Genomic DNA, 55,159 nt, shown 5'->3' on the forward strand with positions numbered 1-55,159 from the left:
CAGGCTCGGCAGCCCCAGGCCCCGCAGCCCCAGGCCCCGCACGCCCAGGCTCCGCAGCCCCAGGCTCCGCAGCCCCAGGTACCCCGCCCCCGGGACCGTCCCGACCCGGACCGGGCCGGGACTGACGACTCCCGCCCCGGCTGAGCCGCCGGACCGGCCCGGCTCCGCGTGGGAAGAGCACCCGGCGCGGTCCGGGCGCGGGCGCCCGGCAGGGGTGGTCAGGCCTTGAGCCAGGCCGTGGTGTCCGGGGGCAGCAGGGGGCCGTCCAGCGGGGCGCTGGTGATCAGGGGGCGGCCCGGTGGGAGGGGGACCGGCGCGGTGGAGGTGTTGGCGACCACCTGCCAGCCGCCCGGGCGGGCGAAGCGCAGGACGCCCGGATCGCCGCCGTCCCGCCAGGTCAGGGACTCGTCCGCGCTCAGCAGCCCCCGCCGGATCCGCAGCGCCGCGCGGTAGAGCTCCAGCGTGGAGCCCTCCACCCCGTCCTGTGCCTCCACCGACAGCTCGGCGAAGGACGCCGGCTGCGGCAGCCAGGGCACCTCGCCCGCGGAACCGGAGCCGGAGCCGAATCCGAACCCGGCGCCGTCCCGTGTCCACGGCAACGGCACCCGGCATCCGTCGCGCCCCTTGCGCGTGTGCCCCGTCTGCTCCCAGATCGGGTCCCGCAGCGCCTCGGCCGGCAGGTCGGCCACCTCCGGCAGCCCCAGCTCCTCCCCTTGGTACAGGTACGCCGATCCCGGCAGCGCCAGCATCAGCAGCGTCGCCGCCCGCGCCCGGCGCAGCCCCAGCTCCGCGTCGACCCGCGGTTCGCGGCCGTCGGAGAGCAGCCAGGCGTCCGGGTCGGCCTCCGGCGGCAGGGCGAGGCGGGTGGCGTGCCGGATGACGTCGTGGTTGGAGAGCACCCAGGTCGCCGACGCGCCCGCCGCCCGCGCCTGCTCCAGCGAGTCGGTGATCACCGCCCGCAGTGCCGTCGCCTCCCACGGCGTGCGCAGGTACGCGAAGTTGAACGCCTGCCCCAGCTCGTCGGCGCGCGCGTACAGCACCCGCCGCGGCCCCGGCACCCACGCCTCGGCGACCGCCATCCGGGGCGGCGCGTAGGAGTCGAGGATCTTGCGCCAGTCGCGGTAGATCTCGTGCACCTCGTCCCGGTCGTAGAGCGGGTGCGTGCCCGGCGCCATGCCCTCCAGCGCCTCGTCCCCGCCGGCCGCCAGGTCGCCGAGGTCACGGAGCGGCTCGGTGAGGTCCTTGGCGAGGGCGTGCGCCACATCCACCCGGAAGCCGTCGACGCCGCGGTCCGACCAGAACCGCAGGGTGGTGCGGAAGTCGGCGCGGACCTCCTCGTTGTCCCAGTTGAGGTCGGGCTGCTCGGGTGCGAAGAGGTGGAGGTACCACTGGCCGTCCGGCACCCGCCGCCAGGCGCTGCCGCCGAACACCGACTGCCAGTCGGACGGGGGCAGTTCGCCGTCCGGACCGCGGCCGTCGCGGAAGACGTACCGGTCCCTGGCCGGCGATCCCGGTCCGGCCCGCAGGGCCTCCCGGAACCAGGCGTGCCGGTGCGAGGTGTGGTTGGGGACCAGGTCGACGAGCACCTTGAGGCCCAGCCGGTGGGCCTCGGCGACCATCAGGTCGAAGTCCTCCAGCGTGCCGAGGCGGGGGTCGACGTCGCGGTAGTGGGCGACGTCGTAGCCGCCGTCGGCGAGCTCCGACGGGTAGAAGGGGCTCAGCCAGACCGCGTCCACGCCGAGCGTCGCCAGGTGGGCCAGCCGCCGGGTGACGCCCCGCAGGTCGCCCGCCTCGCCGCCGTTCGCCGCGGCGAAACTGCGCGGGTACACCTGGTAGATCACCGCCTGGCGCCACCAGTTGGGGTCGCGGGAGGACAGGTCCGGGGTGTTCCGGCCGGCGGTGTTCGGTTCGGGCGGGGGACTGACGGTCACGACGACTCCTGAGCGGCTCGGCTCCGTTACCTCCCTCCACTGTTCACAACGTGTGGACGACCGCGTTCATGCCGCGCGGGCACGGGGGGAAATCCCGCCCGCCTCTCAGCCGTGCAGCCGCCGGTCGCCGGTCGCCGGGCGCCGGGCGCCGGACGCCGCGGCCCAGGGCCACCGCCCGACGCCCCCGATGTCACCGTCGGGCCCCCGGGTCCCGCTGCCCGCCACCCCCGCCTGCCGCCCGCCGCCGGTGCCGCCGCCCCCGCCTGCGGCCCGCGTCCGCCGCCCAGGCCCGCCGCTACGGCGCCGGGCGGGGTCCGTTCGCCTGTTTCGTCACGCTTAGGGGCCGCCAACTCCCCTTACAGGTCTTGATGTTCGGTATGGGCGGCTCTAGGTTGAAGCGCACGTTGATCGTTGTTCACCTTGGTCCACCGAGCTCGACGAGGTCGCCTTGATCCGACGGACGCACGCACGTCATCTCCGTGCCGTGGGAGCCGCACTGGTGGCGGTGGCGGCGCTGGTCCTGGCCGCGCAGGTCGGCCCCGCGGCCGCCGTCCCGGCGGGTGCCGGGGCGACCGGCACGGAGGTCGTGGAGCAGGCGACCGAGCGGTTATGACCGCACGTCCGCCGGGTACGCGTGGGTCTGTCCGGCCTTGACCGTGGCCCACACCTCGCCGCCGGGAGCGAGTCCCAGCTCGGCGGCCGAGACGGTGGTGAGGTCCGCCGCCATGGGCAGCTCGCCGGTGAGGTCGGCGCGGACGCGGTCGCCGTGCGACTCCATCCCCGCGACCCGGCAGCGCCACACGTTGCGTGCGCTGGTGCCCGCCGGGCGTTCCCGGTGGAGCGTCACCGCGGACGGGGGGAAGGCGACGAACACCTCGCCGGACAGCTCCTCGGCAACGGTGACGGTGACGCCGGCGGGGGCTTCGCCCCCGCCGCCCTCCACCCGCACCTGGTGCCCCGAGGCCGTGCCGCGGTACAGGTTGAGGCCGACCAGGCGGGCGACGTAGTCGGTGCGGGGGCGCCGGGCGATCAGGTCCGGGGTGCCCGTCTGCACCACCCGGCCGCCCTCCACGACCACCAGCCGGTCCGCCAGCACCATCGCGTCCAGCGGGTCGTGCGTCACCAGCACGGCCACCGCCTCGAACTCGTCCAGGTGCCGTCGCAGGGCGGCCCGCGTCTCCAGCCGGGTGCGGGCGTCGAGGGCCGCCAGTGGTTCGTCGAGCAGCAGCAGACGCGGCCGGGTGGCCAACGCCCGTGCCAGCGCGACGCGCTGGGCCTGGCCGCCGGAGAGGTGGCGCGGGCGTGCGGTGGCGTGCCGCTCGAGCCCCATCCGCTCCAGCCGCCGCGCGGCCTCGGCCCGTGCCTCCCGCCGGGACAGGCCCCGGCAGCGCAGGCCGAACGCCACGTTGTCGAGGGCGGACAGGTGCGGGAAGAGGAGGTAGTCCTGGAAGACGACGCCGACCGGCCGGTTCTCGGCGGGCAGTGCGGACAACTCCCGGCCGTCGAGCAGGAGGTGGCCGTCGTCCAGCGGGGTGAGCCCGGCCAGGGCGCGCAGCGCGGTGGTCTTGCCCGCGCCGTTGGGGCCGAGCAGGGCCACCACCTCGCCGGGTGCGGCGGTCAGCGCCACGTCCAGCAGGAAGTCGCCGCGCCGTACGACCAGGCGGGCGTCGAGGCCGTCCGTCACGCGCCCACCCCCGTCGTCCACCGCTCCCGCATCGCGCCCAGCACCGCGACGGAGACCGCCAGCAGCACCAGGGAGAGCGCCACCGCCGCCGCCGGGTCGCTCTGCAGCGCCAGGTAGACGGCGAGCGGCATGGTCTGGGTGCGGCCCGGGAAGTTGCCGGCGAAGGTGATGGTCGCGCCGAACTCGCCGAGTGCCCGGGCCCAGGCCAGCACCGCGCCCGCCGCCACTCCCGGGGCGATCAGCGGCAGCGTCACACGTCGGAAGGCGGTGAACCGGGACGCTCCCAGGGTGGCCGCGGCCTCCTCGAAGCGGGGGTCGGCGGCGCGCAGCGTGCCCTCCACGCTGATCACCAGGAACGGCATCGCCACGAACGCCTCGGCGACGATCACGCCCGCCGTGGTGAACGGCAGTGTCACCCCGAACCAGTCGTCCAGCAGCCGGCCCACCAGGCCGTCCCGGCCCAGCGCCATGAGCAGCGCCACACCGCCGACCACCGGCGGCAGCACCAGCGGCAGCGTCACCAGGGCGCGCAGCAGCCCTCGGCCGGGGAGGTCGGTGCGGGCCAGCACCCAGGCCAGCGGGACGCCCAGCACCAGGCAGACCGCGGTCGCCGCGGTGGCGGAGAGCAGCGACAGCCGCAGCGCCTCCCAGACCTGTGGTTCGCCGAGCTGCGTGGGCAGTTCCGACCAGGGGGCGCGCAGCAGGAGCGCCGCCAGGGGCAGCAGCAGGAACACCAGGCCGGCGGCGGCGGGCACGAGCAGGGCGAGGGGCGCGCGACCGGTGGTCCGCCGGCCCTTCGCGGTGGCGGCGCCGGTCCTCACGGCCGGCCCGCTCCGGGTTCCATGAAGCCCGCCGCGCGCAGCACCCGGCGGCCCTCCGCGGAGCGCACGAACTCCACGAACTCCTCGGCCTCCTCCGGGTGCGGCGCGTCCTTGAGCACGGCGATGGGGTAGCTGTTCAGGGCCGTCTCCGCCTCCGGGAACTCCACGCCGGTCACCGTGTCCCCGGCGGCCCGCACGTCGGTCGCGTACACCAGCGCGGCGTCGGCCTCCTTGAGCCGCACCTTGGTGAGCGCGCCCTTGACGTCCTGCTCGTACGAGACGGGGCGGACGCGGACCCGGGCGGTCTCCAGCACCGTGCGGGCGGCGGCGCCGCAGGGCACGGCGGCGTCGCAGAGCACGACCTTCAGTTCGGGGCGGGCGAGGTCGCCGAGGCTCTGGACGCGGTGCGGGTTGCCGGGGGCGGTGACGATCCGCAGCCGGTTCCGGGCGAAGACCTGCGGCTGCCCGGACGTTCCCCCGGCGCGGGTCACCCGGGCCATGGTGGCCTCGTCGGCGGAGGCGAACACGTCGGCGGGGGCGCCGCCGGTGATGCCCGCGGCCAGGGTGTCGCTGCCGCCGAAGCTGAACTCGACCTCGGTGCCGGGGTTCCGCTCCTCGTACTCCTCGCCGAGGGTGGTGAACGACTCCTTGAGCGAGGCGGCGGCGAAGACGGTCACCGTGGGGCCGGTGTCCTGGGCGGAGCAGCCGGAGAGCGCGAGCGTGAGGAGGCCGGCTCCGGCGGCGCCGAGCGCGGCGGCCAAGCGACCGCGACCACCGACGCGGACGCCGCTGCGACCACCGACGCGACCACCGACGCGACCGCCGCTTCGACCGGCGACGCGGAAGCCGACGCGACCACCGACGCGGCTGCGGCTGCGACTGCGGCCGCGGGTCACCGGGAGTCCACCGGCCGGTCGACGTGCACGCTGGTCGCCTTCACGCGGGCCGTGGCCTCCACGCCCACCTCCAGTCCGAGTTCCTCCACGGCCTCCCGGGTCATCAGCGACACCAGGCGGTGCGGGCCGGCCTGGATCTCGACCTGCGCGGCGACGTCGCCGAGCTTCACGGCGGTCACGATGCCGGGGAAGGCGTTCCGCGCGGAGGTGTAGGGGGCGCGTTCGCCGTCGCCGTCCTGGGCGAGTTCGACCGCGAACGCGGCGAGGTCGGGGCCGGCGACGACGCGGCGGCCGGAGTCGTCCCGGCGGGTCACGAGGCGGCCGGCGTCGGCCCAGCGGCGGACGGTGTCCGCGCTGACCCCGAGGAGCCGGGCGGCGCGCCCTATCGAGTATTCCCGCATGTGCGCCAACCTACGGCTCAACTCCCCGCACCTGCAAGCCCTTCCGCGTCCCTCCCCTCGCATCCGCGCCCCACCCTCCCCACGGGGCGATCGAGGCCCCCGCAGGGCGTCGGTCAGGCGGGGAGGAGGCCGTGCAGGGTGCGGGCGACGGTGTGGGGCATGGGGGTGGTGGGGCGGGCGAGGAGGGTGGAGAGGTCGGGGGTGGTGCGGGCGAGCTCGCCGCGGGCGATGGAGACGTCCGCGCCCGCGAGGAGCGCGGCAGCCTCCTCCGGCAGGCCCGCCCCCACCAACGACGCCACGTACCCGTCGTAGGACAACGCCCGGTACGGGATGTCACGCCCCGCCCACGCCCCCACCTCGGCGGCGTACTCCGCGAGGGACCACGCCGTGTCGCCGGTGAGCTCGTAGGTCCGGTTCACGTGCCCCGCGGCGTCGCCGGTCAGCACCGCGACCGCCGCCGCGGCGTAGTCCGCGCGGGAGGCGGAGGCGACGCGGCCGTCGCCCGCGGCCCGGGCGAGGACCCCCAGGTGCAGCACCAGTGGCAGCTGCTCCGTGAAGACCTCCGTGTACCAGTTGTTCCGCAGCAGCGTGTACGGCAGCCCGGAGGCGAGCACCAGGCCCTCGGTGCGCCGGTGGACGTCGGCCAGGCGGGACGTCAGCGCCGCCGGCGCGCTGGTGTACGCCAGCAGCGCCGCCCCCGCGTCCGTCGCCGCGTCGATCACCGCCCGGTGCTGGGCCACCCGGTCCGCGGTGGGGTCGTTCGCGGAGATCAGCAGCACCCGGTCGCCCGGCCGGAACACGCCGGCCAGGCTGTCCGGGACGTCGTAGTCGGCGACGGCGAGCCGCACGCCCCGCGCGGCGAACGCCGCGCCCTTCTCCCGGCTCCGCACCACCGCGACCACCCGGTCGGCCGGCAGCCGTTCCAGCAGCCCCTCGATCACCAGCGTGCCCAGACTTCCGGTGGCCCCGGTCACAACCATGCGCATGGGCACAGGATCCCCCGGCGCCCCGGCCCGCGCGCAAGCACCCCACGGAAAGGCCCGGGAAGACCCGGGGCACAACGCGAGCGACCCGGGGCACAACGCGGACCGGGCCCGCACTCACGAGGAGTGCGGGCCCGGCCATGATGCTGCGCGGTGCGCGGTACGCGTCAGGCGGGGGTGATGTTCTCCGCCTGCGGGCCCTTCTGGCCCTGCGTGACGTCGAAGTTCACGCGCTGACCCTCCTGCAGCTCACGGAAGCCGGAGGAGTTGATGTTCGAGTAGTGGGCGAAGACGTCGGCGCCGCCGCCGTCCTGCTCGATGAAGCCGAAGCCCTTTTCCGCGTTGAACCACTTCACGGTGCCGGATGCCATCTGAAATCTCCTTGTGGGCAGTTTCCGGAGCCACACCTCGTGGCTCCGGGGTCGCTGCTCTGGCAATATCCGGAAAAGAAAAAGAGTGTTCCCGTAGACGTAAAGGTCGTCTGAGAACACTCAAGAAGTCTCTGGTAACCAAAACTGCAACTGGCACCACCGTAGCACAGGCCGCCGGCGATATGTCGAGCCTTCCCGGAAAGAACATTCGTCCGGGAATTCTTGCGTGCACAGGAATAAAACAACACCGGGCCGGGAAGCGCCTCGCGGGAGGCGGACCTTCCCGGCCCGGTGCCGTCACGGCTGCAGGGTCTGGCCCAGGTGGCCGCCGGACGGGGTGCCCAGCGTGCCGTTGCCGTAGTAGACGCCGCCCGTGGTGGAGATGCCGGAGCTGCCGGAGTCCAGCTGGAGGACGGTGCCGGTGGAGGAGTCCTCGCCCTCCACGCCGATGGCGAGGTCGGCGCGGCCCCAGCCGGACAGGTCCTGGAGGACCACGGCCGAACCGAACCGGTCGTTGCTCTCGGTGGCGCCGCCGATGCCCGAGCTGTCCTGGGTGTAGCCGAGCGCCCCGGAGCCGGTGAGGCCGGAGGAACTGCCCTTCAGCAGGAACACCATGCCCGCGTCGGCGCGGTTGCCGCTGCGGGTGATGTCCTCGCGCGGCGCGCCGGTGAGGACGTCCGCGTAACCGTCCAGGTTGTAGTCGCCCGCCGACACCGACCAGCCCATGGCGTCGCCGGCCTCGGCGGAGCCCGGGACGCCGGAGGTGTCCTGGTGGACCGTCTTCATCCCGGTGGTGGTGAACCCGGTGGAGGTGCCCGGGACCACGGTGACCTGGCCGCCGGACTTGGCGCCGGACTCGGAGGTGTACGGCTGGCCGATGACGATGTCGTCGTAGCCGTTGCCGTTGACGTCGCCCGCCGCGATGGAGCGGCCGCCCTTGACGGACAGGACGCTGACCTTGGTCAGGCCGGTGGCGGAGCCCTTGAACCAGGTGACCCGGCCCACGGAGGACTGGTCGCGGTAGTTCAGGGCCACGTCGGCGTAGCCGTCGCGGTTGAAGTCGCCGGTCGCCGAGTCCAGGTAGGCCACGGCCGAGGTGGAGCTGGTCAGCTTGCCGGACTGGGTGTTCTTGCCGGTGATGCTGGTGGCCCAGACGCCTCCGCCGCCGGTGCCGGCCGAGAACACGTCCGCCTTGCCGTCGGAGTCGAAGTCGCCGACCGCCACGGTGGAGCCCAGCTTCGCGCCCGCCTTCTTCACGGGGTCGGCGACGAACGAGCTGCGGGTGAGCGTGGGGCCGTACAGCACGGTGACCGAGCCGGCGTCCGTGCCGACGGTGCCGTCCTCGCCGGGGGCGCCGACCACCAGGTCGGCGTGGCCGTCACCGTCCACGTCGCCCCAGGCGCTGGCCGCGCCCCAGTTGTCGCCGGACTCCGAGGAGCCGGCGACACCCGCCGAGCTCTGCGAGATCACCTTGCGGAGCGGTCCGTCGGGGCCGTCGGTGGAGCCGGGGACGACCACCACGCTGCCCTTGCTGCTGGACGCCCGCGGAATGCCGGCCACCAGGTCGGTGACGCCGTCACGGTTGAAGTCGGCGGTCGGGACGGCGGCGTTGCGCAGCGGGCTCGCCGCGATCCGGCGGATCTCGCCGAGCTTGCCGTACAGGGCCTCGCCGGGGCAGGCGGTGTTGTAGCCGTCGCGGTGACCGGAGATCACGTTGAGGTTGGCCAGCTCGTCCTTCTTCCAGACGCCGGTGTCGGCGCCGGCCTTCAGGGTGACCTTGCCGGTGGGGTTGCCGCCGTACTGGCCCAGCTTCCACGCGGCGATCCGGGCGGCCGACTCCAGCGCGGCGCGGGTGGGCCTGCCGGCCGGCTTGCCCTCCTCGCCCTCGAAGTCGCCGAGGAAGGCGATGCCGGTGGAGTAGGTGTTGAAGCCGTAGGTGTGGGCGCCCAGGACCGGGAGGTCGGCGCCGCCGCTGCGGCCCTCGAAGATCTGGCCGCACTTGTCGACCAGGAAGTTGTAGCCGAGGTCGTTCCACCCGTTGGTCCCGATGTGGAACGCCATCACACCGCGCACCAGGGCCGAGGACTCCGCGCAGCTGTAGCTGTTGGAGCCCACGGTGTGGTGGACGAAGACCGCTTCGACCTTCTCGATGTAGTCCGACGGGTCCTCGACGGTGGACTCGTCCGCGCCCCACTGGGCCCGGCTGATGATCGGGGGCCGGGTGACCGTGGACGGCGGCGCGGTCGGCTTGACGACCGGCGGCTCCGTCTCGCTGGGCTCCTCGGAGGGGGTGCTCGGCTCCGCGGTCGGCGTCGGGCTCCCGTCGGCGGGCGGCGTGGTCGCCTCGGCCGGCGGGGTGGTCTCCTCGGCGGGCTGCGTCGGCTGACCGGTCGGCTCGGGCACCGTGGGCGAGGGGCTCTCGCCGTCCTCGGTGGTGGCACTGAAGGCGGCGGGCTCGAACTGGACGTCCACCGACCTGGTCTCCGCGGTGGTGACCACGCCGGGGTCGATCATGTTGACCTGCATGCCCTTGGGGATCGCCTCGGTGGTGCCGTCCTCGCGGACGACCTGCACCTCGACGCCGTCGGACGGACCGACCCAGAGCGGCTCGGAGGCGCCGCGCATCGCGGCGGTGGGGTCCTCCGGCGGGGACAGGTGGAACTCGAGGTCCTGCCAGGGGGACCACGTGCCGGTGTCCGCGTTGCGGGTGCGGACCTGGGCGGTGCCGTCGAACTGCTTCTCGGCGGCGTCCCAGGAGACGCCCAGCATCGAGAAGAGCTTGGTCCCCGTGCGCGGGAGTTCCTTCTCCGCGCTGTTGCCCGGCAGCGGCAGGTCGTAGACCCGCACCGGGCGCTTGTCACGCGCCTGCTCGGCCGGGGAGGCGGATGCCGGCGGGTCGGCCATGGCGTAAGTCGCCACGCCACCGCCGCCGAGCAGCACGGCGCCCAGGGTGACCCAGGCTCGGCGCTTCATGCTCAGCGGGCGGTAGGCATGTGCTGTACGACGTCTCAAAACTCCTACCTCACGTCTGTCGACGCCTTGGTGCGTCGGGTAGGAGGCGGGCGGAAGAAGCGAACGGCGCACCACGCGGATGCGGGTCGGCGCTGTCGCCTCGCGGGCGCGCGGGTACGCGCCCGTGGAGATTCCTCCCGGCCTCATGTACATGACTGCGCAGGCGTGTCAAAGGTTGTACGGGAGACGGTAGCGATCTGCCGTTGCTCCGGTGGCGCGGGTGATGTCCGGAGATTTCGGCACGGGGCGACGCCTCCGCGGCCGGTTCACCGGCTCCGCGCCCGTCCGCGGGCGGTCACCCGGCGTGGGGCCGCATCCCGCTGCGCGGCGGCCGTCTCCGAACGGAATCCGTGGCCGACCTCGGGCGAAAGACCGTGGTAGTGCCGGAAGTTGTAGATGAGCGGGTTCCATGCGCCGGGGTCGACGTGGTGCGTCCCGGGGACCACGATCCGCCGGTCCGCGTGCACCCGCAGGACCTCGCACTCCACCGCGAGGAAGCTGCCCCGCCCGCCCGGGTGCAGCGCCGTCGCCCTGGCCTCCAGCTGCAGTCCGCACTCCGCGACCCGGGGCGGCGCCACCAGGTCGGAGGCGCGCGGCGTCAGCCCGGCGGCGGCGAACTTGTCCCCTTCGTGCCGGTACACCGCCCGCTTGCTCTCCGGCACCGGGTCCTCGCCGGTCAGTGGCGCCAGACGCTCCACCCGCTCCCACAGTTCGGGCGAGGCGACGTTGACCACCACCTCCGGCCGCTCCGCCAGGTTCCGCGCCGTGCGGCTCTCCACGCCCAGGCCGAGGACCAGGTGCTGTCCGAGCGCCCACACGGAGGAGACGGGGGCCAGGTTGGCGGTGCCGTCCCGGTTCCCGGTGCTGAGCAGCACTACCGGGGTGCCGAAGTAGAGGACGGTGGGCCGGATCACCTGATGCGTGTCGTGCGTCATGCCCGGAACGCTAGAAGCCCGACGGTTCGACCACTGCCGAACCGTTACGCCTCCCCGGGCCGACCGCCGCGCCTCCCCGGGCCTCGGGGCGCCGCTCGGAGACATGACGCACATGCCCTGACAGAACGGACCGGAGCGGGGTAACAGGATCCCGACAAGGGCTGTCGGACGAATTGTTGCCGTTTGACAATAATAGCCATCAGGCAACAAAGTAACCGTGTCGGACGTGCGCGGGGAAGGACCTGGAATGCTCCGGTCGACGGATGCGTCGAAGGCCCCGGGCGCCCGCGGGGAGCCGAGGCCGAAGGGCGGCGGCGGGACCGCGAACGGCGGGTCAGGCGGTACGGCTGCCGGACGCCGGGGCGTCGTCGTCGAGTATCTGCGTGGCCGCGGTGGCGCAGAACGCCTCCAGCCCTTCCAGCAGGGCGACCCGCTTCGCGGCGGGCATGTCGGCCAGCACCTTGCGCAGCTCCCGCTCCCGGCGGCTGCGCAGGTCGGCGAGGAAGGCGTGTCCCCGGCTGCTCAGGTGCAGCCGGACCTCGCGGCGGTCCTCCGGGCTCGCCACTCGCTCGACGAAACCGGCGGCCTGAAGCCGGTCGCACAGCCTGCTCGTCGAGGGCGGGGTCGAGGCCAGGGTCTCGGCGAGCGTGCGCAGCTTGATGCCGTCGTGGTGCTCGAGGATGTGCAGCACCCGCAGCTGGGAGGCGGAGGTGGGCGCCGTCGAGGCGCGGCCCCACACGACCTCCAGCAGCTCGACGGCCGTCGTGGTCACACGTGCGACCTCGTCGGGCTCGGGGCGGCGGAAGGCAGTCACAGTCACACTCTCGCAGGCGCTGGGATGCCTGTCAGCGTACTAGGCGCTCCCGCGGGCGGCAGGTGACCGATGGCAACCGACGCGGTGGGGACCGGACCCCGGCCTCATGGCAGGGCGCGCACGTCGCCCGGGGAAGGAATGGTGAGTATTTCCCTCATGGACAGATTCGTGGCCGTTGAACGCGCTTTGCGCACAGCGGCTCCCCATGCGTTGCTCGACGCCACGCGTGCCGTACTGCGGGAGCAGTACGGCGCCGAGGAGGTCGAGCTGTTCATGGCCGACTACGGAGTGAGCGTGCTCCAGCCGGTGTCGGTGCTGCCGCACACCCTGGAACCGGTCTCCGTGTACAACAGCGCGGAGGGCCGGGCCTTCGGCTCGCAGCGGCCCCACCGTGAGGAGCGGCGCGACGGGCGGGTGCGCCTGCACCTCCCGGTCAGCGTCCGCGGCGACCGGCTCGGTGTGCTGAGCGTGACCCTTCCCGACGGCGACGCCGTCCGCCGTTGGGAGGACGAGCTGGCCGAGATCGCCCAGGTGCTCGGGCACGAGGTGATCGTGGCCGAACGCGACACCGACCTCTTCATGCAGGCCCGCCGGGTGGACCGGCTCACGCTGGCCGCCGAGATGCAGTGGCACATGCTGCCGGGCCGCTCCTGTTCCCGCCCCGAGTACGAGCTCGGCGCCCAGCTGGAGCCCGCCTACGCCATCTTCGGGGACAACTTCGACTGGGCCTCGACCGCCGACCGGCTCACGCTCTACGTCACCAACGGCATGGGCGAGGGCATCGAGGCCTCCCTGCTGACCAACCTCGCCATCAGCGCGCTGCGCAACGCCCGCCGGGCCGGCATCCCCATCGCCGACCAGGCCGCCCTGGCGGACCAGGCCGTCTACGCCCACTACCGGGGGCGCTGCTACCTGTCCGTCCTGATGTTCGACTTCGACCTGGCCACCGGCCGGGCGGGTGTGGTGGACGCGGGGTCCCCCCGGCTGCTGCGGCTGCGGGACGGCTCGGTGGAGCCCGTCACCTTCGAAGCCCAGCTGCCGCTGGGCATGTTCGAGGAGACCGACTACGTGGCCCAGGAGTTCCAGGTGGAGCCCGGTGACCGGCTGGTCTTCGTCAGCGACGGGGTGCACGAGGTGGCCTCCCCCAAGGGCGAGGCCTACGGTGACACGGCGCTCGCCCGGGCGATGCAGTCCACCCGGCTGCTGCCCGCCGCGGAGGTGCCCCGCGCCATCCTCCGGGAGCTGACCGGACACCGCGGCCAGCGGATTCCGGAGGACGACGCCCTGGTGGTGTGCCTGGACTGGTACGGAAGGCCTGCCGCAGCGTGACCGGGCAGGCCGGCGGATTGTGGCGATCCGGTGTCGGCACCCCCACACGGCCTCGCGCTGACTGTTGCCATGCGGCAATAATTGGTCCGACGGCCGCCACGAGGCCGGCCGTCCGTGCACGCGACAGGGGGACGACGCCGTGGCGGAGCACGAGGGGGTGCAGGAGCCGGCGCCCGAACCGGGCGGACCACCCGGTGAGGGCGCCACGACGTTGTCCGCGCGACCACGCTCCGGCGGGCCGCGCCCGCCCCCGACCCATCGGATGCCCATGACGACAGCTCGAGCAGAGGTCCGGCGGATCGCGTCCGTCGCCGACGCGGCCCGGGCCCGTGCGGCCGCGGCGGGCATCGCCGGCGACGGCGGCGCCTCGGCGCCGGACCGGGCCCGCTTCGTGACGTCGCTGGCCGAACGGCTGCGACGCCGCCTCGACGAGGGCGGCGAGTGGGAGCTGCTGCTCCGGGTCCGCCCGGACGGCGCGGGGCGCGCCCGGCTGGACGCCTGGCTGCGGCGGGCCGGTGCCGCCTTCGCCCCGGCCCCCGACGACCCGCCTGACCTCAGCTGCCCGCTGCAGCGCCTGCCCTCCCGGGCCGCCCCCGACGATCCGCCGCTCGCGGAGGCCCTGCTGCGGGCCGACGAGGACACCGCGGCCGTCCTCCATCTGCTGGACGAGCAGGAGCACCTGGTCCGGCTGCACCGCGAGGAGCTGAACCAGACCAACCGCGGTGTGCTGGCCCTCCACTCCGACCTGGAGGCGGCCGCGCTGGCCCAGCGGGACCTGCTGGACGCGGAGCGGACCACCCGGGCCGAGGCCGAGCGCGCGCAGCGGCTGCAGTCCTTCCTCGGCGAGGCCAGCGCCGCCCTCACGGCCTCCCTCAGCCGCACCGTCATCCTGCGCAGGCTCTCCGACCTGCTGGTCCCGGAGTACGCGGAACACCTCGAGGTCTGGCTCTTCGACGAGGAGGACGAGGAGGAGCACGACGGGCGCACCCGCCGCGTGCGGGACCACTCCGCGGCCGCGGTGGCCGCCGCCCGCACCGGCCGTCCCCAGTACGCCGCCACCCACCCCGGCGACCTGCCCGGCGTCGACGACCTGCCGCCGTCGGTGCTCTTCCCGCACCGGCCGCTGCTGGCCGTCCCGCTGACGGCGAGCCGCCTGCTGGGCGTGCTCACCCTCACCGCCCCCGGGCCGCGGTTCGACGCCGACGTCCCGGTGATGCTGCTCGAACTCGCCCGCCGCGTCGGCGTCGCCCTGGACAACGCCTACCGCTACGAGCAGTACCGCGACACCGCGGAGGCCCTGCAGCGCGCGCAGCTCACCGAACTCCCCACCCCCGAGGGGCTGGGGCTCGCCGCGCGCTACCTGCCCGCCACCCGCGGCCTCAACATCGGCGGCGACTGGTACGACGCCTTCCTCCAGCCCGACGGCAGCGTGCTGGCCGTCATAGGCGACGTGACCGGTCACGGTCTGCACGCGGCCGTCCTGATGGGCCAGCTGCGCACCGCGCTGCGCGCCTACGCGGTGGAGAACGCCAGCCCCGCGGCGATCCTCACCCGGCTGCACGGCATGCTCCGGCACCTCCAGCCCGACCTGTACGCCACCGCGATGATCGCGCGGTTCCGGCCCGGCGAGCCGGAGGTCGTCTGGGCGTCGGCCGGCCACCCGCCCGCCGTGGTGCGCGCTCCCGACGGCGAGGTGCGGGTGCTGGGCGCGAAGCCGGGCGTGATGCTCGGCATCCCGGTGCCGTTCGTCCACACCGACCAGCGCGTCACGCTGCCCGCCGGCTCGTCGCTGGTGATGTACACCGACGGCCTGGTGGAACGCCGGGCCCAGGGCATCGATCCGGGCATCGCGCGGCTGTGCCGCACGCTCGGCGAGATCCCGCCGCCCGAGCTGGAGCAGGACGCGGAGGCCGCGGCCGACTCGCTGCTCAAGCCGCTCCTGCACGACTCGGAGGGCGACGACGACGTCTGCCTGCTCCTGTGCCACGTGCTGAGGCCCTCGGGGGTGCCCGCTCAGCGCGGCGGTTCGCCGGAGGGCCGCGTGGTGCGGTCCTGACCCCCGCGGCCCCGGGGGGCCGCCGCGGGGCGGGGAGCCAGCTAGGGCTCGGGGGTGCGGTCCTGGGCGGGGCCGGAGTCGGGGGCGTCGTGGTGTGGCGGGCCGGTGCGGGGAGGTGGCACGGGGTGGCCCTGGGCCTCGTCGACCGGGGCGGTGTCGGCGCGGACGGGGCCGGGCGCGGCGGTGCCGGCCGGAGCGGGGCTGTCCCGGGCGGTCTGCGGATCGGCGGTGACGGTCGAGGCAGCGTCGTGGGCCGAGGCGGTGTCGCGGGACGGGGCGGTGTCGTGGGGCGAGGCAGCGTCGTGGGCCGAGGCGGTGTCGCGGGACGGGGCGGTGTCGTGGGGCGAGGCCGCGTCGCGGGGCGAGGCGGTGTCGTGGGCCGAGCCGGTGTTGTGGAGCGAGGCCGCGTCGTGGGCCGAGCCGGTGTTGTGGGGCGAGGCCGCGTCGTGGGCCGAGCCGGTGTTGTGGGGCGAGGCCGCGTCGTGGGCCGAGCCGGTGTTGTGGGGCGGGGTGCCGGTGGGGGTGGGGGCCTTGGGGGTGCCCTGGGCCGTGTCGGCGGGGGCCGGGTCCGGTGGGGTGCGGCTGGGGTGGGCCGTGCGGAAGGCGATGAGGCCCCGGCGGAGTTCCTCGCGTTCCGCGGGGGTCATGCCCGCGAGGACCGCGGCGAGCGCCCGCGACCTGAGGTCGGCTATCTCGGCCAGCACCTGCCGGCCGCGACCGGTGAGGGCCAGCCGCACCTCGCGCCGGTCCTGCGGGTGGAGCCGCCGCTCCAGCAGCCCCGCCGCCTCCAGCCGGTCGCACAGCCGGCTCGCCGTGGGCGTCCCCGCCTCCATGCTCTCCGCCAGCGCCGTCACGTTGAGGCCCGGTTCCGCCTCCAGGATGCGCAGGGCCCGCAGCTGGTGCGGCGACAACCGCAGGCTCGCCCCCTGCGCGGCCACCGACCACAGCTCCGCCAGGCGGTCCACGGCATCGGCGATCCGCCGCGCGACGGACAGGAACTCGTCACGCGGTCCGTTCGGCCCACCCGCACGGAGACCACCCATACCCACCCCACTCGCCGTACCCCGAGGAGCGGCGGGCCAACATCGTCGCCCGTACCGACCCGGACGTCTTTATCCATCCGTGATCACGGCACGGGCACCGGCGCCCGGCGCCCGCGGCGATACCGCCCCGACAGCCCGCCCCCGCGAGGAGCCCCGCACGCCCCGCCGCACACCGCCCGCCGCCGTGTCCTGCCCGGTGGGGCGCCGCGGAGGTAGCGTGGAGGGGAGGCCCCGAAGGAGGGCAGTGCGATGCCGTGGTACCTGTGGCTGCTCACCGCCGCGGTGCTGGGCGTCGCGGAGTTCTTCACCCTCGCCCTCTTCCTCGGACTGCTGGCGGCCGCCGCGCTGGTCGCCGCCGTCGTCGCCGGCATCGGCGTGGGCCTGGCCGGACAGCTGGTGGCGTTCGTGCTCACGGCGGCCGCGGGTCTCGCCGTGGTCCGCCCCGTGGCGCTGCGGCACATGGCGCGTCAGCCCCTCGCGCGGGAGGGCAGCGACGCGCTGATCGGCAGGCGCGCCGAGGTGGTGCGGGAGGTCACCGCCACCCGTGGCCTGGTCAAACTCGCCGGTGAGGAGTGGTCGGCCCGCGCCCTCGACGACAGCCTGGTGATCCCGGTGGGAGCACTGGTCGACGTCATGGAGATCGAGGGCGCCACGGCCGTCGTCCACCCGCGTGACCTGCTCCCCGGAACCGGCTGAGCCCACAGCAGCGGAACAGCAGCGGAGGCGTTGTGGATCCCGTCGTCGTCCCCATCCTCGTGGCGGCCCTCGTGGTCGTCTTCCTGGTGGCCGCCACCGTACGGATCGTGCCGCAGGCGCGGCGCTACAACATCGAGCGCTTCGGCCGGTACCGCCGGACGCTGCAGCCCGGGCTGAACCTGGTCGTGCCGGTGGCGGACCGCATCAACACCAAGCTGGACGTGCGCGAGCAGGTCTACTCGTCCGACCCCCGGCCGGTGATCACCGAGGACAACCTCGTGGTCAACATCGACACCGTGCTCTACTTCCAGATCACCGACCCGCGGGCGGCCGCCTACGAGGTCGCCGACTACCTGCAGGCGATCGACCAGCTCACCGTCACCACGCTGCGGAACGTCATCGGCAGCATGGACCTGGAACGCACGCTCACCTCGCGGGAGGAGATCAACTCCCGGCTGCGCGCCGTCCTCGACGACGCCACGGGCAAGTGGGGCATCCGCGTCAACCGCGTCGAGATCAAGGCCATCGACCCGCCGCACACCATCAAGGAGGCGATGGAGAAGCAGATGCGGGCCGAACGGGACAAGCGGGCCGCCATCCTGCACGCCGAGGGCGAGCGGCAGGCCAAGATCCTGACCGCGGAGGGCACGAAGCAGAAGGACATCCTGGAGGCGCAGGGCACCCAGCAGGCGATGATCCTGCGGGCCGACGGCGAGGCCAAGTCGGTGGAGCTCGTCTTCGAGGCCATCCACCGCAACGACGCCGACCCGAAGGTGCTGGCCTACAAGTACTTCGAGACCCTGCCGCACCTGGCGAACAGCGACAGCAACACGTTCTGGGTGATCCCCGGGGAACTCACCGAGGCGGTCCGGACCGTCAGCCGCGCGTTCGACGGCCACCCGACGGCCGGCGAGGCCCCGCGGGACGGGACGCGGCGGTACGACCGGGACCCGGGGGCCGGCCCGGGCGGCGCCGCCGAGGCGGTCGCGGCCGCGGACGAGGCCGGGAAGCAGGCCGCCGCGGCGGTCGACGACGCCAAGGCCGAGGCGGAAGCCGCCCGCTCACCCCACCCGGGCCGGACCCCGGGCGCCTGACCCCTCCCCGCCCCCGCCCGCACGGCCCGGGCGTGCGCATCGGCCAACGGCCGCGGCGGACACGGGAGTTCGCCCGGCCTCCGTTCCGGCGGCCGTGAACTGACGGTCCGTGGGGAACGTTCTGCCCGCAGCCCCGCCAAACCAAGCGATATCGAACCGCAACCGACGAAGAGCTTAGGTTAGGCTAACCTCGCCTTCGTGAGAGCCGAAGAGACCTCCCTGGTCACACCCCCGCGCGGGCACCGACTCACGGCGACAGACGTCACCGTGGCCTACGACGGCGCCCCTGTCGTCCACCGGGCCGACGTGACGCTGCGGCCGGGTCAGGTCACCGTCCTGGTCGGGCCCAACGGCAGCGGCAAGTCCACGCTGCTGCGCACGATGGCCCGCCTGCAGCGGCCGCGCGACGGCGCCCTCACCCTCACCGACGAGCGGGACGGCGGGCAGGACGGCCGGCAGGTCGGCGGGCAGGACGGCGGCGGACGGGAGACCGACGCCCTCGCCCTGACCCCCCGCGAGTTCTCCCGCCGCGTCGCCCTGCTGACCCAGTCGCGGCCCACCCCCACCGGGCTCACCGTCCGCGACGTCGTCGAGTTCGGCCGCTACCCGTACCGCGGCCGCTGGGGCAAGGCCGACCCGGGCGGCGCCGCCGCCGTCGACCGGGCCCTGGCGCTCACCGGCACCACCGCCCTCGCGGACCGCGGCGCCGAGCACCTCTCCGGCGGCCAGCTCCAGCGGGTCTGGCTGGCCGGCTGCCTCGCCCAGGAAACCGGCGTCCTCCTGCTCGACGAGCCCACCACCTACCTGGACCTGCGGTACCAGGTCGAACTCCTCGACCTGATCCGCGAACTGGCGGACGACCACGGCATCGCCGTCGGCGTCGTCCTCCACGACCTCGACCAGACGGCCGCCGTCGCCGACCGGGTCGTGCTGCTGCACGAGGGCCGGATCGTCGCGGACGGGGAGCCGGCCGAGGTCCTCACCCCGGACCGGCTGACCGCGACCTACGGCATCCGCATCGAGGTCGACACCGATCCCCTCACCGGCCACCTCCGCACCCGCGCGGTGGGCCGGCACCACACCCGCCCCGTGCCCGAAAGGCTCACCCCCTCCTCATGAAGCGTCACCTCCTCGTCGCGGCCACCGCCGCCGTCGCCGCCCTCTCGCTGAGCGCCTGCGGCACCACCGAGCCCGCCGCCGACGCCAAGGACACCGAGAAGTCCGAGGCCGTCACCCTCACCGACGCCGCCGGCACCAAGGTCGAGCTCGACGGCCCGGCCACCAAGGTCGTCGCCACCGAGTGGAACGTCGTCGAGAGCCTGCTCACGCTCGGCGTCGAGCCGACCGGCGTCGCGGACGTCAAGGGCTACGGGCTGTGGAACACCTCGGCCCCGATCAAGGGCGAGCCCAAGGACATCGGCACCCGCGGCGAGCCCAGCATGGACACCGTCGCCGCCCTGGCGCCCGACCTGATCGTCGCCACCACCGACCTGCCCGAGGCCGCGGTCAAGCAGCTCCGCGACATCGCCCCCGTCCTCCAGGTCCGCTCCGCCGACGGCTCCGGCCAGGTCGACCAGATGCTGGAGAACGTCGACCTCATCGCCGAGGCCACCGGCACCGAGGACAAGGCCGAGCAGGTCCGCGAGGAGTTCGACGCCAAGCTGGCCGAGGGCCGGAAGGCACTGGAGGAGGCCGGGCTGGCCGGCGAGGGCATCGCCTTCGCCGACGGCTACGTGACCTCCAACCAGGTCTCCGTGCGCCCCTACACGGCCACCTCCCTCATCGGCGAGGTCAACACCGAGCTGGGCCTGAAGAACACCTGGAAGATGAAGGGCGACGAGTCCTACGGCCTGGCCGCCACCGACGTCGAGGGCCTCACCAAGCTCCCGAAGGACACCCACTTCGCCTACATCGGCAACGACGGCGACAAGAACGCCACCCCGTACGCCGAGGGCGGCGTCCTCGCGGACAACGCCGTCTGGAAGTCGCTGCCCTTCGTCGAGAACGGCGACGTGCACCGCCTCGACGACGGCATCTGGATGTTCGGCGGCCCCCGTTCCATGGAGGCGTACGTCGACTCCCTCGTCGCCTCGCTGACGAAGAAGTAACGCCATGGCCGTCACCGCACCCAGACCCGCCCCGGCGACCGCCGTCGCGGTGACGGCCGCACTGGCCCTGCTGGTCGCCGTCCTCGCCGCCGTCGACGTCACCCAGGGCACCGCGACGGCGGGCGCGCCCGAGCTGTGGAAGGCGCTCACCGGCGCCGCCTCCCCGGGCGACGCGTCCGTGGTGATCGCCTCGCGGCTGCCGCGCATGACCGCAGGACTGCTGGTCGGCGCCGTGCTCGGCATGGCCGGCGTCGCCCTCCAGGCCGTCAGCCGCAACGTGCTCGCCTCCCCGGACACCCTGGCCGTCAACGCCGGTTCCTACCTGGCGCTCGGCGTGGCCGCCATCACGGGCGTCTCCCTCCCGCTGCTCGCCTCCTCCGGCATCGCCTTCGTCGGCGGCCTCGCCGCCGCGGCGGTCGTCCTGTCGCTGTCCGGCCTCGGCGCGGGCACCGTCCGCCTCGTCCTCGCGGGCAGCGCCCTCGCCCTGGGCCTGACCGCGGTCACCCAGGGACTGCTGCTCCTCTTCCCCGAGCAGACCGAGGGCCTGTACGCCTGGAACCAGGGCTCCATCGCGCAGAACGGTTTCGGCGGCGTCGTCCAGATGGCGCCGATCGCCGTCGTCGGCCTGGTCGGGCTGCTGCTGACCGCGCGGCGGGTCGACGCGCTCGCGCTCGGCGACGACGCCGCCCGCGGCGTCGGCGTCGACGTCCGCACCACCCGGGTCACCGTGGTGGTGCTGGCCTCCCTGCTGTCCGCCGCCGCCGTCACCCTCGCCGGGCCGATCGGCTTCGTGGGCCTCTGCGCCCCGGCGCTGGTGCGGCCGCTGGCCCGCCGCGTCCGCGCGTTCGGCCGGCTGCGCGGGGCGGTCCCGCTCGCCGGTCTCACCGGCGCCGCCCTGGTCCTCGGCTCCGACGTCGCGCTGCGCGCCGTGGTCCCCGACGACCTGTCCGTCGCGGTGCCGACCGGCGTGGTGACCAGCCTCGTCGGCGCGGTGTTCCTGATCGTGGCGGCGACCCGGCTGCGCGACACCGCCGAGTCCGCCGCCCCGGACCGCCTGCGGCCGCGCAGCCGCCGGGTGTTCCTCACGGTGCTGACGGCGCTGGTCGTCCTCCTGGTCGGCGTGACCGTCGCCGGCGTGCTGCTGGGCGACGCCAAACTGCTCCTCGGCGACGTCGTCAACTGGGCGCAGGGGCGGTCCGGGCGGGCCGTCACCTTCGTCCTCGACACCCGTGTACCGCGGGTGGGCGCGGCGCTGCTGGCGGGCGCCGCCCTCGCGCTGGCCGGCACGCTGGTGCAGGCCGTCACCCGCAACCCGCTCGCCGAACCGGCGGTGCTCGGCGTCACCAACGGCGCCGCCCTCGGCGCGGTGCTGCTGGTGACCTCGGTGCCGCTCGTCGGCTCCTGGGGCGTGGCCGGAGCGGCGTTCGCGGGCGCGGCGGTGGCCTCGGTGGTGGTGTTCGGCCTCGCCGCCAAGGGGGGCTTCCGGCAGAACCGGCTGGTCCTGGTCGGCATGGGCGTGGCCACCGCGACGACCTCGCTGATCAGCCTGATCATCGTCCTCACCGACCCGTACAACGCCACCAAGGCGCTGACCTGGCTCTCCGGCTCCACCTACGGGCGGACCTTCCCGGACCTGCTGCCGCTGGCCGTGGTGCTCGCCCTGGGCATCGCCGTGTCCGCCGCCCGGCGCACCGAGCTGGACCTGATCTCGCTGGACGAGGACACCCCCCAGCTGCTGGGCATCGGCCTGTCGCGCGAACGTCTGACACTGCTGGTGCTGAGCGTGCTGCTCAGCGCGACGGCGGTGGCGGCCGCGGGCGCCATCGGCTTCGTCGGCCTGGTCGCCCCGCACGCGGCCCGCGCCCTCGTCGGCCGCCGCCACGCCCGCGTGGTGCCGGTCGCCGTCCTGCTCGGCGCGGTGCTGGTCTGCGCCGCCGACCTGCTCGGCCGCACGGTCATCGCCCCCGCCCAGCTCGGGGCGGGCCTGATGACCGCGCTGATCGGCACGCCGTACTTCCTGTGGCTCCTGGTCCGCAGCCGGGGCTGACGGGCCTGCCGCCCGGACCCCGGGGGAGCGCGCGGAGCGGGGGTCACCCGTACAGCGCGCGTCCTCCGGGACTGCCGGCCGTGAAGTGCCGGCCCAGGGCGATCTCCTCGCCGACGACCGACCAGCAGGTCTCGTCGTCCTGGAAGGGAAGCGGGTCGACGTCGCCGATCTCCTGGCGGATCCGCTCCACCGCACGCTCCAGGAGTGCGAAGCCGGCCTCCTGGTCGCCGTCGAAGGTGAACTCCTCCAGCAGGCGCCGGAACCGGGCGGCGACCTCGATGAACGAGGAGACGTCCGTGTGGAGTCGCCGTGCGGTCTGCTCGTCGGGGTCGAAGGCGTACACGGCGCCCGACGCGGGGTCGAGGGCGAGGTGGGCGTTGAGCAGCCAGCCGATGACGGGCCACCCGCCCGCGCCCTCCGGGGCGTCCTCGACGTCCTCCAGGTGCACGCAGTCCCGGACGAGGGGCAGCCGGCCGGAGTCCTCGCGGGGCTCGTACAGCACGACCGCCTCGGCGGGGACGCCGACGGTCCGCAGGAGGCGTGCGCCCGCGGTCTCCGCCACCGCGGGCGGGAAGGCGGTGGCGGGCAGGGCCGTGACTCCGTCCTCGCCGAAGACCGCGACGAGTGCGCCGCGGGTCACGTCGAACAGTGCGGTCGGAGCGGCGGCGGGGTCCTCCGCGGGCTGCTCGGGCATCAGAACCTCTCACGGTGACGGGCCGACCGGGCCACCCTAGGCCCAGGGGGTGGGGGTGAGGCCCGGCGGCCCAATCCGCGTCGGAGCCGGCGTCGCACGCGGCGTTGCGGAACCCGCGTCACAGGCGGCGTGCGGGAGCCGGCGTCACAGCCCGCGTCACAGGCGGCGTTGCGGCGCCCGTGTCACAGCTGGCGTTCGGGAGCCGGCGTCGCAGTCCGCGTCACAGCCCGCAGGAGCCGCGGTCGAGCAGGAAGTACCGGCCGTTGGCCCACCGGCACAGCCGGATCCCGACGGCGATCCCGGCGATGGTCACCACGGCGGGCAGGTACCCGCCCGCGACCTGGATGATCGGAATGGCCGGGCACCCGCCGGAGATCGCCCAGCCCGTGCCGAACAGGACCGCGCCCGGCACCACACCGGCGTGCACGCGCCCGGGGTTGCGGCGGACCCGCAGCAGGGCGAAGACGCAGACGATGAGGCCGACGGCGCCCGCGAAGGCGAAGAACATCCGCAGGTCCTGGAAGGTGAACATGCGATTCAGTTCGGCGTAGTCGCCGAACCCGATGTTGGCGACGGTGAAGCCGAGACCCAGCCCGACGACGACGTTGGTCAGCAGGATGCCGCCCCGGGTACGCATCAGATCACCTTCCACAGCAGGAACGACACCGCCGCGGCGGTACCGAAGAACACGGCGGTCGCGACGATGCTGACCGGGTTCAGCCGGCCGCAGCCGCTGAGTCCGTGGCCGGAGCTGCACCCGCCGGCCAGCCGGGTGCCGAAACCGACCAGCACGCCTCCCACGAACAGCAGGGCGACCATGGTGAGCGGGTCGCCGGTGACCAGGTCCCGGAAGCCGGGGCCCATGTCGAGGCGGAGCTGGAACCGGCCGGACGTGACCGCGGCGATCAGTCCGCCGACGAAGATCGACACCAGCAGGGCGGCCTGGGTGACCAGCGGCGCCGGTCGCAGGCTCGTCAGGCTCGTCACCCGGCGGTGCCCGCCCCCCACCGGACCGTCGTCCGGGTCCGGCCCGTACGCGGCGGACGTGCCGGGACCGGTCCGGAACTGCTCGGGCGTGGCCGCGGCGAGCGCCTCCGCGAGGGCACGGTCGTCCGCGAACGCCGCCTCCTCCCGCTCGACACGGCGTTCGCTGCGCCAGTGCAGCACGCGGTCCCACGCCGACGACACTCCGAAGGAGCGGTCGGTGGCGACGGTGTAGGCGATGGTGACCAGGGCGAGCCCGGCGGCGCCCGCCCACCAGGGCCAGTAGGTGCTCATGACGGGCTCTTCATCCAATCGACGAGCCGGGCCCACCAACCGCGCTTCGCGCGCGGCGGCGCCTGCCGGCCGTGCCGGGCGGCGTGGTCCGGTGCCTGGTGCGGGTATCCGGGTGCCTGGTGCGCGTATCCGGGTGCCTGGTGCGCGTATCCGGGCGCCGCCGGCTGCTGGTACGGGGCGGCCTGGTCCGCCGGGGGAACGCTCGCGAACCAGGCGCCGGCCTCCCCGGCCGCGGCCCGGTAGCCCGACGGCTGGGAGGCCGGCCCGGCAGGCGCCGGCTGCGACCAGGCGGTGGCGGTGTGCGTCCGGCCCGGGTCGGGCATGCGGGACGCGTCCGCGCCGACCGGGTCCTGGAGGTGCCGCGCGCTGTGGCCGTTGGGCAGCAGGCTGATGGGCACGGGTTCCCCGGTGAGCGACATCTTGTAACGCGCGCAGTCCCCCCAGCGGTCACCGCTGTCGCAGTAGTAGTCGCGCCAGCCGCGGAGGCTGGATCTGAGGAGGGGGAAGAGCGGGCATCCTGCGGCGTGCGGGCAAGCCACGTGGCTCCTTTCCGACCGGCGCCGCACCACCCGTCCCGGGGTGGACGGGTGCCGTTCTCGGTTGTCGTCCTTGCCGCCCCCGAACCGCTGTGAGAGGCCTCGGGGCTCGCGGGCATGACGCCGCAACAGGGCAGGCGTCGCCATGTCCACGCCGGATGCAACCACTGTTCCGCCACCCCGGGCAACGACCCACACAGCACGCCCACTTCACTCACGCTTCGGCCCCAAGGCCGCCCGAAACTGCGGTTCCGTGTGCACGAGGGCGCTGCGGAACCGGCGTTCCGCGCGGGGCGGGTACCGGGCGCCGCACCCGCGCTCCCAGCGCGGGAAGCGATCGCGCCCGGGCTGACCCCGACCCTTGACCTGCGGTGTTTCCGTGCACGTCCGGTGACGGGGACGTCAGGGAACCAGCACGACCTCAAGCGGCAGGCCGAGCGGGATTCCGGGCCGGGGTCCGGGTGCGTCCCTGACCGACGTCGGCCGGCGGGTGGGGTGCTGTCTGTACGGGCGACCGAGCAGCGTCGCCATCCTCCCTCTTGTGTGCCGCTGCTCACCGGGTGGCAAATCACCACATCGCTGGCGTACCACTCTCTCAGCGGTTACGGTTATTGCAGATATGGTGGCTGGGTTCTCGCAGGAGGAGGCGGACATGGTGCGGAGCAGCGTTCTCGCCGGGGCGACGAAGGTGGAGCCCGACCCTGCCCACCGTGGTGCGCTCAGGGAGGCCAGTCGTCTGGGCGCCGACGACGTCCAGGCGGTGTTGCGGACGGCCGATGGCTCCGAGCTGGTGCTTCCTTCAGAGCTGGCCCGGATACTGATCGCTTCCGCCGGTGAGCTGGCTGCCGGGCATGCGGTGACCGTTCTTGCGTCGGAGACCCAGCTGACCCCGACCGAGGCCGCGGAGCTGCTGGGGCTGTCCCGGCCGTTTGTGGTCCGGCTCCTGGACAGCGGTGAGATTCCCTCGCATCACTTGCCCGGTAGCAGCCACCGAGTGGTGCCTCTTGCCGAAGTTCTGCAGTTCCAGGCGAGGAGGGAGCGCAGGCGGGAAGGTCGCCGGCGCATCGCGGACACGGTGGAGCAGACCGATCTGCCCTACTGATCGGTGACGGTAGGCAGGTGGTCGGAGAGGAAGTCGTCCCGTGCGGGTCTTTGTGGACACCAATGTGCTCTTCCCGTTCTCGGTGATGGATCTAATGCTGGCGCTCACCGAGGACGCGGTGCACGAACTCGTGTGGTCCGAGCGGCTGCTGTCCGAGTGGGAGCGTGTGATCGTCCGTGAGCAGCAGCGCTCTGCCGCCTCGGCCGCGGCCATCACAGGGGCGATCCGGGAGTTCTTCGCCGACTGCGCGGTCGACGAGCTCGAGTACGCGCATCTCGTCGATGTCATGCCGGGCAGCGACCCGGATGATCGGCACCACGCGGCCGCTGCGATCGCGGGCGGCGCGCGAACGCTGATCACATGGAACCTTGACGACTTTCCCGCCCGAGACTTGGTCCGGCATGGTCTGCGTGTCGTCGACCCGGACACTTATCTCTGCGCGCTCCTCGAGGAGTGGCCGCGTGAGGTGCGTACGACGGTCATCCGGCTGGCGGCGGAGAAGCGCAACCCTCCTGTCACCTTGCGCGCAGTTCTCGCCCGCCTGGCCAAGGCGGGCGTTCCACAATTCGTTGACCGCTTCGGCGAGTAGGCGGTCCGAGACGGAGAGGGGCCTGCCGACTGCTGACCGGGGCGCGCGGGCATCAGCCGGCCGCGGCTGCTGATCGGCCGCACCCGAACGCCCGGGTGCCCGACCCGGTCTCGCCGGGTCGGGCACCGTGTGCGGGTCGCGCTTCGCTCAGCTGCGGGTCCAGCGCTGGTTGTTGCCGCCGGAGCAGGAGTAGAGCTGGATCTTGGTGCCGTTGGCGGTTCCGGTGCCGACGGCGTCGAGGCAGAGGCCGGACTGGACGCCGGTGATGGAGCCGTTGGAGTTGAGGCGCCACTTCTGGTTGTCGCCGCCCCAGCAGTTGTAGATCTGGACCGCGGCGCCGTTGCCGGAGCCGGCGGCGTCCAGGCACTTGTTGCCGTAGACCCGGAGCTCGCCCGTGGACGTGTGCGTCCACTGCTGGTTGGCGGCGCCGTTGCAGTCCCACAGCTGGACCTGGGTCCCGTCCGTGGTGCTGCTGCTGGGCACGTCCAGGCAGCGGCCGGAGCCGACACCCTTGATCGGCGCGGCGCCCGAGGTGGGCGGCGGGGTCGTGGGCGGCGGGGTCGTCGGGTTCGGGCCGGGCGAGCCACTGTTCAGGGCGTTGAGGACGGAGGTGTAGGCGGCCTTCTTGCTGCCGTCGTTGTTGAACAGCAGCGGAGTGTCCCCGGACCGCCAGGAGTCGCTGTCACGCACGCCCCACACGGTGATGCCGATGCAGCGCGGCACGGCCAGGCAGTCGTTGACCACGTTGGCGTAGGTCGTGGCGGAGGCGCCCTGGATGTCGAGCTCGGTGACGGCCACGTCGACGCCGAGGGCGGCGAAGTTCTGCAGGGTGGTGCGGAAGTTGCTGTTGTAGGGGCTGCCGCTGTTGAAGTGGGACTGGAAGCCGACGCAGTCGATCGGCACGCCGCGCTGCTTGAAGTCGCGGACCATGTTGTACATGGCCTGGGTCTTGGCCCAGGTCCAGTTCTCGACGTTGTAGTCGTTGTAGCAGAGCTTGGCGGCCGGGTCGGCGGCGCGCGCGGTGCGGAAGGCGACCTCGATCCAGTCGTTGCCGGTGCGCTGCAGGTTGGAGTCCCGGCGGGCGCCCGAATTGCCGTCCTCGAACGCCTCGTTCACCACGTCCCACTCGGCGATCTTGCCCTTGTAGTGGCCCATCACGCCGTTGATGTGGTCGATCATCGCCTGGCGCAGCGTGCTGCCGCTGAGGCTCTGCATCCAGGCGGGCTGCTGGGAGTGCCAGGCCAGGGTGTGGCCGCGGACCCGCTTGCCGTTCTGCACGGCCCAGTTGTAGACGCGGTCGGCGGAGGTGAAGTTGAACTGGCCGCGCTGCGGTTCCGTGGCGTCGATCTTCATCTCGTTCTCGGCGGTCACCGAGTTGAACTCGCGGTTCGCGATCGTCGTGTACGTCGAGTCGCCGAGCTTGCCCGCGGCGATCGCGGTGCCGAAGTAGCGGCCGTTCTGCGTGGCGGCGGCGCCGAGCGTGCTCTCGGCGGCGCTCGCGGTCGGCAGGCCGACCAGTGCGGTGGCCAGGCCGACGGCACCGACGAGCAGTGCCAGCAGCAGGCCGCGGATCCTCCGGCGGACGTCGGATCCTGGAAGGGCGTACGAGCCCATGACTGTGCCTCCCATGCGGGAATCGCGGATGAGGTGCGGGACGGAAGGACTGACGCTGAGGCCGAGTGGCCGGAAGGGCCGGAAGGGCGGACCGGAAACGGCCGGCGACGGCCGGCGCGGGGTTCGGGGCCCGTCAGGGCCTACGGCGGTCGCCGGCGATGGTGCGACACGGACATGGGGGGACCTCACCGTCGCGGCTCGGCCGGCGGGGGACGCACGCGGCGTGGCCTGCCTCTTCCCTTGCGAAGAGCCGGGACGCGCCGGTGCGGACCTCACCGGACCAGGTGATGTGTGGGGGTGGTCGTGCGCGTGCTGCGGTGCGGAACTGCGGTGTGTGCAGGGGTACTTGTGACGCTCTGGTCAGTCGTTCCAGTGGTGGATGATTGCGGCGCCGCAGAGGGCCGTCAATACGCCCGGCAGAAAAACATTTCTCTCCGGAGACCGAAACTTTCGACCTCCCGTTGTGCTGGACGACGCTCCGGGTGCTCCCGCCTGCGGATCAGTCCTGCCAGGCAGGATCCAGGCAGCGCCCAGGCAGGGCAAGGAAACGGCCGCCGTCCATCCGCCTTCTCCCTCGCGCGGAACCGCCGGATCGGTGCCGGATTCGGTCGCGGGGGCCGCGCGTGCGCGGCGCGCGACACCGATGTGTCTGAGCTTTCTTCGAAACATTTCGGAGCCTTCTCGCGTCGCACGCGGAGGCTGTTCAGCGGTGCGCCGCCCGCGCGTACGCCGCCTGCTCGTACGCCGCCTGCTCGTGCGCCGCCTCCGGCGACAGCGACTCCCCCCGCGCGAAGGCGTCCTCGAACGCCACCGCCCCCAGCGCGGCCGTCGCCGTGGCGGTGGCGCGGTCGACGTCCGGGCGCTCCGCGGCCGGGAGCGGCGCGCCCGTGGCGGCGCGGGCGGCGGAGGCGGCGCCGAGGAGGAGCGCCGCCGTCCCGGGACGGTCCGCGAGGGCGTGGGCGGCGGCGAGGCCCTCCAGGGCGAGGGCGACGGCCCGGGGGTCGCCGGTGGTGAGGGCCGTCGCGTAGCCCTCCTCGTGGTGGGCCAGCGCGCCCCGCGCGTCGCCGCGCAGCTCCGCGACGAAGCCCAGCTCGGCCAGGACCAGCGCGTTCGCCCCGTCGAGACCGACCTGGCGATGCCATCGCAGGACCGTACGCATCCGGGCACCGGCCTCGTCGAGGAGCCCTTCACGGCGCGCGCCGAGGCCGAGCCCCAGCTCCGCGTTGATCTCGCCCGCGCGGAAGCCGAGTTCGGCGGCGAGGCGCCGTGACCGCTCGTGGTACTCCCGCGCTTCGCCGAGGTCGCCGGTGAGCAGCGCCACCCGCCCGAGCCCCGACAACAGGTCCGCGGCCTGGGTGGAGAGGCCGAACTCGTCGGCGGTGTCGAGCGCGTCCTGCCGCAGCCTGGCCGCCCGCTCGTAGTCGCCGTGGATCTCGGCGACCGACGCCAGCGGGTACACCGACCACAACCGGCCGCAGGCGTCCCCGACGTCGGCGAAGAGCTGCGCGCTGCGCCCCGCGTCCGCCTCCGTACCGGCCAGATCGCCCCGCAGCAGCCGCTGGACGGACCTGTCCGCCAGCGCGGCCGCCTCTCCCCAGCGCTCACCGAGCGCCCGGAAGCCGTCCAGCGAGGCCTCGGTGAGCGCCTCGCCCTCCAGGAGGTCCCCCGTCCCGCACAGGGCGTGCGCCAGGAACCACCGCGCCCACGCCGTCTGCCGCGGGTCACCGAGCCGGTCGCACGCCTCGAGCGCCCTCTCGATCCGGGCCGCCCGCCCGGCGCCGTCCCCGGTCAGGATGGCGATGCCGGTCTGCCACACGCCGGCCCTCGCCCGCGGTGCCGCCTCCCCGCCGGGCAGCGCGAGCGCCGCGGTGACCGAGCGTCGCGCCTCGCCGAGCCGGCCGCGCAGGATCCAGTACCAGGACAGCGCGTCGACGAGCCGGAGCGCCTGGTCCGTCTCCTGCCGCTCGACCGCACCGTCCAGGGCCGAGCGCAGATTCGCGCTCTCCGCGTCCAGCCGTGACAGCCACGTGCCCTGCTCGTGTCCGCGCAGTCCGGGCTCCGCGGTCTCGGCGAGCCCCGTGTAGTACGCGAGGTGCCGCCGCCGTACCGGCTCCGTCTCGTCCGCTTCCCGCATCCGTTCGACGCAGTACGCGGAGACGGACTCCAGCAGCCGGTACCGGGACCCCTCGGCCCCGTCGACGGCGACCACCAGCGACCGGTCCACCAGCCGCACCAGCACGTTCAGCACGTCCCCGGCATCGACCCCGTCGCCCGCGCACACCTCCTCGGCGGCCTCCAGCGTGCACCCCTCGGCGTGCACGGCGAGCCGCCGCAGCACGGCCTGTTCGGGCTCCTCCAGCGGCTCCCAGCTCCACTCCAGCACCGCGCGCAGCGTCCGCTGGCGGGCGGGCGCACCCCGCTGCCCGGCGCTGAGCAGCCGGAACCGGTCGTCCAGTCCCTCGAGCAGCCGGTGCACACCGAGCGCCCGCACCCGGGTCGCCGCCAGCTCCAGGGCCAGCGGAACACCGTCCAGCCGACGGCACACGGCGCCGACCGCGTCCGCGTTGCGCGCGTCGACCACGAAGCCGGGCGCGGCGGCCGTGGCCCGCGCCGTGAACAGGTCGACGGCGTCCCGCGGAGCGAGCGGCGGCACGGCCCACAGGGTCTCCCCGGCCAGCGCCAGCGGCTCCTGGCTGGTGGTGAGCAGCACCAGCCCGGGAGCCGACCGCAGCAGCAGCTCCGCCAGTGCCGCGGCCTCGTCGATCACATGCTCGCAGTTGTCGAGGACGAGCAGCATCCGCCTGTCGCGCAGCACCTCGGCGAGCCGGGCCGCCGCGTCGAGCGGCGGCTCCGCCTCGGGCCGTACACCCCAGACCCCGTCGTCCCGCAGCTCCATCGTGGCCGCGACGACCTCGGCCAGGTCACCGCCGGATCCGGCGAGCTCGACCAGCCACGCCCCGTCCGGGAAACCGTCCTTCACCTGTTCGGCGACGGCGACCGCCAGCCGGGTCTTGCCGACGCCGCCGGGACCGGTCAGGGTCACCAGCCGCCGTGTGCGCAGGAGTTCGCGTACATCGGCGACCTCGCCCGCCCGGCCGACGAGATCGCTGAGCGGGGCGAGGATGTTCGTCCTGGTTCGGGCGGGAGCGGGGTCCCGGCGGGCGGCGCCCAGGCCGGGGTCCTGCCGGAGCATCGCGCGCTGCAGCGCGGCCAGGTCGGGGCTCGGGTCGAGACCGAGTTCCTCCGCGAGCCGCGTCCGCAGCTCCTCGTATCCGGCGAGCGCCTCGCTCTGCCGCCCGGACCGGTACAGCGCGCGCAGCTGCACGGACCGCAGCCGTTCCCGCAGGGGATACCGCGCGACCAGCTCCGCCAGCTCGCCCGCCAGTTCCGCGTGTGCACCACTGTCGAGGCGGGCTTCGGCGTGCTCCTCGAGGACGGCGAGCCGGTCCTCCTCCAGCCGGTTCACGGCAGCCCGGGTGAACGCCTCCTGGGCGAAGTCCGCGAACGCCGGCCCCCGCCACAGGGCGAGCGCGTCGGCGAGCAGCCCGGCCCGCAGGCGCGCGTCCTGCTCGGCCCTGGCCCGGGCCGCCAGCGCGGCGAACCGGTCCGCGTCGAGGGCCCCCTCGGCCACGGCCAGCCGGTAGCCCGGTGCCCGGGACTCGACGAGTGCGCGGCCGCCCGGCTCCGCCTCCTCCAGGACGCGGCGCAGCTGGGAGACCTTGGCCTGCAGTGCCCTGGCCGGGTTGCCGGGCGGCTCGTCGCCCCACAGGTCGTCGATCAGCCGGTGGGTGGCCACGGGCCGCCCCGGGGCGACGAGCAGGGAGGCGAGCAGGGCCCGCACCTTCAACTCCGGGACGCGGACGGGCTGCCCCGCGTCGGTCCACACGGCCGTCTCCCCCAGCACCCCGAATCGCATGCCGTCACGGTAACGCGCGGCGTTCGGCGCCGCCTTGGTGTTCCCGGCCGGTCAGGGCGCACCGGAGCCGCCGCCCCGAACAGGGCCGTAACACCGCCCGAGCCGTATCCGAAGGCCCGCGTCCGACGGTGTTCCCCGACAGCAGCCAGTCACCGGGCACCGAACCCGTCGAAGGGGACCCACCATGAACAAGCTCACCGGCACCACCGCTCTCGTCACCGGCGCCAGTCGCGGCATCGGCCGTGCCATCGCCCTGCGCCTGGCCTCCGAGGGCGCCCGCGTCGGCGTCCACTACGCGAGCAACGAGGCGGCGGCCAAGGAGACCGTGGCCGCCGTCGAGGCGGCGGGCGGCGACGCCTTCGCGATCCGTACCGAACTGGGCGTCCCCGGCGACGCGGAGGCCCTGTGGCGTGCGTTCGACGAGCACGCCGACGGCCTCGACATCCTGGTCAACAACGCGGGCATCGCCGGTCCCGGGCTGATCCACGAGGTGTCGGAGGCCGACTACGACAAGGTCTTCGCGGTCAACGCCAAGGCCCCCTTCTTCATCATCCAGAAGGGCCTGGAACGCCTGCGCGACGGGGGCCGGATCATCAACGTCTCCTCCGGCGTCACCAAGGTCGCCTTCCCCGGCATGACGTCCTACGCCGCCTCCAAGGGCGCCGTCGAGGTACTGACCCTCACCCTGGCGCAGACCCTCGGCTCCCGCGGCATCACCGTCAACGCCGTCTCCCCCGGCACCATCGAGACCGACATCCACCCCTGGATGGCCGACCCCGCCGCCAAGGCCCACGCCGCCGGCTTCTCCGTCTTCGACCGGGTCGGGCAGCCCGCCGACGTCGCCGACGTCGTCTCCTTCCTCGCCTCCGACGACGCCCGGTGGGTGACCGGCCAGAACATCGACGTGAGCGGCGGCTCCGGCCTCGGCATCTGACCGCCCCCTCCATCACCCGCGGGATCACCCACAAGTTCTGCCACCGGAGAGAACCGGAGACACCCATGCCCCACACCCTGCTGGTCCTGGCCCACCCCCGGTCGGACTCGCTGACCGCCCAGGTCGCCGGCCACCTGCGGGTCCGCCTCACAGAGGCGGGCGGCACGGTCGACGTCCTCGACCTGTACGCCGAGGAGTTCGACCCGCGGCTGACGCCCGTCGACGAACCGGACTGGGAGGACCGGGAGAAGCGGTACTCGCCCGAGGTCCACGCCCACATGGACCGGATGGCCGCCGCGGACGACATCCTCGTCGTCTTCCCGGTGTGGTGGTTCGCGCCGCCCGCGGTCGTCAAGGGCTGGATCGACCGCGTGTGGAACTACGGCTTCGCGTACGGCCGCAGCAAACCCCGGCTCGCCGGGAAGCGGATGCTCTGGCTGGGTCTCGCGGGCGGTACCGACGCGGACTACGCGAAGGCCGGCCTCGACACCGCGATGGACGTCCAACTGCGGGTCGGCGTCTCCGAGTTCTGCGGCATCACCGAAGCGTCGGTGCATCTGCTGCACGGCACCGAACTGTCCGGCGTCCCGCACGCGCTGCGACCCGCGCGGGTACGGGAGGTGTTGGCCGCGGCCGGCGCGGCACTGGACCAACGCCTGCCGCACTGACGCCCCCGTCCGGCCGGTCACGCCGGCGGGCTCAGCCACTCCGCGAACGCCGCGGCCGTCCGGGTACCCGCCCGGACGGCCGCGGCGTTCGCCGTCCCGCGCACGCCTCCGGGCGCGGCGCACGCGGACACCCCCGAGGGACACGGTCCTCCCGCCTGGCCCGGTCCTCCCGCCCTCCCCGAGCCGCTCAGGGCGTCCGCACCCTCCCGAACACCACCGCAACACCGTCCGAGCCGGATCCGAAACACCGCCCCGCACCGTGGCCCCATGACCAACGACATCGCTTCCCGGGCCCCCGAAAAGGCAGGCGCCCGGCAGTGGCTCGGGCTCGCCACCCTGCTCCTCCCCGTGGCCCTGATGACCGCCGACCTCGGTGTGCTGTGGCTGGCCACGCCCCATCTCGCCGCCGATCTGCGGCCCAGCAGCGCCGAGCTCCTGTGGACCACCGACATCTACGGGTTCCTGACCGCCGGAACCCTGGTGATCATGGGCACGCTCGGCGACCGCGTGGGCCGCCGCAAGCTGCTCATGGCCGGCTCGGCCGGGTTCGTCGTGGCCTCGCTGATCGCCGCGTACGCCCCTAGCCCGGAGGTGCTGATCGCGGCCCGTGCGCTGCTCGGCATCGCCGGCGCGGCCGTGCTCCCGTCCACGCTCTCCCTGATCAGCCACATGTTCACCGACCCGCGTGAGCGGGCGACGGCCGTCGCGATGTGGGTGACCGCGCTCTCGGTCGGCCTCGCCGTCGGACCGGTCGTCGGCGGTGTGATGCTGGCGAGTTGGTGGTGGGGCTCGGTCTTCCTCATGGGCGTACCCGTCATGCTGCTCGCTCTGGTCACGGCCCGGACGCTGCTGCCCGAGTACCGCGACCCGGCCCCGGGACGGCTGGACCTGGCGAGTGTCGCGCTGTTCCTGCTGGCCGTCCTGCCGGTGGTGTACGCGATCAAGAGCCTCGCCTCGGGCACCGCCGCCTGGGAGCCCGCCGTCGCCTTCGCCGCCGGAGCGGTGAGCACCGTCGCGTTCGTACGCAGGCAGAACCGTCTGGCCGCGCCTCTCCTGGACCTGAGGCTCTTCCACGACCGGGCCTTCACCGGCGCGCTCCTCACCCTGCTGCTCGGGATGGCCGCCCTGAACGGCGTCGAGTACCTCGTCCCGCAGTACCTCCAGGCCGTGGCGGGACAGTCGCCGCTGGAGGCCGGACTGTGGCTGCTGCCCGGAGCGGCGGGGCTGATCGCCGGTTCCCAGCTCACCCCGGTCCTCGCCCGCCGGATCCGTCCGGCGTACGTCCTGGTCGGCGGCCTGCTGCTCTCTCTCACCGGGTACGCGGCGATCGCCCTGTCCGAGGGCGTCCTGACCGCCTCGCTGGGGCTGGCCGTGATCATGTTCGGGATCGCCCCGATCAGCGTCCTCGGTACCGTCCTGGCGGTCGGTGCCGCACCCGAGGCGAAGGCGGGGGCCGCCGCGGCGACCGGCCAGACGGCCTACGACCTGGGCCTGGCCCTGGGCATCGCGGTCACGGGCACCCTCGCGGTCGCGGTCTACCGCGGCGAGATGCCTGGCGAAGCCCCCGCCGCGGCCAAGGACACCATCGGCGCGGCGATCGCCGCCGCGGAACGAATCCCGGACGGTGCCGCGCTGCTGGCCTCCGCGAAGGAAGCCTTCACCACGGGGCTCCAGACGGCGGCCACCACGAGTGCGGCCCTGGCGCTGGTGACCGCCGCCGTGGCGGCGACACTGCTGCGGCACATCCCGGCCATCGGCACGGCCACCGCCCCCGCCGGGACGGGGACGGAGCCCGAGGCGGCGGCCCCGGAACCGGTCACGGCAGCTCCCACGCCCTGAGCGCCGGTGGGGGCGGAACACCAAAGCCATCCACTGCTCCGCACAACAACGAACCCCCGGGTCTCTGACCCGGGGGTTTCCCATGGAGCGGGTGACGAGTACCGAACTCGCGCTCTCAGCTCGGGAAGCGACGGCGGACTGGGAGCGCTGGTATCGCGACCACATCCCGCTGGCGGAACAGCTCTACCGCGAGTACGTCAGCGACGACGAGGACTGAGGAGGGGCCATGCCCAAGAAGATCGCACAGGACTGAGAGGTTCTGGAGCAGGAGCTGTACGAGGCCGGTGCGAAGCCCGCCGACGTGGGGGCCGGCTCCCGCCGCCTCTTGGCCGAGGCGCGCGGTCACCAACTGGCGGAGGCGCGCCGTCAGTCCGGCCTCGCCCAGCGGGACGTCGCCACCGACGAGGATTCTGGCTGCTTGCCAACCCTCACCCGGGCGCACGAGGGGGGCGGGCCGCCGTCAGGGCAGTTGTTCGGGCCCGATGACGGTGAGTCCCACCTGCGCGGCAATCCAGTGGGCGAATGGCTCTTCGCGTTGGCGGCCATCGACGACACCACCGCGGACGTGGACGAGAACGGTGTGATCGCCGGTGGGCTCGTCGAGCTCACGCGTATGGGCGTTGAAGAGAAGGGTCACCTCAGCGTGTTTTGCACTCGCCCTGGAATCCCGCCTCCGGTGCGTCCGGCCACTGCAACGAGTCCCAGTTGATCCAGCCCGCGTTCGGACCGATCGCCGCGGTGAAAGAGTCCTCGATGCTGCCGATCGGAAGGTCCAGCACCTCCCACTCCACCGGCAGCCGCCCCTCGAGTGCCGCCGCCTCGGTCGGCAGGCCACTCGCCGGGACACCGACGGCCAGAGGGGGCTGGTCCTCGAACGGAACCCCTTCCACTTCCTCCAGTTCGAACGCCCCGGAGAACCACCCCTCGGTCATGGCCCGCGCCATCCGCCGCACCTCGGCAACGGATTGCATCTCCGCGTACGCCGAGACCTTGGAATACTCCCAGCGGCCGAACTCCACGAGGCAACACGCGACACTCAGGGCCACCACAGGACAGGAAGTGCGGAAGACGGGACAGGCGACGTCGTTGGACATCCGGTGACTGTGCCACGGTCCTGTCATCACAGGCCATCGCATTGACGGCGCGCTCACTTGGGCGCGTGGAGGGCACGAGCCCTCGGAAATGGTCTGGACAACAAACAACCCCAGGTCGCTGACCTGGGGTCTCACTCTGGAGCGGGTGACGAGAATCGAACTCGCGCTCTCAGCTTGGGAAGCGACAGCGCTCGCACAGGTTCCATGGCGCTGACCAGCATTGATACCTGACCCCCGAGGTGATCGTGCGTGTCGGAATGCACCGTCGTTGACCGTGTGTTGCCGTCCTTACGGGCATGCGGAGGGCACGGGACGTCGTAAAGCGGCGGGCCGGCGCCACCGAAGGGACGGCTGCACACGGTCCGCCCGCCCAGTGCGGGGTTCAGCTGTTGAACGGGGCGTTGCGACCGCACTGCATCCCCGAGCGCCTGGCGCCGGAACCTCCGTCGTTCGATCAGAGCCGCGCGGTGCTACTGCTTTCCACCCGCTATGCTATTTCGAATGGCATACTCGGAGTGTGACTGACGACGACGTTGACTTTCCGCCCGGCGACGGCCCTACCAGCGGTATCTCCGTAACCTTGACCGCCGGAACCCTGCAGGCCATCCGTGAGCGGGTCGGCAAGCGAGGTGTCTCGGCTTACCTGGAGAAGGCGGCCCAGCGGCAGATCGAGCGCGACAATCTGGACGAGCTGATCGCAGACTTCGACAAGGTGCACGGTCCGGCCGATCCCGAGGCCGTGGCGGCCAAGCGTGCCCGGCTGACCGGAGGCGCCACGAACGCCGGGGCGGCCGCGTGAGCGGTGTCCTGGTCCTGGACAGCGAGGGCCTGGCGAAGGCCGTCCACCGGGATCGGGAAATCCACGAGTGGCTGACGGCGGCTCGCGACGCGGATCTGCCCGTGATCACCTCGGCGGCCGTGTTGGTCGAGGTGATCCATCCGAAGATCAACGACGCCGCACTGAGGTGGACCCTGTCCCGTCTGAGCGTCGAGCCGGTGACCCAAACCGTCGCGCAATCCGCTGCCGCCTTGCTGCGGGCAGCGGGGCTGCACGGCCACAAGTACGCCATCGACGCCATGTTGTGCGCGACCGCCCTGCGGCATCCCGGCAGGGTGACGATCCTGACTTCCGACGTAGAAGACGTCGGGATGCTCACTGCCGGGCATCCACGCGTGAGCGCCGAAAAGGTCTGAGCCGAGGCAACTGCTGGCAAGACGTGCTCTCCTGCGTCTCCCTTCTCTGTCGCGGAGACGGCGCGCGGGGGTAGGACGCCGCGGTCCCGAAGCCCTTGGACCTGATCAGGGCGCACTCACCTGTCATAAGTGCAGTACTGGGGATACATCAGTGTCGGCCGGCCTGAGGCAGAGCAGACCTAATCCATAGGCGCGTCCGCGGCCGATGCCGGAGAGGACCGCTCCCTGCAATGCGATGGGGTCAGCGATCAGAGCCAGCCCTTCCAGACGGGTTGCCTGAAGAAAGGTCGGGTTTCTCGCCAAGCGCCTCGCAATGACGGCCCCCTTCTCTCTCTCCGTCGGCACCGAAGGCGACGCTGCCTTGCGCCGCGATCCAGGACACCGGAGAGGACCGGTCGGCCGGGACCCGATCAGGCGGTCAACGCGGTCAACATCCACTGGATCCAGGGGGAGGAGCCCCGAGCCCGTCACCATTGAGGAGCGTGGAGAAGACGACGGAGAACCACTCGGGCAGAAGTGGTCGCACGTGGCATCGCGGGCAGGGGAACCCAACGCCGTCCTGGCGGGGTGGTCCGCCCGCTCTCCGCCTACCAGGCGCCCACCGCACCGGTGGGCTGACCCGAGCCGACCCGACCGGGCCGGGCCGGGCCCGCGCCCGGGGGCGAGGCATCGCGAGGGGGAATGCCTGGCCGCCGCCGGCCCGCTCCGCCTCTCCTGCCCTGGGTACCGGAATCCGTCCGGTTGAGTACCAGTACTCAGGATGCGCCGTCCGGAACCCGCGAGAGTGGGGGAAACATACCGGCGCAAGGGGAGACCATGCAGTTCAAGACTCAGCTCAAGGCACTGTCCGGCAGACTCGCGAACCTGGCCTTCCGCAGCACCGCGTCACGCCTCTACCTGGCGACGATGGCCGCCCTGATGGCGTGCCGCGAGGTCTCGGTCCGCTTCACCGACCAGAGCCACAGCGCATCCCTGGACATGACGCTGAATCTGCTGACGACGCCGACCGGACTGGTGCTGCGCCCCCTCGAATACCTCGTCACCCTGAACATGACGGGTACGACGGTGCTGGTCTCCTCCTACGTCACCCTGCTGACGGCGACGCTCGTCCAGGCGGCGCTGATCGGCATGCTGGCGGAGCGGGTCGCGAACCGGGGCCGCGGGGCGGCCGCCTGACCGGGCGGCCGGTGCGCGGCCGGTCCGTCGCGCGGCCGAGGACGCAGAACTCGCCGCTCTCGACGTCGGCGAGGACCCGCCACGGCACGTCGTCCCCGCTGGTGATGATGTCCAAAGGCCTGGATCCACGCCTCGAATGGGGCGACTTAGGGTATACGGAGGGCACGTAGCCCTGAAAATGGTCTAGACAAGCAACAAACCCCAGGTCGCTGACCTGGGGTTTTGATCTGGAGCGGGTGACGAGAATCGAACTCGCGCTCTCAGCTTGGGAAGCTGCGATCATTCGGGGCTAACTTGGCAGCTGACCTGCGCGAACGGCATGAGTGCCGTCTCGTCGGCCTCGGCGGCTTTCACCGCGGTTCCCCGCTGTTTCCCGCTCGATCTGGTGCGCTTGTGGTGCGCGGCTGGCGGCTGATCGGCATCTCGTAGACGATCTCGCAGAGCGCGGCGGGCACGACGATGTCCGCGGTCTCCACGGGCCGCCCCTGGTCGCTGTAGTACGTCCGCCGGATGTGTGTGACGAGCGCGCCCTTCTGGATGCCCAGAAGTGAGGCCTCCTCGGTGTTCGCCTGCCTCGGCTCCGGCTGCTCCACGGCGTGGCTGACGGTGATGCCGATCTCCGCCATGCGGTTCACGACGCCCGCCCCGGCGTGCGGCCCTCCCTCGGGGAGTACGACGAGCGTGCCGGCGGTGAGGTCATACGGCTCCCAGCTCGTTGACAGCTGCACCGGCCGGCCGTCGGCGAGGAACTCGTACGCCGTCCGCACGCACGGTTCGCCCTCGGCGATGCCGAGACGCGCGGCGATCTCCGCCGGTGCCGGGACCTTGGCCTCGGTCCGGCTCTCCCAGTCGCCCTGCCTACCCACGGCCTTCATGTCAGCCCGGAACGGGGAGCCGCTGGGTTGCTCGCGCGCCGATGACCGGACCATCCGCACGCGCTGCCGTGGCTCGGCCACGTAGGTGCCGGAACCGGCGCGGCCTTCCAGAACGCCTTGGGAGATCAGCAACTCCTGCGCGCGGCGCACCACGTTGTCGCCGACGCCGTACTCCTGGCCGATCTGGGCTCGGGAGGGAAGCCGGTCGCCCGGCTCCCACTCGTGCTCCGCGATCCGCCGCCGAAGCTCGTCGGCGATGCGGAGATAGGGCGGTTGCTCAGGCATATGGAAAATCTAGTCCACTAGCTCTAATCTAGTTAACTAGCTTCACTTAAAGTGATCGCCGCAAACCGGAGGGCTGCCCTGTGTCTGCTTCCAAGGAGCGTGCGGAGGCCATCGCAGCCCGGTTAACGGCCGTCGGGCTTGCCACGCGCGTGGAGGAGCGCGACGACTGCACGGCCATCGGTGCGGAGGTGTCGGAACCACTCTCCGCCGAGTCATGGCGGGAGGTCCTGGAAGCGGTGGCCGATGCCGACCGCTTCGGCCTCCTCGCCACCAGTTCGAACGACCGCACCCTCTGGGCGGTCGTACGCAAACGGTCCCCGCGACGGGCGATGTCGGGGGACCGGGTCACCAGCGATAGGAGCTGAATACCGTGCTCAATCGTATCCGTCGTACCGCCTCGCGTTTCAGGGAGCGGTATCTCCACAAGGGTCGGCACCGCCGCTCCGTAACGCCTCTGCGGCCGGTGCCCGTGTTCCCGGAGGGCGCTTACGGCGCAGTGCTGTCCCTGCGTCGGCACCGTGAGCACACGGACACTCTCGTGGCGGAGGAGGCGGCGCTCGTCCGCCCGTACGTCCTGGCCAGTGAGGCGCGAGCACGACACCGCTCGGCGGCCGTCAGCTGCGCTCCTCTCGCCGCCCCTTGGTACGCCTCGGCAGGTGACCGCTGATGCCTTCCCGCCAGCAACCCCACAACACCCACCCCGGGCCCGACTCCTACCAGTCCGTCTCCTGCCGCATCGGCACCCACCGGGCCTGCGCGGAGTCTTCCCCGGTCACCGCACCGGTCGACGTGCCGGTGATCTACGAAGCCTGCGACTGCTCGTGCCACACCGCTGCCACGTCCTCGGTATCGAGAGAGGCTGCACAGTGAGGCGGCCAGCTCTCAGCGGCGCCGTGCTCTCCCCCGTCGAGATCACCTCGGCCAGCGTGCGGCTCGGCGACATCATTGAGGTCGGGGGCCAACACTGCCGGGTGACTGACCTCTTCCAACTGCCCGGTGGTGCCAAACGACTCGTGCTCGACTCGGGCGAATTGCTGACCATTCACACCAGGACTCGGCTCGTCGCCCTGCGGCTCGTGCGAGTGAGAGGCGGTGATCGCGCCCGTGCCCTCGCGACGCGACATCATCGCCGATGACCTCCGGGACCGGATCGTCACCGGTCGACTCAAACCCGGTGAACGCCTGCCATCTGAGGCGCATCTGGCCGCGCAGTACAGGGTCAGCACACCGACGCTGCGAAACGCCCTCGCCGTACTCCAGGCGGAAGGCCTCGTCGAGAAGACCCACGGCAAGGGAAACTTCGTCCGCTGTCCGCTCCGCAGGATCACGTACGTCGGCGGGAGGCGAACCCCGGACGCTCATGACAGGGATCTTGCACCCCTGAGTGTGACCGTCCGAACCACCAAAGTGCGGGCCCGCGGACATCTCGCGGCCCTGCTGAAGATGCCGACCGGAAGGCTTCTCACCGAGATCCTCTGCCTCGGCCATGAGGACGAGAGACCGCACAGCCTGGCGCGCATCTACGTCCCCTGCGACCTGGCGCCGGCCGCTGTGCTTCGTGAGCCACTCCCGTATGAGGCGGTGATGACGCGGCTGAAGGAACTTCGCCCGCCGCCGGCTGAGGTCCGGGAGGAGATCAGCGTCCGCCTCCCGACACCGGAGGAGGCGTCCACTCTACGGATCAGCTCTGCCTTGGCGGTCCTGGCCATCACACGACAGATGGCAGACACCGCCGGGCGTGTGATCGAGGCCGCTCTCCTGGTGCTGCCGGGCGACCGCGCCGACGCGGTGTTCACCACTCACCATTTGATCGACGAGAGGCCGGCGATAACGTGACGACGCCAGACGAACTGCGGCTCCTCCCCTGGACGGGGCCCGACGGCAAACCGTGCTTCCTCAGCACCGATGACAGCGGCGGTTACATGTCCCGCCTGGCCGACACCATCGAGTCAGTACAACTCGACACGGCAACGGAACTGCTGGACCAAGCGATCGACATGCTCGCCGCGGACACGGCTCCAGGCGATGTGCGTCTCCTGGCGAGGAACCTGATCGGAGCCCTGCGGGACACGCTTCGCGTGGCAACCAGCAGAGGCCATCGCTTGGACAGCCGCCCTGCGGATCTCTCTTCCTACTGACCAGTGGACCTGACGAAGCCCACGGTGCCGAACAGTTTCGGCTGCCGTGGGCTTCTGCCATCGGCGGTACTGCCGCGTGACCGCCGCACTACAAGTTCGATCCGAACACTCCCTTGAGGTGTCAGGAAGCGGTTGGGTCGGACGTGCCGGATCGTGCATTTATCCAAACAAAAGCGAAGAACAGGAAATATCAGACTCTCTGTCGCGACAAGGCATTCATGCTGCACAATGACTCTCTGGAGATCACAAATATGGAAGGCGACCCTCATGGCCCCACCGCATTCTCGGTGGTTTGTTCGTAACGTTACGGTGCGTGGACTCGCCGGCCGCTCAAAAACGTTCGAATGGACCCTGAACCCTGATGTAAATGTGTTCTTCGGGCGTAACGGAAGCGGCAAGACAACGCTGTTGCGTATCGTTCATTCGGCACTGACCGGTGACGCTATCCCGCTCCTGGGATCTCCGTTCGAATCAGCTGCAGTCGAAATCTGGTACCCGCACACCGGCCAGAGAATTGTAAAGTCGTTCAAGATGCCGCCGGATGAAGATTTCGAAATGCTGCGACGTGAGCCGGCGTTCCGACGTCACATTGAGAGGCTCCCCCCAAGCCAGCGACGTGGATTTCTTCCTGATGGTGTCGCCTGGGAAACAACTGAGCGCTCTGGTGCGCGAGGCAGGGTGCCACGCTCATTCCCGCATCGATATCTTCCCACATCTCGAATCATGGATAGTGTTTCACAGGACACGCCTCGTGAGTTGTCGCGCGAATGGTCGATGGATGAGTACTTTGCCGACTCCATTCAGAGGCTCTGGGCTCGCTACTCCGCGGACGTCCTCGGTGCAGTTAGAAAAGCACAAGAGGACGGGCTGGCCCGAATCCTTCAAGGGGTTATTTCTCCTACTCAGACACGGGAGCAAATTTCACTCAACCTAGACCCGGATATGGCTTTTCGGCGAGTCGAGAGATTTTTGCAGCGGCAGGGGTCCCGCCATCTGATCCAAGACAAAGAGAGCTTCACGGCTCGATTCGACTCCGAGATGGCATTCAAGCGAGTCGTGCTTGATATCAATGAAGTTGAAGAGCAGATTGAACTTGCTCTCCTCCCCCGCACCAAACTAGAAGACCTCGTGCGTAGACTTATCTCCGGCCCAAAGCAAATTAGCTTTGAGAACAGTCAGATTCGCGCACTGGCCAGGGACTCAAAAGAAATTTCGCTTGATAAGCTTTCATCTGGAGAGAAGCAGCTCATCCGCATCCTCGTCGAGGTTCTTTCAGCGGGGGGCCGCCCGCTGATCATTGATGAGCCTGAGCTGTCTATGCATGTAGATTGGCAACTAGAGCTGATTGATTCAATTCAGACGATCGATGATACAGCGCAGGTCATCACAGCCACACACTCTCCTGAAATCATGGCGAACATCTCCGACGAGAAAATTTTCACGTTTTGAACAGACTAGTGCACTCCCCTAAAGGGTTTGTTCGTCGGATGCAGATGTCACAGACGCAGTTTTTCATCTTCATCGAGGGAAAGAACTCTGACGGGTTCGTCCATGGAAGTAACTGTGACAAAGCGCTCGCCGACCTGACGATACAATACGAGCTAATCAGATCCGATCAAATCGGCTCCGAGGGTAGTGGGAAAACGCGACTGATAAGTCACTTCAAGCTCCTTTCCGAATCCGGGTCACTTATCAATAATTTCAAAGGCAAGGTTACCGCTTCTGTCTTTTTAATGGATAAGGATCTAGACGACTTTCGCGGTAGTCAAATCGATTCTGCTCACGTCATTTACACGCATTTCTACGACGTGGAGAATCATATTTTCAACGAAGGCGACCTTCGGTACGCTATTTCTGCTGCCTGCAATTTGGCCCCCCAGCGTGTCCGTCAAGAATTCCCGGATGCCCGTACTTGGAACACGCGCATTGCGAAGTACTGGCAGGAATGGGTCCGTTTGTGCTTCACGGCCAACATGTTGCGGCTTGACGGTGAAGCCAACTACGGGCGCCCTTCGCCCCTGAACCCTGTCCCCTATTCCCCTCCGCGCGGCGAATTGGTCAAGGAGTTCGAGTCTAGATCTCACAAGATGGCCCGCCAGGTGCACTCTGGGAGTTGTCAGAAATGGCGGGACGGGCGGATGCAGGTGGACGCCCTTTACGAAGACGGGCGCCATGATGAAATCTTCAAGGGGAAATGGTACGCCGAGGTTCTGGCTAGATACCTCGTGGATCTAGACTCTGACGTAGATAAGCGTGCGTTGGCTTCCGTGCTCGTACGGCAGATGGCTTCTACGATGACCTTCGACAGTAAGTGGTCTAAAGAAGTTCAATCGAGAGTAAGAAAGCTGGCCGTTTCGGCAGGATTCCGAATCCCTCCGCAACGTGTCGGCGTAGACGCCTCCGCGAACGAGCGCACCGCTGCTAAGCCCGAGTGATGCATTAGGTGACGAGTACGCGCGAAGAGCCTGACTCGATGAGCCGGGCTCTTCGAATGCCGCCAGCAATAAAGGGTCCCCGCGGCGGTCGTCCCGCCCGGGGCTCTCCCCGGCTCAAACTATCGGGCGGGCTCTGATGACTGCACTACGACGCCAAGTGGAGCACCCCGGCCTCCGCCCTGAACATCGACCACATGGTGCCGCTTACTGAAGCCTGGGGCATCGGGGCATCGCGATGGACTGCGTAGCGACGTGAGGCGTATGCGAACGGCCTCGACGCCCAGACCTCCGTCGTCATCGTCTCCGCGGCCTCGAACCGCAGCAAGACCGACGAGGACCCGGCCCAGTGGCTGCCGCCGGACGTCGATCGGCACTTGCGCCGGTATCCGAAGCGCCGTCTCCAAGCAGGGGGGAGAGCCGTCATCCCCCATCGTCAACCACCTTCGGTCGGCCCACGAGAGACAGCCCGAGCGGGGCTATCGCGGTGCGCCCCTCGATGCGAACTACGAGCGCGGCGGTCGCTGAGGCTTGCTGGGCTGACCAGCCGGCCGCGTACTTGCATTGATGGTCGGCTGCGGTCGAACCGGTTGCTGTACTCCGCTGCTGTACAGCAGCAGGTACGTGAGTGCGGACAGCACGCACACACGCAGAGGAGATCCGGAAATCGGGCGACGTGCGCTTGAGCCTGCCCCATAATCCAGCTAAGGACGACAGGGGAGGGTGGCACGTGGGGACGTACTATGCACCGCTGGCAGGGCTAATTCCTCAAGATTTTAGCGATCCTATCCAGTGCGGAAAGTACGGCATCATCCCCCGGAAGTGGGATGTCAGTATTTTCGATTGGGCGGAACTGGGGAGCAAGCATAAAATCCAGTTCCCCTTCACGGCTGGCGATATCCGCCTCAAGCGCTGTAATCTAGAAATCTCGCTCGCCGCGGAATCCGTTGACGACGCACGACGTATGCTCCTCCCGCTCCACGTGATGATGTACACCCAAGGCGTGCATCCATTCTCCGTTCAGTTCATGTCGAGTCATTCGATAAATGAATACGCTGGCATTAACTCTCGCAAGTCGAGCTACACAATAGACTCTCTCCCGGAGGGGTTGCGGACCGGAATCAACAGTGCGACTGCGTGTGTAGAAATGTGGGAAGCTCCTTACACTTCTGGCTCCGTGTCACGCAGGGAGGGCCTCGCACGGACGCTGACTCCGAGCGTGTTCATGCAGGTAGTGGAAGATGTGGAGCGATGGACTGCCCTCCGGGGTCAGTACCCTGTCTGCTCCTTTATTGAACGCGTCCTGACGTCGAGCCCCGTCGTGCCTGACGCCGGGCAGTCACTCCTCCACATCTGGACTGGCCTTGAAGCACTATTCCCCAAAGTTCAGTCAGAGGTCAGCTTTCGACTCGCCCTTTACCTGGCCCAGATGCAGGCCCCTTTGGGGGATCGGCAGGAATTCTTCCAGCGCGCAAAGCGGTCGTATGGCGATCGATCGAAGGTGGCTCACGGCGGAATCATCAAAGCGAAAAACGATCAGGACCCCTGGGTGGAGGCGTGGACCATTCTCACGCATACGGTGCGCGCCATCCTCCATCGCCGCTCGATCCCAAAAGAAGAGGAGTTGATCCAAGAGCTACTTGTAGCGGCAGATGCAAGTGATTAAAACCAGCGGTCTGCGACGATTCCCGCTTCGCCACTACTCACCCCAGCTCCCATCCCGTGTGCCGTCGACCCACACTCCGTGGAGCAGGCGCGGTGCCTGGCGTCCAGGTGGAGCGCGCCACTGTACGAACGACCTGGACGCCAGGTGCCGTGTCTGCTCGGCTCTGCCTGGGTCGACGGCACGCGGGATGGGAGCATCCCGCGCCCGCCACCTTCGGCCGGCACTCGGCCGCGGCGCCCCCACCATCCCGGCGTCGGCCGATCCCCCGCCGGAGGCATGTCTTTTACCTGCGGGTGACTTCCTAGCTTCACCCGCATGCACGCAGCGCGCCGCCGGGCGGGGCCGCCGCTGGCGAAGACAGGGCGGCGGCCCCGCCGACAAGGCGGCGCGCGCCCGCGCCGTGCGCGGGTGCTTGATGAAGTAGGGAAAGTCTTATCCCGCTGGGATGAGCTGCTCGCCGTCGTGGCTTCGTACGTGGGGGCCGTTACCGTCCAAGGCGTCCAAGAGCCTGATCGCGTAGACCTCGGCCATGCGTTCGCTGACCTCGGCGGGCGTGAGCCAGGAAACGGCCGTCGACTCACTCGACGTGCGCTCGGTGCCGCCAGAGGGCTTGCAGCGGAAGACCAAGGCGACGATGCCGCGGGTGGTGTTCTTGTAGACACCGGTGAGTTCATCCACCTCGATGTGGATGCCAGTCTCCTCCAAGACCTCGCGGGCCACGCCGGCTTCGGGGGTCTCGTCGAGTTCCAGTACACCGCCGGGGAGTTCCCAGGTGCCGTTGTCGGCTCGGCGGATGGCCAGGAGGCGGCCGTCCTCGCGCACCACTGCTCCGGCGACGGATACGGAGTGCAGGGGTGAGGGCGTTGCTTCCTGTGATTGACTCATGTACAGGAGCATAGGAGGCGAAGAACGGCTATGGGAACTGCGGCAGAGGGGGGCAGGTCCGGGCCTCGGTACGTGCAGATCGCTGATGAGATCGTCCGGCAGATCCGGGCCGGTGTGCTCAAGCCCGGTGACATGGTGCCGAGCGAGTCGGAGCTGGTGGAGCGTTACGGCGTCTCGGGCGGCACGATCCGTAAGGCCATGGTCGAGGTGCGGGCGAGCGGGCTCGTCGAGACGCGGCACGGCAAGGGCTCGATCGTGAAGGACCGGCCGCCGGTGCGGCACCGCTCCTCGGACCGCTTCCGGCGGTCCCATCGGCAGGGCGGCAAGGCTGCGTATCTCGCGGAATCGGCGCAGTCCGGTGCCACGGCGAAGGTGAGCGTTCTCTACATCGGCCCCATGGAGGCGCCCGAGGATGCCGCCCAACGGCTGGGCGTTCCCGCCGGCACGCAGGTGCTTGCCCGGCGGCGTCTCTACTTCCGCAACGGCACCCCGGTCGAGACCGCCACTTCGTACCTCCCCTGGGATGTCGTGAAGGAGATCCCGGAGCTGTTCGCCGAGAACCCCGGCGGCGGTGGCATCTACGCCCGGCTCGAAGACCACGGACATGAGTTCGCCGAGTTCGTGGAGACGCTGCAAGCGCGGCCGGCCTCCAAGGTGGAGGCGACCGAACTCGCGCTCAGCCCCGGCGCGCCGGTGGTTCACCTGATCCGTGAAGCTCGTACGACGGCCGGTCTCGTCGTCGAGGTCTGCGACACGCTCATGGCCGCTGACCAGTTCGTCTTCGAGTACCGGATCTCCGCCGCCGACTGACGGCCGCTCAACTCCCCACAACCCGTCGCCACTTCGTCGTCACGACGGGTTGACTCATGTACAGGAGTCAGGCACTCTTCTTCCCATCACTCATATACATGAGTGATGGAGTTCCAGATCTATAGAGGAGTGACTCGCTGTGCGTCAGATTCCCGTGGAGACGTCCGGTGCCACCGTGATGGTGGCGAAGGCCCCGCAGCTCAAGGTCCGCGACCGCCGTACCGGTGAGATCGCCACCGATACCGAGACCGGCGTCCAGCTGATGACGATCGACGTGATGTTCGCGGCCAACAACGAGGTGGAGATCCTGTCCGTCACCGTCCCGGAGACCGGCTTCTCCGGTGAGCTGACCATGGGTACCCCGGTCGCGCTCACCGGCTTGGTCGCACGGCCGTGGGAGAACGAGTTCAACGGCCAGAAGCGGCACGGGATCGCCTTCCGGGCGGTCGCCGTCACCTCGCTGGCCGGCGCCGACTCGGCCTCGAAGGCGGCCTGAGCCATGACGTGGCCGCCCGTTTTGCTGCTGCTGGTGATCGTCGCCGCTGCGGGTCTCCTGAGGTGGCGGCTCCCCGCCTGGTACTGGCTGACTTTCGGGGTCACTCTCGCGGTTCTGCGTGTCCTGGTCCGCTACGCCTCGGTCATGGACGCCTGCGGCCTGACGGTCCCGCCCTCGCGCTGGCGTCTGGCGCTGGCCCGCATGACCAACGGTCCGGTTCCGGAGCCGCGCGCACCCCGCATCCTGCGACTGCGTCCCACTCGTACCGGCCTGGTCCTGCGGCTCAAGCTCCGGCCCGGACAGGACGCGTTCGACGTCGCCGCCGCCTCGGACCGGCTGCGTCACTCCTTCGGCATGTACGGCGTGACCTCCCGTGAGGTGCGCTCCAGCATGGTCGAGATTCGGATGACCGGCTACGACGTGCTCAAGCGGGTGCAGATGCCTGCCAGGACCGACGCCGGCCCTATGCGGGTCCCGGTCGCGCTGCGGGAGGACGGATCGGTCCACTACCGCGACTACCGTGCCGTCCCGCACGGCCTGACCCTTGGCGCGACGGAGTCCGGCAAGTCCGTCTATCAGCGCAACCTCGTCGCCGGACTCGCGCCGCTACACGTCGCCCTCGTCGGCATCGACTGCAAGCAGGGCGTGGAGCTGTTTCCCCTGGCACGCCGGTTCTCCGCGCTCGCCGACAACCCTGACACCGCGCTGGAACTCCTGGAGGCGCTGGTCTCCCACATGGGAGACGTGTATCAGCTCATCCGGGCCGAGCAGCGCATCAGTGTCGCCGTACCGGATGCGGAGATCGCCGCCGACATCTGGGACCTACCCGAAGACCTGCGGCCGGTGCCGGTCGTGGTCCTAGTGGACGAGGTCGCCGAACTCGCCCTCTTCGCGAACAAGGAGGAGGAGAAGCGGCGGGACCGGATCATCACCGCTCTGGTCCGCCTCGCCCAGCTCGGCCGCGCGGCCGGCATCCATCTGGAGATCTGCGGGCAGCGCTTCGGCTCCGAACTCGGCAAGGGCATCACGATGCTTCGTGCCCAGCTCACCGGCCGGACCGCCCACCGCGTCAACGACGAGACCTCCGCCAACATGGCCTTCGGCGACATCGCGCCGGACGCCGTCCTGGCCGCCATCCAGATCCCCGCCGAAACCCGCGGCCTCGCTATCGCTGGTGACTCCTCGGGGGGCTGGCACCGCATCCGCGCCCCGCACACCTCACTCCGGCAAGCCGTGAACACCTGCAACAAGTACGCCGAGCGCACCCCGGATCTCCCCGCCCTGGCGGCCTTCCGGCCCGCGGTCGCTCCTGTGCCCCCGGCCCGCGTGCCGCTGTCCAAGACAGCCCCCGCCACCGGCTGACCTCTCCACACCCCATGGTCGGCGCGACCGTACTCCGCGCCATGTCCTTACCCCCGCCATGCCTGATCACAGGGAGGAGCCGTCATGACCCGCCCCGCCCTCCGCGTGGACGCCGTGCTCGTTCAGGCCGTCATCGCCGGGGCACTGTCCTTCGCTCACCTTCACGACCTCGCCGCCGCCACCGGACAGGACGGCTGGAAGGCCTGGGCCTATCCGGTCTCTGTGGACCTCCTCCTCGTCGCCGCCTGGCGGCGGCTGCGCACGGACGGTCCGTCCCGGCTGGCCTGGTGCTGGTTCCTCATCGCCCTGGTCGCCTCGCTCGGCGCCAACGTCGCCACTGCCGGACTCCTCGACCTGGACGACGTCCCGGCCTGGCTGCGCATCCTGGTTGCCGCCTGGCCCGCCCTGGCCTTCATGGGCGGCACCCTCCTCGCCCACTCGCCCGCGGGCCGCACCTCTGCCCCGTCGGCCCCCGCACCGGTGCCGGACCCCGTGCCCGTGGTGGAAACCGGACCCGGTGCCGCCGCTGAGCCGGACCCGGCTCCGGCACCGGTGGCGGCCGTCGACGACACCCCCGCCCCGGTCGCCGAACCGGACCTGGCACCACCGGCCGTGCCCGTCCCAGCAGCGCTGCTGGAGCACGCCCGCAAGGTCGCCACCGACCACGAGGAGCGGACCGGTGCCCGGATCGACACCGACACCCTGCGTGCCCGCCTCGGCGTCCCGCCGCACCTGGCCGACGCCATCGCCACCCGGCTCGTCTGACACCGAAAGGAGGCACCTCGTGCCCCTCGACCCGGCCGGCCTGACCGCCGCCGACCACCTCGACGCCGCCCGGGAGATGACCGCCGCCAACCGGCCCTTCCTCGCCCACCTGCTCGCCGAGGAGGCCGCCCGCCTCACCCCCGACCCGGCCACCGCGGCCGGTATCCGCGCCGCCTTCCCCGCCCCGGACCCGACCCGAACGGAGACCGACTGACATGCCCGCCCGCGACTTCTTCCACTCCCTGCTGCGGATCGGCCCGGTGCAGATCGGCACCCACCGCGACCGCAACGGCACCACCAAGCACGCCGCCGTGTGCGGCAACGACGGCTGCGGCTGGTCCGCCGACTACGCCATCCGGTCCGCCGCCCAACTCGCCGCCCGCACCCACCGCTGCCGCATCCGCTAGGAGGCCACCGCCATGGACGTCCCGCTCTGGCTCGCCCTGATCGTCGTCGGCTGGCTCGGCGTCAAGCTCATCCGCCCGCCGTGGTGGCTCGTCGCCGTGCTCCTCCTCGGCGGCTTCCTCCTCGCCGACAGCGTGCTTGCCCCGGCCATCGACACCGCCGTCAAGTAAGGAGATTCGCCCATGTTCCGACCCAAGCTCCCAACCATGCCCCAGCCCACCGGCCAGGTCACCCCGCCCGACGTCGTCGAGCCGCCCACGATCACCCCGCAAACGCCGACTCCGCCGGCCCCCGGAGCCCCGGCCCCGGTTCCGTCCCGGCCCACCGTCCAGCTCACTCCCGGCACCGCGCTCGCGCTCGTCGGCGGCGGCACGGCCGTCGTCCTGGTCGTCGGTGCCGTCCTGGTCTCCGTGCTCCTCGCGGTCGCCGTCACGGGCGCCTCGGTCGCCGTCTGCGCCCTGGTGGTCCGCTCGCTCGTCAACGCCGACTCCAGGCGTCGCTGACCGGCTCCCGGGCGGCCTCGATACCGCCAAGCATCCGCCGCCCGGGAGCCGTACCTGTCCGATCTCTCAACCGGAAGGAAGCACCCAGCATGGCGCATCGCGCCTCACTCGCGCCGGAGCCTCTCCTCGACCCGGTCGTCCTGGGCGATTTGCTGCGGGTCGCCTCGGCCGACGACTACACCCGGTGGGAAGAACAGATCCGCCGCACCGGCGGCTGCTCCGACCCCGTCCACCTCACCGGCTGGACCCACCACAAGGACAAGACCACCGGCGAGACCCTGCACCGCTACACCACCGCAGACGAACCCGGCGGACGCCTCCGCCTCGCCTGCGGCAACCGCCGCGCCTCCCGCTGCCCGTCCTGCGCCCGGACCTACGCGGGCGACACCTACCACCTCATCCGCGCGGGCCTCGCCGGTGACGACCGCCGCGACATCCCCACCACCGTCCGGGACCACCCGCGCGTCTTCGCCACGCTCACCGCGCCCTCGTTCGGCCCGGTCCACAACCGGCCCGATCACGGCGTCTGCCGCTGCGGCACCTGCCACGCTCCCGACGCGCCGGAGCTGGGCACCGCCCTCGACCCGGAGACGTACGACTACGCGGGCGCGGTGCTGTTTAATAACCACGCCGGACAGCTCTGGCAGCGCTTCACCACCCGGCTCCGCCGCGAACTGGCCGCCCGTGCAGGCCTGCCCCGCCGGGAACTCGCCGATCACGTCCGCCTCTCCTACGGCAAGGTCGCCGAGTTCCAGAAGCGCGGTGCCCTGCACTTCCACGCGGTGATCCGGCTCGACGGGCCGCAGGGCCCCGGAACACCGCCGCCCGCATGGGCCACGACAGGTCTCCTCGCCGACGCGATCCGCGCGGCCGCGGCGCACTCCTACACGTCCGTCTCGGTACCGGCTGCCGGTGACCAACCGCTCCGGTCGTTCCGCTGGGGCAGGCAACTCGACGTCCGGCCGGTGAAGGTGTTCGGGGACGGTGCGGACATCACCGAACAGGCCGTCGCCTCGTACATCGCCAAGTACTCCACCAAGGCCGCGGAGAACACCGGCACCCTCGATCGCCGCATCGGGGAGCTATCCGAACTCGACCGTCACCGGGTCCCGGACCACACCCGCCGGCTCATCACCGCGTGCCGCGACCTGGACGGCCTGTACCCGGACCGGCGCCTGTGGGCCTGGGCGCACATGCTCGGCTTCCGCGGTCACTTCTCCTCGAAGTCCCGCCACTACTCCACCACCCTCGGGGCTCTCCGCCAGGCGCGCGCCGACTACCGCGCAGCACAGGACACCGGGGCCCTCTGCCTGGACGACCGAGAGCCGGACACCGTCCTCGTCCTGGCGGATTGGCAGTACGCCGGCCACGGGCACAGCCCAGGTGAGTCCGTCCTCGCCGCCACCATCGCCCGGGGCATCTGGCTCAACCGTGAGACCGCCCGCGAAGCACTGCGCGACCGAGTCGGGGCCGAGGGGGAGTGGTGACCGTGGACCGACTCCTCACCGTGGACCAGGTCGCCGAACGCCTCGGCACGGGCGTCCGCTTCGCGCGACGGCTCGTCGAGGAGCGGCGCATCCGGTACGTGAAGGTCGGACGACACGTCCGCATCGCCGAGAGCGCCGTTCGTGACTATCTCGACGCTCATACCGTGGAACCGGTGAGGCTCCGCCGCGCCGGTCTGCGGAGGGCTGCCTGATGGCCAACACGAAGGGCAGACGCCGGCGGTTCGGTGCGGTGCGGCAGTACCGGTCCGGACGATGGACGGCTTCGTACCTCGGGCCCGATGGTGAGCGGATCCGGGCGGACGAGCCCTTCGAGACCAAGAAGGACGCCGAGATCTGGCTGTCCCAGGTCGAGGCGGACCTCAGCCGCGGGGACTGGCGCGCCCCCGACGCCGGAGCCGTCAACTTCGGTGTCTACGCCGAGAAGTGGGTCGAGGAGCGGGAGCTGGCCGTCCGGACGGAGGATCTGTACCGGCATCTGCTCCGCCTGTACATCCTCCCGGCGTTCGGCGGGCTCGACCTGGACGAGATCACGGCTCCGCGCGTGCGCGAGTGGCGGGCCGAACGGCTCCGCGCCACCAACGCGAAGACCACCGTCGCCAAGGCGTACCGCCTCCTCAAGGGCATCCTCGAGACGGCCGTCGACGACGACCTGATCACCCGCAACCCATGTCGCATCAAGGGCGCGGGCAAGGAGTCGGCGGCGGAACGGCGTATCGCCACCGTCGCCCAGGTCGACGCGCTCGCCGACGCGATCGGCATCCGCTGGCGGCTCATGGTCTACCTCGGCGCCTACGGTCCGATGCGGCCGGAGGAGCTGGCCGGCCTCCGCCGCCGGGACGTCGATGTCGACGATCTCGTGATCCGGGTGCGGATCGCCGAGCCGGAGCGGACCAACGGCAAGCGGGCTCCGGGGCCGACCAAGTCCGAGGCGGGCGCTCGGGTGGTCGTCCTTCCGCCCTTCCTCCGGAAGGAGGTGAGGCGGCACCTCGACTGGTTCGCCGAGAAGGGCCCGGACGGGTTGGTCTTCGTGGGCGAGAAGGGTGCGGCCTTCCGGCGTACGAGCTTCGGACGGAAGTGGCGGCGGGCCCGTGAGGTCGCTGGTCTCCCGGACGGCTTCCGCTTCTACGACCTCCGCCACACCGGACACACCCTGTCGACCCGCTCGGGCGCCACCCTCCGGGACACGATGGTGCGCGCCGGCCAGTCCTCGGACAAGGCGGCGCTGATCTATCAGCACTCCGACGAGGACCGGCAACGGGAGGTCGCCGCAGGGCTCGACGACCTCGTGCGCGCCGAACGTGCGAAGCACCACACCGACGACCTTGCGCACCACGAGGAGGATCCGTCGGCGGGCTAATGGTGCGGTTGTGGTGCGGCACCCGCTCACTGGTCTGGACAACAAAGAACCCCCGGGTCGATGACCTGGGGGTTTGTCATGGAGCGGGTGACGAGAATCGAACTCGCGCTCTCAGCTTGGGAAGCTGATGTTCTACCATTAAACTACACCCGCCTGGACACCGGTTCGTACCGGTGTCGGCGTCCATACTGTACCTCATCCGGGGCTCCGCGTGCTGATGCGCGGGGCCCCGCGGCGTTCCTCCCGCGACGTGTCTCACAGGTGTGCGGACCGGTATGCGGGGCAGCGGAGTTGGGGCGTACGGTGGGCCGCGCGTCGAGGGTCCGCGGGGTCGGTGCGGGGGTCCTGGGCGGTCCGGTGCGGGTCGGAGTGCCGCGTGGAGGGCCGTCCCTTTGATCCCGTAATGTGGTGCTTCCTCGTCGGGTCTTCCTGTCCGGCGCGGCTCTTGGGGAAGGGATCTGAACGACTTGATGGAGCGCACCGTCGTCCGTTGTGCCGAGGGGCACGTGTTCACCGCCGCTTCGTTCCCGATGCAGCAGGCCGAGCGTCTCGGTCCTGGCCGGCTGCTGCGGTGTCCGCGCTGTGCGCGGCTGCGCAGTGCGGTTCCGGTGGCCGTGTCGGTGCCGGTTGCGGTGTCCGTGCCCGCGGTCGGGTCCGGGGTCGGGCCCGCGGCCGTTCCGGTGACGGCCGGGGTGCTGCAGCAGCAGTAGGCGGCGAGCGGAACAGCAGGCAAGGCGTCCCGCGGGGGCCGTCCGGGCGAGCCGGACGGCCCCCGCGTACTCTTGCAGCGTGCTTCTCTCAGACCAGGACATCCGTG

Annotated in this window: 56 protein-coding genes, 1 tRNA gene and 3 pseudogenes (1 of these 60 only partly in view); 37 read left to right on the forward strand and 23 right to left on the reverse strand. The window is 71.4% G+C overall.

The window, feature by feature from the left end; all coding sequences use genetic code 11:
• Positions 1 to 218: 218 nt before the first annotated feature.
• The gene (locus tag ACWD3O_RS01380) at positions 219 to 1,931 is read right to left on the reverse strand and encodes a glycoside hydrolase family 13 protein (protein ID WP_451414484.1); all 1,713 of its coding nucleotides are present in this window, start codon (positions 1,929 to 1,931) and stop codon (positions 219 to 221) included.
• A 484-nt stretch (positions 1,932 to 2,415) separates the two neighbouring features.
• Between ACWD3O_RS01380 and ACWD3O_RS01385 the strand changes: the two genes are divergently transcribed.
• Entirely contained in the window at positions 2,416 to 2,544 is a 129-nt protein-coding gene (locus tag ACWD3O_RS01385; RefSeq protein ID WP_451409585.1) for a hypothetical protein, read from the forward strand.
• Here the strand turns inward: ACWD3O_RS01385 and ACWD3O_RS01390 are convergent.
• From ACWD3O_RS01390 to ACWD3O_RS01430, 9 genes are all read right to left on the reverse strand, one after another.
• Positions 2,539 to 3,615 (reverse strand): ABC transporter ATP-binding protein, encoded by a 1,077-nt coding sequence (locus ACWD3O_RS01390; protein ID WP_451414485.1) that lies wholly within the window; start codon positions 3,613 to 3,615, stop codon positions 2,539 to 2,541. The two genes, ACWD3O_RS01385 and ACWD3O_RS01390, sit on opposite strands and share 6 nt — an antisense overlap.
• Positions 3,612 to 4,436, reverse strand: coding sequence for an ABC transporter permease (locus ACWD3O_RS01395; protein WP_451414486.1), 825 nt, complete (start codon positions 4,434 to 4,436; stop codon positions 3,612 to 3,614). The genes ACWD3O_RS01390 and ACWD3O_RS01395 overlap by 4 nt, the downstream gene beginning before the upstream one ends.
• Positions 4,433 to 5,197, reverse strand: coding sequence for a molybdate ABC transporter substrate-binding protein (gene modA / locus ACWD3O_RS01400; protein WP_451414487.1), 765 nt, complete (start codon positions 5,195 to 5,197; stop codon positions 4,433 to 4,435). The genes ACWD3O_RS01395 and modA overlap by 4 nt, the downstream gene beginning before the upstream one ends.
• 131 nt (positions 5,198 to 5,328) lie before the next feature.
• A complete protein-coding gene (locus ACWD3O_RS01405) occupies positions 5,329 to 5,733 on the reverse strand; it encodes a TOBE domain-containing protein (protein WP_451409589.1) in 405 nt (134 codons plus the stop codon).
• A 113-nt stretch (positions 5,734 to 5,846) separates the two neighbouring features.
• Positions 5,847 to 6,719 carry an NAD(P)H-binding protein gene (locus ACWD3O_RS01410; RefSeq protein WP_451409590.1) on the reverse strand — a complete coding sequence of 291 codons (873 nt, stop codon included), beginning with the start codon at positions 6,717 to 6,719 and terminating at the stop codon, positions 5,847 to 5,849.
• Between the two features lie 164 nt (positions 6,720 to 6,883).
• Positions 6,884 to 7,087, reverse strand: coding sequence for a cold-shock protein (locus tag ACWD3O_RS01415; RefSeq protein ID WP_043247736.1), 204 nt, complete (start codon positions 7,085 to 7,087; stop codon positions 6,884 to 6,886).
• A 297-nt stretch (positions 7,088 to 7,384) separates the two neighbouring features.
• Positions 7,385 to 10,060 (reverse strand): FG-GAP-like repeat-containing protein, encoded by a 2,676-nt coding sequence (locus ACWD3O_RS01420; protein ID WP_451414488.1) that lies wholly within the window; start codon positions 10,058 to 10,060, stop codon positions 7,385 to 7,387.
• A gap of 305 nt (positions 10,061 to 10,365) precedes the next feature.
• Complete coding sequence (locus tag ACWD3O_RS01425) at positions 10,366 to 11,034, reverse strand: flavin reductase family protein (protein WP_451414489.1); 669 nt, start codon at positions 11,032 to 11,034, stop codon at positions 10,366 to 10,368.
• A 334-nt stretch (positions 11,035 to 11,368) separates the two neighbouring features.
• The gene (locus tag ACWD3O_RS01430; RefSeq protein ID WP_356136678.1) at positions 11,369 to 11,806 is read right to left on the reverse strand and encodes a MarR family winged helix-turn-helix transcriptional regulator; all 438 of its coding nucleotides are present in this window, start codon (positions 11,804 to 11,806) and stop codon (positions 11,369 to 11,371) included.
• A 198-nt stretch (positions 11,807 to 12,004) separates the two neighbouring features.
• On the opposite strand from ACWD3O_RS01430, the gene ACWD3O_RS01435 reads away from it, so the two are divergent.
• Both ACWD3O_RS01435 and ACWD3O_RS01440 read left to right on the forward strand, forming a co-directional pair.
• The gene (locus tag ACWD3O_RS01435; RefSeq protein ID WP_451409593.1) at positions 12,005 to 13,177 is read left to right on the forward strand and encodes a PP2C family protein-serine/threonine phosphatase; all 1,173 of its coding nucleotides are present in this window, start codon (positions 12,005 to 12,007) and stop codon (positions 13,175 to 13,177) included.
• 268 nt (positions 13,178 to 13,445) lie between these two features.
• Positions 13,446 to 15,233, forward strand: a complete 1,788-nt coding sequence (locus ACWD3O_RS01440) for a SpoIIE family protein phosphatase (RefSeq protein WP_451409594.1) — start codon at positions 13,446 to 13,448, stop codon at positions 15,231 to 15,233.
• 572 nt (positions 15,234 to 15,805) lie between these two features.
• On the opposite strand, the pseudogene ACWD3O_RS01445 reads toward ACWD3O_RS01440, so the two are convergent.
• Positions 15,806 to 16,276 (reverse strand): annotated as a pseudogene (locus ACWD3O_RS01445) (MarR family transcriptional regulator); the annotation flags it as partial.
• A 249-nt stretch (positions 16,277 to 16,525) separates the two neighbouring features.
• Here ACWD3O_RS01445 and ACWD3O_RS01450 point away from each other — a divergent pair.
• The 5 genes from ACWD3O_RS01450 (at position 16,526) to ACWD3O_RS01470 (ending at position 22,221) form a co-directional block, all read left to right on the forward strand.
• Positions 16,526 to 16,972 carry an NfeD family protein gene (locus ACWD3O_RS01450; RefSeq protein WP_451409595.1) on the forward strand — a complete coding sequence of 149 codons (447 nt, stop codon included), beginning with the start codon at positions 16,526 to 16,528 and terminating at the stop codon, positions 16,970 to 16,972.
• Positions 16,973 to 17,004: 32 nt separating this feature from the next.
• Entirely contained in the window at positions 17,005 to 18,066 is a 1,062-nt protein-coding gene (locus ACWD3O_RS01455) for an SPFH domain-containing protein (protein ID WP_451414490.1), read from the forward strand.
• A gap of 198 nt (positions 18,067 to 18,264) precedes the next feature.
• Entirely contained in the window at positions 18,265 to 19,185 is a 921-nt protein-coding gene (locus ACWD3O_RS01460; RefSeq protein WP_451409597.1) for an ABC transporter ATP-binding protein, read from the forward strand.
• A complete protein-coding gene (locus tag ACWD3O_RS01465) occupies positions 19,182 to 20,174 on the forward strand; it encodes an ABC transporter substrate-binding protein (protein ID WP_451409598.1) in 993 nt (330 codons plus the stop codon). The genes ACWD3O_RS01460 and ACWD3O_RS01465 overlap by 4 nt, the downstream gene beginning before the upstream one ends.
• Positions 20,175 to 20,178: 4 nt before the next feature.
• On the forward strand, positions 20,179 to 22,221 hold the full coding sequence (locus ACWD3O_RS01470) for an iron ABC transporter permease (protein WP_451414491.1): 2,043 nt from the start codon (positions 20,179 to 20,181) through the stop codon (positions 22,219 to 22,221).
• Between the two features lie 43 nt (positions 22,222 to 22,264).
• Here ACWD3O_RS01470 and ACWD3O_RS01475 read toward each other — a convergent pair whose 3' ends face one another.
• The 4 genes from ACWD3O_RS01475 to ACWD3O_RS01490 all read right to left on the reverse strand — a co-directional run bounded on the left by ACWD3O_RS01475 (position 22,265) and on the right by ACWD3O_RS01490 (position 24,732).
• Entirely contained in the window at positions 22,265 to 22,915 is a 651-nt protein-coding gene (locus ACWD3O_RS01475; protein WP_451414492.1) for an SUKH-4 family immunity protein, read from the reverse strand.
• Positions 22,916 to 23,135: 220 nt separating this feature from the next.
• Positions 23,136 to 23,552 carry a YeeE/YedE thiosulfate transporter family protein gene (locus ACWD3O_RS01480; protein WP_451409601.1) on the reverse strand — a complete coding sequence of 139 codons (417 nt, stop codon included), beginning with the start codon at positions 23,550 to 23,552 and terminating at the stop codon, positions 23,136 to 23,138.
• Positions 23,552 to 24,193 carry a YeeE/YedE thiosulfate transporter family protein gene (locus ACWD3O_RS01485; protein WP_451414493.1) on the reverse strand — a complete coding sequence of 214 codons (642 nt, stop codon included), beginning with the start codon at positions 24,191 to 24,193 and terminating at the stop codon, positions 23,552 to 23,554. Before ACWD3O_RS01485 ends, ACWD3O_RS01480 begins: the two co-directional genes overlap by 1 nt.
• A complete protein-coding gene (locus ACWD3O_RS01490; protein ID WP_451414494.1) occupies positions 24,190 to 24,732 on the reverse strand; it encodes a hypothetical protein in 543 nt (180 codons plus the stop codon). Before ACWD3O_RS01490 ends, ACWD3O_RS01485 begins: the two co-directional genes overlap by 4 nt.
• A gap of 649 nt (positions 24,733 to 25,381) precedes the next feature.
• Between ACWD3O_RS01490 and ACWD3O_RS01495 the strand changes: the two genes are divergently transcribed.
• Positions 25,382 to 25,831 carry a helix-turn-helix domain-containing protein gene (locus ACWD3O_RS01495; RefSeq protein WP_451414495.1) on the forward strand — a complete coding sequence of 150 codons (450 nt, stop codon included), beginning with the start codon at positions 25,382 to 25,384 and terminating at the stop codon, positions 25,829 to 25,831.
• Positions 25,832 to 25,871: 40 nt separating this feature from the next.
• Positions 25,872 to 26,420 (forward strand): PIN domain-containing protein, encoded by a 549-nt coding sequence (locus ACWD3O_RS01500; protein WP_451414496.1) that lies wholly within the window; start codon positions 25,872 to 25,874, stop codon positions 26,418 to 26,420.
• A gap of 147 nt (positions 26,421 to 26,567) precedes the next feature.
• On the opposite strand, the gene ACWD3O_RS01505 is transcribed toward ACWD3O_RS01500, so the two are convergent.
• Both ACWD3O_RS01505 and ACWD3O_RS01510 read right to left on the reverse strand, forming a co-directional pair.
• A complete protein-coding gene (locus ACWD3O_RS01505) occupies positions 26,568 to 28,034 on the reverse strand; it encodes an endo-1,4-beta-xylanase (protein ID WP_451414641.1) in 1,467 nt (488 codons plus the stop codon).
• 703 nt (positions 28,035 to 28,737) lie between these two features.
• Positions 28,738 to 31,950, reverse strand: coding sequence for a BTAD domain-containing putative transcriptional regulator (locus ACWD3O_RS01510; RefSeq protein ID WP_451414497.1), 3,213 nt, complete (start codon positions 31,948 to 31,950; stop codon positions 28,738 to 28,740).
• A gap of 184 nt (positions 31,951 to 32,134) precedes the next feature.
• Here ACWD3O_RS01510 and ACWD3O_RS01515 point away from each other — a divergent pair, with 184 nt between their 5' ends.
• From ACWD3O_RS01515 to ACWD3O_RS01530, 4 genes are all read left to right on the forward strand, one after another.
• Entirely contained in the window at positions 32,135 to 32,884 is a 750-nt protein-coding gene (locus tag ACWD3O_RS01515; protein ID WP_451409607.1) for an SDR family oxidoreductase, read from the forward strand.
• A 65-nt stretch (positions 32,885 to 32,949) separates the two neighbouring features.
• A complete protein-coding gene (locus ACWD3O_RS01520) occupies positions 32,950 to 33,552 on the forward strand; it encodes an NAD(P)H oxidoreductase (protein ID WP_451409608.1) in 603 nt (200 codons plus the stop codon).
• A 267-nt stretch (positions 33,553 to 33,819) separates the two neighbouring features.
• Positions 33,820 to 35,391 carry an MFS transporter gene (locus tag ACWD3O_RS01525; protein ID WP_451414498.1) on the forward strand — a complete coding sequence of 524 codons (1,572 nt, stop codon included), beginning with the start codon at positions 33,820 to 33,822 and terminating at the stop codon, positions 35,389 to 35,391.
• 91 nt (positions 35,392 to 35,482) lie between these two features.
• The gene (locus ACWD3O_RS01530; protein ID WP_451409610.1) at positions 35,483 to 35,608 is read left to right on the forward strand and encodes a hypothetical protein; all 126 of its coding nucleotides are present in this window, start codon (positions 35,483 to 35,485) and stop codon (positions 35,606 to 35,608) included.
• Between the two features lie 243 nt (positions 35,609 to 35,851).
• Here the strand turns inward: ACWD3O_RS01530 and ACWD3O_RS01535 are convergent, their stop codons facing one another.
• Both ACWD3O_RS01535 and ACWD3O_RS01540 read right to left on the reverse strand, forming a co-directional pair.
• Positions 35,852 to 36,028, reverse strand: a complete 177-nt coding sequence (locus ACWD3O_RS01535) for a hypothetical protein (RefSeq protein ID WP_451414499.1) — start codon at positions 36,026 to 36,028, stop codon at positions 35,852 to 35,854.
• Between the two features lies 1 nt (position 36,029).
• Positions 36,030 to 36,485 (reverse strand): hypothetical protein, encoded by a 456-nt coding sequence (locus ACWD3O_RS01540; protein WP_451414500.1) that lies wholly within the window; start codon positions 36,483 to 36,485, stop codon positions 36,030 to 36,032.
• Positions 36,486 to 37,002: 517 nt separating this feature from the next.
• On the opposite strand from ACWD3O_RS01540, the gene ACWD3O_RS01545 reads away from it, so the two are divergent.
• Positions 37,003 to 37,284: a hypothetical protein gene (locus ACWD3O_RS01545; protein WP_318213685.1), complete on the forward strand. Its 282-nt coding sequence runs from the start codon at positions 37,003 to 37,005 to the stop codon at positions 37,282 to 37,284.
• On the forward strand, positions 37,281 to 37,679 hold the full coding sequence (locus tag ACWD3O_RS01550; protein WP_451414501.1) for a PIN domain-containing protein: 399 nt from the start codon (positions 37,281 to 37,283) through the stop codon (positions 37,677 to 37,679). Before ACWD3O_RS01545 ends, ACWD3O_RS01550 begins: the two co-directional genes overlap by 4 nt.
• Before the next feature lie 123 nt (positions 37,680 to 37,802).
• Here the strand turns inward: ACWD3O_RS01550 and ACWD3O_RS01555 are convergent, their stop codons facing one another.
• Positions 37,803 to 38,153 carry a type I-E CRISPR-associated protein Cas6/Cse3/CasE gene (locus ACWD3O_RS01555; protein WP_451414502.1) on the reverse strand — a complete coding sequence of 117 codons (351 nt, stop codon included), beginning with the start codon at positions 38,151 to 38,153 and terminating at the stop codon, positions 37,803 to 37,805.
• 342 nt (positions 38,154 to 38,495) lie between these two features.
• Between ACWD3O_RS01555 and ACWD3O_RS01560 the strand changes: the two genes are divergently transcribed.
• Positions 38,496 to 38,855: an SCO4225 family membrane protein gene (locus ACWD3O_RS01560; RefSeq protein ID WP_451409614.1), complete on the forward strand. Its 360-nt coding sequence runs from the start codon at positions 38,496 to 38,498 to the stop codon at positions 38,853 to 38,855.
• Between the two features lie 350 nt (positions 38,856 to 39,205).
• Here the strand turns inward: ACWD3O_RS01560 and ACWD3O_RS01565 are convergent, their stop codons facing one another.
• Complete coding sequence (locus ACWD3O_RS01565) at positions 39,206 to 40,015, reverse strand: GntR family transcriptional regulator (RefSeq protein ID WP_451414503.1); 810 nt, start codon at positions 40,013 to 40,015, stop codon at positions 39,206 to 39,208.
• Positions 40,016 to 40,095: 80 nt separating this feature from the next.
• Between ACWD3O_RS01565 and ACWD3O_RS01570 the strand changes: the two are divergent.
• The 7 genes and pseudogenes from ACWD3O_RS01570 (at position 40,096) to ACWD3O_RS01600 (ending at position 46,251) form a co-directional block, all read left to right on the forward strand.
• Positions 40,096 to 40,373, forward strand: a pseudogene (locus ACWD3O_RS01570) (hypothetical protein).
• Positions 40,374 to 41,107: 734 nt separating this feature from the next.
• On the forward strand, positions 41,108 to 41,851 hold the full coding sequence (locus tag ACWD3O_RS01575) for a GntR family transcriptional regulator (RefSeq protein WP_451414504.1): 744 nt from the start codon (positions 41,108 to 41,110) through the stop codon (positions 41,849 to 41,851).
• Positions 41,848 to 42,153, forward strand: coding sequence for a hypothetical protein (locus tag ACWD3O_RS01580; protein ID WP_451414505.1), 306 nt, complete (start codon positions 41,848 to 41,850; stop codon positions 42,151 to 42,153). Before ACWD3O_RS01575 ends, ACWD3O_RS01580 begins: the two co-directional genes overlap by 4 nt.
• A 309-nt stretch (positions 42,154 to 42,462) precedes the next feature.
• On the forward strand, positions 42,463 to 43,602 hold the full coding sequence (locus ACWD3O_RS01585; protein WP_451414506.1) for an AAA family ATPase: 1,140 nt from the start codon (positions 42,463 to 42,465) through the stop codon (positions 43,600 to 43,602).
• Between the two features lie 38 nt (positions 43,603 to 43,640).
• The gene (locus ACWD3O_RS01590; RefSeq protein WP_451414507.1) at positions 43,641 to 44,588 is read left to right on the forward strand and encodes a hypothetical protein; all 948 of its coding nucleotides are present in this window, start codon (positions 43,641 to 43,643) and stop codon (positions 44,586 to 44,588) included.
• Between the two features lie 143 nt (positions 44,589 to 44,731).
• A pseudogene (locus ACWD3O_RS01595) lies at positions 44,732 to 44,968 on the forward strand (HNH endonuclease); the annotation flags it as partial.
• Between the two features lie 347 nt (positions 44,969 to 45,315).
• Positions 45,316 to 46,251 (forward strand): hypothetical protein, encoded by a 936-nt coding sequence (locus ACWD3O_RS01600; RefSeq protein WP_451414508.1) that lies wholly within the window; start codon positions 45,316 to 45,318, stop codon positions 46,249 to 46,251.
• A gap of 432 nt (positions 46,252 to 46,683) precedes the next feature.
• Here ACWD3O_RS01600 and ACWD3O_RS01605 read toward each other — a convergent pair whose 3' ends face one another.
• A complete protein-coding gene (locus ACWD3O_RS01605) occupies positions 46,684 to 47,148 on the reverse strand; it encodes an NUDIX hydrolase (protein WP_451414509.1) in 465 nt (154 codons plus the stop codon).
• Between the two features lie 18 nt (positions 47,149 to 47,166).
• Here ACWD3O_RS01605 and ACWD3O_RS01610 point away from each other — a divergent pair, with 18 nt between their 5' ends.
• The 11 genes from ACWD3O_RS01610 (at position 47,167) to ACWD3O_RS01660 (ending at position 54,342) form a co-directional block, all read left to right on the forward strand.
• The gene (locus tag ACWD3O_RS01610; RefSeq protein ID WP_451414510.1) at positions 47,167 to 47,946 is read left to right on the forward strand and encodes a GntR family transcriptional regulator; all 780 of its coding nucleotides are present in this window, start codon (positions 47,167 to 47,169) and stop codon (positions 47,944 to 47,946) included.
• 139 nt (positions 47,947 to 48,085) lie between these two features.
• A complete protein-coding gene (locus tag ACWD3O_RS01615; protein WP_451414511.1) occupies positions 48,086 to 48,442 on the forward strand; it encodes an SCO3933 family regulatory protein in 357 nt (118 codons plus the stop codon).
• A 3-nt stretch (positions 48,443 to 48,445) separates the two neighbouring features.
• Positions 48,446 to 49,804, forward strand: a complete 1,359-nt coding sequence (locus ACWD3O_RS01620; protein ID WP_451414512.1) for an FtsK/SpoIIIE domain-containing protein — start codon at positions 48,446 to 48,448, stop codon at positions 49,802 to 49,804.
• A gap of 84 nt (positions 49,805 to 49,888) precedes the next feature.
• Positions 49,889 to 50,569, forward strand: a complete 681-nt coding sequence (locus ACWD3O_RS01625) for a DUF2637 domain-containing protein (protein WP_451414513.1) — start codon at positions 49,889 to 49,891, stop codon at positions 50,567 to 50,569.
• Positions 50,570 to 50,588: 19 nt separating this feature from the next.
• The gene (locus ACWD3O_RS01630; RefSeq protein ID WP_451414514.1) at positions 50,589 to 50,783 is read left to right on the forward strand and encodes a hypothetical protein; all 195 of its coding nucleotides are present in this window, start codon (positions 50,589 to 50,591) and stop codon (positions 50,781 to 50,783) included.
• Between the two features lies 1 nt (position 50,784).
• Complete coding sequence (locus ACWD3O_RS01635) at positions 50,785 to 50,976, forward strand: mobile element transfer protein (RefSeq protein ID WP_451414515.1); 192 nt, start codon at positions 50,785 to 50,787, stop codon at positions 50,974 to 50,976.
• A 12-nt stretch (positions 50,977 to 50,988) separates the two neighbouring features.
• Positions 50,989 to 51,144 carry a hypothetical protein gene (locus ACWD3O_RS01640; protein ID WP_451414516.1) on the forward strand — a complete coding sequence of 52 codons (156 nt, stop codon included), beginning with the start codon at positions 50,989 to 50,991 and terminating at the stop codon, positions 51,142 to 51,144.
• Positions 51,145 to 51,156: 12 nt separating this feature from the next.
• Complete coding sequence (locus ACWD3O_RS01645; RefSeq protein ID WP_451414517.1) at positions 51,157 to 51,477, forward strand: SpdD-like protein; 321 nt, start codon at positions 51,157 to 51,159, stop codon at positions 51,475 to 51,477.
• An 89-nt stretch (positions 51,478 to 51,566) separates the two neighbouring features.
• Positions 51,567 to 52,964 (forward strand): replication initiator protein RepSA, encoded by a 1,398-nt coding sequence (repSA, locus tag ACWD3O_RS01650; RefSeq protein ID WP_451414518.1) that lies wholly within the window; start codon positions 51,567 to 51,569, stop codon positions 52,962 to 52,964.
• Positions 52,958 to 53,176, forward strand: a complete 219-nt coding sequence (locus tag ACWD3O_RS01655) for a helix-turn-helix domain-containing protein (protein ID WP_451414519.1) — start codon at positions 52,958 to 52,960, stop codon at positions 53,174 to 53,176. Before repSA ends, ACWD3O_RS01655 begins: the two co-directional genes overlap by 7 nt.
• Positions 53,176 to 54,342 (forward strand): tyrosine-type recombinase/integrase, encoded by a 1,167-nt coding sequence (locus ACWD3O_RS01660; RefSeq protein ID WP_451414520.1) that lies wholly within the window; start codon positions 53,176 to 53,178, stop codon positions 54,340 to 54,342. The genes ACWD3O_RS01655 and ACWD3O_RS01660 overlap by 1 nt, the downstream gene beginning before the upstream one ends.
• A gap of 79 nt (positions 54,343 to 54,421) precedes the next feature.
• Here the strand turns inward: ACWD3O_RS01660 and ACWD3O_RS01665 are convergent.
• Positions 54,422 to 54,495: transfer RNA gene (locus ACWD3O_RS01665), tRNA-Gly, on the reverse strand.
• A 317-nt stretch (positions 54,496 to 54,812) separates the two neighbouring features.
• Here ACWD3O_RS01665 and ACWD3O_RS01670 point away from each other — a divergent pair.
• Complete coding sequence (locus ACWD3O_RS01670) at positions 54,813 to 55,052, forward strand: hypothetical protein (RefSeq protein ID WP_451409788.1); 240 nt, start codon at positions 54,813 to 54,815, stop codon at positions 55,050 to 55,052.
• 79 nt (positions 55,053 to 55,131) lie between these two features.
• Positions 55,132 to 55,159: the start of a dCTP deaminase gene (gene dcd / locus ACWD3O_RS01675; RefSeq protein WP_451409615.1), read on the forward strand. 548 nt of this gene lie beyond the right edge of the window; only the first 28 of its 576 coding nucleotides appear in the window; it begins with the start codon at positions 55,132 to 55,134; its stop codon lies off the right edge, out of view.

This window comes from Streptomyces sp. NPDC002640 (assembly GCF_053592575.1).

Excerpts from the sequence above, each read along its gene's own strand:
- ACWD3O_RS01405 (WP_451409589.1), bottom strand. The coding sequence starts at position 5,733 with ATGCGGGAATACTCGATAGGGCGCGCCGCCCGGCTCCTCGGGGTCAGC.
- ACWD3O_RS01410 (WP_451409590.1), bottom strand. The coding sequence starts at position 6,719 with ATGCGCATGGTTGTGACCGGGGCCACCGGAAGTCTGGGCACGCTGGTG.
- ACWD3O_RS01415 (WP_043247736.1), bottom strand. The coding sequence starts at position 7,087 with ATGGCATCCGGCACCGTGAAGTGGTTCAACGCGGAAAAGGGCTTCGGC.
- ACWD3O_RS01420 (WP_451414488.1), bottom strand. The coding sequence starts at position 10,060 with ATGAAGCGCCGAGCCTGGGTCACCCTGGGCGCCGTGCTGCTCGGCGGC.
- ACWD3O_RS01425 (WP_451414489.1), bottom strand. The coding sequence starts at position 11,034 with ATGACGCACGACACGCATCAGGTGATCCGGCCCACCGTCCTCTACTTC.
- ACWD3O_RS01435 (WP_451409593.1), top strand. The coding sequence starts at position 12,005 with ATGGACAGATTCGTGGCCGTTGAACGCGCTTTGCGCACAGCGGCTCCC.
- ACWD3O_RS01440 (WP_451409594.1), top strand. The coding sequence starts at position 13,446 with ATGACGACAGCTCGAGCAGAGGTCCGGCGGATCGCGTCCGTCGCCGAC.
- ACWD3O_RS01450 (WP_451409595.1), top strand. The coding sequence starts at position 16,526 with ATGCCGTGGTACCTGTGGCTGCTCACCGCCGCGGTGCTGGGCGTCGCG.
- ACWD3O_RS01465 (WP_451409598.1), top strand. The coding sequence starts at position 19,182 with ATGAAGCGTCACCTCCTCGTCGCGGCCACCGCCGCCGTCGCCGCCCTC.
- ACWD3O_RS01470 (WP_451414491.1), top strand. The coding sequence starts at position 20,179 with ATGGCCGTCACCGCACCCAGACCCGCCCCGGCGACCGCCGTCGCGGTG.
- ACWD3O_RS01475 (WP_451414492.1), bottom strand. The coding sequence starts at position 22,915 with ATGCCCGAGCAGCCCGCGGAGGACCCCGCCGCCGCTCCGACCGCACTG.
- ACWD3O_RS01480 (WP_451409601.1), bottom strand. The coding sequence starts at position 23,552 with ATGCGTACCCGGGGCGGCATCCTGCTGACCAACGTCGTCGTCGGGCTG.
- ACWD3O_RS01485 (WP_451414493.1), bottom strand. The coding sequence starts at position 24,193 with ATGAGCACCTACTGGCCCTGGTGGGCGGGCGCCGCCGGGCTCGCCCTG.
- ACWD3O_RS01495 (WP_451414495.1), top strand. The coding sequence starts at position 25,382 with ATGGTGCGGAGCAGCGTTCTCGCCGGGGCGACGAAGGTGGAGCCCGAC.
- ACWD3O_RS01505 (WP_451414641.1), bottom strand. The coding sequence starts at position 28,034 with ATGGGCTCGTACGCCCTTCCAGGATCCGACGTCCGCCGGAGGATCCGC.
- ACWD3O_RS01510 (WP_451414497.1), bottom strand. The coding sequence starts at position 31,950 with ATGCGATTCGGGGTGCTGGGGGAGACGGCCGTGTGGACCGACGCGGGG.
- ACWD3O_RS01515 (WP_451409607.1), top strand. The coding sequence starts at position 32,135 with ATGAACAAGCTCACCGGCACCACCGCTCTCGTCACCGGCGCCAGTCGC.
- ACWD3O_RS01520 (WP_451409608.1), top strand. The coding sequence starts at position 32,950 with ATGCCCCACACCCTGCTGGTCCTGGCCCACCCCCGGTCGGACTCGCTG.
- ACWD3O_RS01525 (WP_451414498.1), top strand. The coding sequence starts at position 33,820 with ATGACCAACGACATCGCTTCCCGGGCCCCCGAAAAGGCAGGCGCCCGG.
- ACWD3O_RS01540 (WP_451414500.1), bottom strand. The coding sequence starts at position 36,485 with ATGTCCAACGACGTCGCCTGTCCCGTCTTCCGCACTTCCTGTCCTGTG.
- ACWD3O_RS01555 (WP_451414502.1), bottom strand. The coding sequence starts at position 38,153 with ATGGTGACGGGCTCGGGGCTCCTCCCCCTGGATCCAGTGGATGTTGAC.
- ACWD3O_RS01560 (WP_451409614.1), top strand. The coding sequence starts at position 38,496 with ATGCAGTTCAAGACTCAGCTCAAGGCACTGTCCGGCAGACTCGCGAAC.
- ACWD3O_RS01565 (WP_451414503.1), bottom strand. The coding sequence starts at position 40,015 with ATGCCTGAGCAACCGCCCTATCTCCGCATCGCCGACGAGCTTCGGCGG.
- ACWD3O_RS01590 (WP_451414507.1), top strand. The coding sequence starts at position 43,641 with ATGCAGATGTCACAGACGCAGTTTTTCATCTTCATCGAGGGAAAGAAC.
- ACWD3O_RS01605 (WP_451414509.1), bottom strand. The coding sequence starts at position 47,148 with ATGCTCCTGTACATGAGTCAATCACAGGAAGCAACGCCCTCACCCCTG.
- ACWD3O_RS01610 (WP_451414510.1), top strand. The coding sequence starts at position 47,167 with ATGGGAACTGCGGCAGAGGGGGGCAGGTCCGGGCCTCGGTACGTGCAG.
- ACWD3O_RS01620 (WP_451414512.1), top strand. The coding sequence starts at position 48,446 with ATGACGTGGCCGCCCGTTTTGCTGCTGCTGGTGATCGTCGCCGCTGCG.
- ACWD3O_RS01625 (WP_451414513.1), top strand. The coding sequence starts at position 49,889 with ATGACCCGCCCCGCCCTCCGCGTGGACGCCGTGCTCGTTCAGGCCGTC.
- ACWD3O_RS01635 (WP_451414515.1), top strand. The coding sequence starts at position 50,785 with ATGCCCGCCCGCGACTTCTTCCACTCCCTGCTGCGGATCGGCCCGGTG.
- ACWD3O_RS01640 (WP_451414516.1), top strand. The coding sequence starts at position 50,989 with ATGGACGTCCCGCTCTGGCTCGCCCTGATCGTCGTCGGCTGGCTCGGC.
- ACWD3O_RS01645 (WP_451414517.1), top strand. The coding sequence starts at position 51,157 with ATGTTCCGACCCAAGCTCCCAACCATGCCCCAGCCCACCGGCCAGGTC.
- repSA (WP_451414518.1), top strand. The coding sequence starts at position 51,567 with ATGGCGCATCGCGCCTCACTCGCGCCGGAGCCTCTCCTCGACCCGGTC.
- ACWD3O_RS01660 (WP_451414520.1), top strand. The coding sequence starts at position 53,176 with ATGGCCAACACGAAGGGCAGACGCCGGCGGTTCGGTGCGGTGCGGCAG.
- ACWD3O_RS01670 (WP_451409788.1), top strand. The coding sequence starts at position 54,813 with ATGGAGCGCACCGTCGTCCGTTGTGCCGAGGGGCACGTGTTCACCGCC.